This window comes from Bowmanella pacifica (genome assembly GCF_014645355.1).
Taxonomy (GTDB): Bacteria; Pseudomonadota; Gammaproteobacteria; order Enterobacterales; family Alteromonadaceae; genus Bowmanella; species Bowmanella pacifica.
This window is the reverse complement of the sequence record NZ_BMLS01000003.1, coordinates 401095-458518: the sequence shown is the minus strand read 5'-3', so window position 1 is coordinate 458518 and position 57424 is coordinate 401095. Positions and strand designations below refer to the sequence as shown.

53 protein-coding genes and 1 tRNA gene (2 of these 54 running past the window's edge) are annotated in these 57424 nt (G+C 49.8%); 28 read left to right on the top strand and 26 right to left on the bottom strand.

Annotated features, from left to right (window positions below; translation table 11 throughout):
* Positions 1-1815: the 5' portion of a nitric-oxide reductase large subunit gene (locus IEX02_RS12060; protein ID WP_188695243.1), read on the bottom strand. It extends 456 nt beyond the left edge of the window; 1815 of the gene's 2271 nt are visible here — the first part of the coding sequence; its start codon is at positions 1813-1815; the stop codon falls past the left edge of the window.
* A gap of 221 nt (positions 1816-2036) precedes the next feature.
* Here IEX02_RS12060 and norR point away from each other — a divergent pair, with 221 nt between their 5' ends.
* On the top strand, positions 2037-3566 hold the full coding sequence (gene norR, locus IEX02_RS12055) for a nitric oxide reductase transcriptional regulator NorR (protein WP_188695240.1): 1530 nt from the start codon (positions 2037-2039) through the stop codon (positions 3564-3566).
* Between the two features lie 566 nt (positions 3567-4132).
* On the opposite strand, the gene IEX02_RS12050 is transcribed toward norR, so the two are convergent.
* Positions 4133-4209 (bottom strand) — tRNA-Val (locus IEX02_RS12050).
* A 135-nt stretch (positions 4210-4344) separates the two neighbouring features.
* On the bottom strand, positions 4345-4563 hold the full coding sequence (locus IEX02_RS12045; RefSeq protein ID WP_188695238.1) for a PGPGW domain-containing protein: 219 nt from the start codon (positions 4561-4563) through the stop codon (positions 4345-4347).
* A gap of 138 nt (positions 4564-4701) precedes the next feature.
* Here IEX02_RS12045 and ydiJ point away from each other — a divergent pair, with 138 nt between their 5' ends.
* Entirely contained in the window at positions 4702-7728 is a 3027-nt protein-coding gene (gene ydiJ / locus IEX02_RS12040) for a D-2-hydroxyglutarate dehydrogenase YdiJ (protein ID WP_188695714.1), read from the top strand.
* 2 nt (positions 7729-7730) lie between these two features.
* On the top strand, positions 7731-8126 hold the full coding sequence (locus tag IEX02_RS12035) for a DUF4826 family protein (protein ID WP_188695236.1): 396 nt from the start codon (positions 7731-7733) through the stop codon (positions 8124-8126).
* Between the two features lie 32 nt (positions 8127-8158).
* Here IEX02_RS12035 and IEX02_RS12030 read toward each other — a convergent pair whose 3' ends face one another.
* The 7 genes from IEX02_RS12030 to IEX02_RS12000 all read right to left on the bottom strand — a co-directional run bounded on the left by IEX02_RS12030 (position 8159) and on the right by IEX02_RS12000 (position 14234).
* Positions 8159-8617: a GNAT family N-acetyltransferase gene (locus tag IEX02_RS12030; RefSeq protein WP_188695234.1), complete on the bottom strand. Its 459-nt coding sequence runs from the start codon at positions 8615-8617 to the stop codon at positions 8159-8161.
* A gap of 68 nt (positions 8618-8685) precedes the next feature.
* A complete protein-coding gene (locus IEX02_RS12025) occupies positions 8686-9930 on the bottom strand; it encodes an adenylate/guanylate cyclase domain-containing protein (RefSeq protein ID WP_188695231.1) in 1245 nt (414 codons plus the stop codon).
* A gap of 118 nt (positions 9931-10048) precedes the next feature.
* A complete protein-coding gene (gene purB / locus IEX02_RS12020; protein ID WP_188695228.1) occupies positions 10049-11422 on the bottom strand; it encodes an adenylosuccinate lyase in 1374 nt (457 codons plus the stop codon).
* Between the two features lie 13 nt (positions 11423-11435).
* Complete coding sequence (gene hflD / locus IEX02_RS12015; protein WP_188695225.1) at positions 11436-12065, bottom strand: high frequency lysogenization protein HflD; 630 nt, start codon at positions 12063-12065, stop codon at positions 11436-11438.
* A 1-nt stretch (position 12066) separates the two neighbouring features.
* Positions 12067-13167 (bottom strand): tRNA 2-thiouridine(34) synthase MnmA, encoded by a 1101-nt coding sequence (gene mnmA, locus IEX02_RS12010; protein WP_188695222.1) that lies wholly within the window; start codon positions 13165-13167, stop codon positions 12067-12069.
* An 86-nt stretch (positions 13168-13253) separates the two neighbouring features.
* Positions 13254-13697 carry an NUDIX hydrolase gene (locus IEX02_RS12005; protein ID WP_188695219.1) on the bottom strand — a complete coding sequence of 148 codons (444 nt, stop codon included), beginning with the start codon at positions 13695-13697 and terminating at the stop codon, positions 13254-13256.
* Positions 13698-14234: a pseudouridine synthase gene (locus IEX02_RS12000; protein WP_188695216.1), complete on the bottom strand. Its 537-nt coding sequence runs from the start codon at positions 14232-14234 to the stop codon at positions 13698-13700.
* A gap of 329 nt (positions 14235-14563) precedes the next feature.
* Between IEX02_RS12000 and IEX02_RS11995 the strand changes: the two genes are divergently transcribed.
* The gene (locus IEX02_RS11995; protein WP_188695213.1) at positions 14564-16789 is read left to right on the top strand and encodes an NADP-dependent isocitrate dehydrogenase; all 2226 of its coding nucleotides are present in this window, start codon (positions 14564-14566) and stop codon (positions 16787-16789) included.
* A 272-nt stretch (positions 16790-17061) separates the two neighbouring features.
* Here the strand turns inward: IEX02_RS11995 and cspD are convergent, their stop codons facing one another.
* Positions 17062-17280 carry a cold shock domain-containing protein CspD gene (gene cspD / locus IEX02_RS11990; RefSeq protein WP_188695210.1) on the bottom strand — a complete coding sequence of 73 codons (219 nt, stop codon included), beginning with the start codon at positions 17278-17280 and terminating at the stop codon, positions 17062-17064.
* 208 nt (positions 17281-17488) lie between these two features.
* On the opposite strand from cspD, the gene clpS reads away from it, so the two are divergent.
* Positions 17489-17803 carry an ATP-dependent Clp protease adapter ClpS gene (gene clpS, locus IEX02_RS11985; protein WP_188695208.1) on the top strand — a complete coding sequence of 105 codons (315 nt, stop codon included), beginning with the start codon at positions 17489-17491 and terminating at the stop codon, positions 17801-17803.
* 30 nt (positions 17804-17833) lie between these two features.
* Positions 17834-20098, top strand: coding sequence for an ATP-dependent Clp protease ATP-binding subunit ClpA (gene clpA, locus IEX02_RS11980; RefSeq protein WP_188695205.1), 2265 nt, complete (start codon positions 17834-17836; stop codon positions 20096-20098).
* A 50-nt stretch (positions 20099-20148) separates the two neighbouring features.
* On the opposite strand, the gene infA is transcribed toward clpA, so the two are convergent.
* The 5 genes from infA to IEX02_RS11955 all read right to left on the bottom strand — a co-directional run bounded on the left by infA (position 20149) and on the right by IEX02_RS11955 (position 24510).
* Complete coding sequence (gene infA, locus IEX02_RS11975; protein ID WP_008844395.1) at positions 20149-20367, bottom strand: translation initiation factor IF-1; 219 nt, start codon at positions 20365-20367, stop codon at positions 20149-20151.
* A 219-nt stretch (positions 20368-20586) separates the two neighbouring features.
* Positions 20587-21282, bottom strand: a complete 696-nt coding sequence (locus tag IEX02_RS11970; RefSeq protein ID WP_188695711.1) for an arginyltransferase — start codon at positions 21280-21282, stop codon at positions 20587-20589.
* A complete protein-coding gene (gene aat / locus IEX02_RS11965) occupies positions 21279-21995 on the bottom strand; it encodes a leucyl/phenylalanyl-tRNA--protein transferase (RefSeq protein WP_188695202.1) in 717 nt (238 codons plus the stop codon). The genes IEX02_RS11970 and aat overlap by 4 nt, the downstream gene beginning before the upstream one ends.
* 37 nt (positions 21996-22032) lie before the next feature.
* The gene (trxB, locus tag IEX02_RS11960) at positions 22033-22986 is read right to left on the bottom strand and encodes a thioredoxin-disulfide reductase (RefSeq protein WP_188695199.1); all 954 of its coding nucleotides are present in this window, start codon (positions 22984-22986) and stop codon (positions 22033-22035) included.
* Between the two features lie 57 nt (positions 22987-23043).
* Entirely contained in the window at positions 23044-24510 is a 1467-nt protein-coding gene (locus IEX02_RS11955) for a RimK family ATP-grasp domain-containing protein (protein ID WP_188695198.1), read from the bottom strand.
* Positions 24511-24714: 204 nt separating this feature from the next.
* Between IEX02_RS11955 and IEX02_RS11950 the strand changes: the two genes are divergently transcribed.
* From IEX02_RS11950 to IEX02_RS11930, 5 genes are all read left to right on the top strand, one after another.
* On the top strand, positions 24715-25818 hold the full coding sequence (locus IEX02_RS11950; RefSeq protein WP_188695195.1) for a GNAT family N-acetyltransferase/peptidase C39 family protein: 1104 nt from the start codon (positions 24715-24717) through the stop codon (positions 25816-25818).
* A 103-nt stretch (positions 25819-25921) separates the two neighbouring features.
* Entirely contained in the window at positions 25922-26368 is a 447-nt protein-coding gene (gene yfbV, locus IEX02_RS11945; protein WP_188695192.1) for a terminus macrodomain insulation protein YfbV, read from the top strand.
* Positions 26369-26637: 269 nt separating this feature from the next.
* The gene (locus IEX02_RS11940) at positions 26638-28680 is read left to right on the top strand and encodes a S9 family peptidase (RefSeq protein ID WP_188695189.1); all 2043 of its coding nucleotides are present in this window, start codon (positions 26638-26640) and stop codon (positions 28678-28680) included.
* Positions 28677-29726 (top strand): CNNM domain-containing protein, encoded by a 1050-nt coding sequence (locus tag IEX02_RS11935; protein ID WP_188695187.1) that lies wholly within the window; start codon positions 28677-28679, stop codon positions 29724-29726. Before IEX02_RS11940 ends, IEX02_RS11935 begins: the two co-directional genes overlap by 4 nt.
* 93 nt (positions 29727-29819) lie before the next feature.
* Positions 29820-31970 (top strand): patatin-like phospholipase family protein, encoded by a 2151-nt coding sequence (locus tag IEX02_RS11930; protein WP_188695184.1) that lies wholly within the window; start codon positions 29820-29822, stop codon positions 31968-31970.
* Here the strand turns inward: IEX02_RS11930 and IEX02_RS11925 are convergent.
* Positions 31967-32767, bottom strand: a complete 801-nt coding sequence (locus IEX02_RS11925; protein ID WP_188695180.1) for an acyl-CoA thioesterase — start codon at positions 32765-32767, stop codon at positions 31967-31969. The genes IEX02_RS11930 and IEX02_RS11925 overlap by 4 nt on opposite strands.
* 346 nt (positions 32768-33113) lie before the next feature.
* Between IEX02_RS11925 and IEX02_RS11920 the strand changes: the two genes are divergently transcribed.
* Positions 33114-33737 (top strand): YitT family protein, encoded by a 624-nt coding sequence (locus tag IEX02_RS11920; RefSeq protein ID WP_188695178.1) that lies wholly within the window; start codon positions 33114-33116, stop codon positions 33735-33737.
* A 216-nt stretch (positions 33738-33953) separates the two neighbouring features.
* Here IEX02_RS11920 and IEX02_RS11915 read toward each other — a convergent pair whose 3' ends face one another.
* Both IEX02_RS11915 and zigA read right to left on the bottom strand, forming a co-directional pair.
* Positions 33954-34628 (bottom strand): DUF1826 domain-containing protein, encoded by a 675-nt coding sequence (locus tag IEX02_RS11915; protein WP_188695175.1) that lies wholly within the window; start codon positions 34626-34628, stop codon positions 33954-33956.
* Complete coding sequence (gene zigA / locus IEX02_RS11910) at positions 34625-35830, bottom strand: zinc metallochaperone GTPase ZigA (protein ID WP_188695172.1); 1206 nt, start codon at positions 35828-35830, stop codon at positions 34625-34627. The genes IEX02_RS11915 and zigA overlap by 4 nt, the downstream gene beginning before the upstream one ends.
* Before the next feature lie 417 nt (positions 35831-36247).
* Between zigA and IEX02_RS11905 the strand changes: the two genes are divergently transcribed.
* The 6 genes from IEX02_RS11905 (at position 36248) to gmhB (ending at position 42478) form a co-directional block, all read left to right on the top strand.
* Positions 36248-37738 carry a CoA-acylating methylmalonate-semialdehyde dehydrogenase gene (locus IEX02_RS11905; RefSeq protein WP_188695169.1) on the top strand — a complete coding sequence of 497 codons (1491 nt, stop codon included), beginning with the start codon at positions 36248-36250 and terminating at the stop codon, positions 37736-37738.
* Positions 37739-37838: 100 nt separating this feature from the next.
* Entirely contained in the window at positions 37839-38996 is a 1158-nt protein-coding gene (locus tag IEX02_RS11900; protein WP_188695166.1) for an acyl-CoA dehydrogenase family protein, read from the top strand.
* Positions 38997-39005: 9 nt separating this feature from the next.
* Entirely contained in the window at positions 39006-40151 is a 1146-nt protein-coding gene (locus IEX02_RS11895) for an enoyl-CoA hydratase/isomerase family protein (RefSeq protein ID WP_229702203.1), read from the top strand.
* 10 nt (positions 40152-40161) lie between these two features.
* Positions 40162-41058, top strand: coding sequence for a 3-hydroxyisobutyrate dehydrogenase (gene mmsB, locus IEX02_RS11890; RefSeq protein WP_229702202.1), 897 nt, complete (start codon positions 40162-40164; stop codon positions 41056-41058).
* A gap of 8 nt (positions 41059-41066) precedes the next feature.
* Positions 41067-41828 carry an SDR family oxidoreductase gene (locus IEX02_RS11885; RefSeq protein WP_188695161.1) on the top strand — a complete coding sequence of 254 codons (762 nt, stop codon included), beginning with the start codon at positions 41067-41069 and terminating at the stop codon, positions 41826-41828.
* 119 nt (positions 41829-41947) lie between these two features.
* Positions 41948-42478: a D-glycero-beta-D-manno-heptose 1,7-bisphosphate 7-phosphatase gene (gmhB, locus tag IEX02_RS11880; RefSeq protein ID WP_188695158.1), complete on the top strand. Its 531-nt coding sequence runs from the start codon at positions 41948-41950 to the stop codon at positions 42476-42478.
* Positions 42479-42504: 26 nt separating this feature from the next.
* Here gmhB and IEX02_RS11875 read toward each other — a convergent pair whose 3' ends face one another.
* Together IEX02_RS11875 and IEX02_RS11870 are read right to left on the bottom strand one after the other, a co-directional pair.
* Positions 42505-44037, bottom strand: a complete 1533-nt coding sequence (locus tag IEX02_RS11875) for a DUF3413 domain-containing protein (RefSeq protein ID WP_188695155.1) — start codon at positions 44035-44037, stop codon at positions 42505-42507.
* Between the two features lie 11 nt (positions 44038-44048).
* Entirely contained in the window at positions 44049-44285 is a 237-nt protein-coding gene (locus IEX02_RS11870) for a YejL family protein (RefSeq protein WP_188695152.1), read from the bottom strand.
* 106 nt (positions 44286-44391) lie between these two features.
* Here IEX02_RS11870 and yejK point away from each other — a divergent pair, with 106 nt between their 5' ends.
* The 3 genes from yejK to IEX02_RS11855 all read left to right on the top strand — a co-directional run bounded on the left by yejK (position 44392) and on the right by IEX02_RS11855 (position 47172).
* Complete coding sequence (gene yejK / locus IEX02_RS11865) at positions 44392-45408, top strand: nucleoid-associated protein YejK (protein ID WP_188695146.1); 1017 nt, start codon at positions 44392-44394, stop codon at positions 45406-45408.
* Between the two features lie 92 nt (positions 45409-45500).
* Positions 45501-46382 carry a 6-carboxytetrahydropterin synthase gene (locus tag IEX02_RS11860; RefSeq protein ID WP_188695143.1) on the top strand — a complete coding sequence of 294 codons (882 nt, stop codon included), beginning with the start codon at positions 45501-45503 and terminating at the stop codon, positions 46380-46382.
* Positions 46375-47172 carry a M23 family metallopeptidase gene (locus IEX02_RS11855; protein WP_188695140.1) on the top strand — a complete coding sequence of 266 codons (798 nt, stop codon included), beginning with the start codon at positions 46375-46377 and terminating at the stop codon, positions 47170-47172. Before IEX02_RS11860 ends, IEX02_RS11855 begins: the two co-directional genes overlap by 8 nt.
* 9 nt (positions 47173-47181) lie before the next feature.
* On the opposite strand, the gene IEX02_RS11850 is transcribed toward IEX02_RS11855, so the two are convergent.
* The 3 genes from IEX02_RS11850 to IEX02_RS11840 all read right to left on the bottom strand — a co-directional run bounded on the left by IEX02_RS11850 (position 47182) and on the right by IEX02_RS11840 (position 49487).
* Complete coding sequence (locus IEX02_RS11850; protein ID WP_188695138.1) at positions 47182-47376, bottom strand: YwbE family protein; 195 nt, start codon at positions 47374-47376, stop codon at positions 47182-47184.
* Between the two features lie 24 nt (positions 47377-47400).
* Positions 47401-47619: a hypothetical protein gene (locus IEX02_RS11845; RefSeq protein ID WP_188695135.1), complete on the bottom strand. Its 219-nt coding sequence runs from the start codon at positions 47617-47619 to the stop codon at positions 47401-47403.
* 71 nt (positions 47620-47690) lie between these two features.
* Entirely contained in the window at positions 47691-49487 is a 1797-nt protein-coding gene (locus IEX02_RS11840; RefSeq protein ID WP_188695132.1) for a M61 family metallopeptidase, read from the bottom strand.
* A 182-nt stretch (positions 49488-49669) separates the two neighbouring features.
* Between IEX02_RS11840 and IEX02_RS11835 the strand changes: the two genes are divergently transcribed.
* The 4 genes from IEX02_RS11835 to IEX02_RS11820 all read left to right on the top strand — a co-directional run bounded on the left by IEX02_RS11835 (position 49670) and on the right by IEX02_RS11820 (position 52871).
* Positions 49670-50353 carry a flagellar brake domain-containing protein gene (locus tag IEX02_RS11835; protein WP_188695130.1) on the top strand — a complete coding sequence of 228 codons (684 nt, stop codon included), beginning with the start codon at positions 49670-49672 and terminating at the stop codon, positions 50351-50353.
* A gap of 38 nt (positions 50354-50391) precedes the next feature.
* Positions 50392-50853 carry an Mpo1 family 2-hydroxy fatty acid dioxygenase gene (locus tag IEX02_RS11830; RefSeq protein ID WP_188695127.1) on the top strand — a complete coding sequence of 154 codons (462 nt, stop codon included), beginning with the start codon at positions 50392-50394 and terminating at the stop codon, positions 50851-50853.
* Between the two features lie 130 nt (positions 50854-50983).
* Entirely contained in the window at positions 50984-52069 is a 1086-nt protein-coding gene (locus IEX02_RS11825) for a sensor histidine kinase (RefSeq protein ID WP_188695124.1), read from the top strand.
* Positions 52053-52871, top strand: coding sequence for a LytR/AlgR family response regulator transcription factor (locus IEX02_RS11820; RefSeq protein WP_188695121.1), 819 nt, complete (start codon positions 52053-52055; stop codon positions 52869-52871). Before IEX02_RS11825 ends, IEX02_RS11820 begins: the two co-directional genes overlap by 17 nt.
* Before the next feature lie 76 nt (positions 52872-52947).
* Here IEX02_RS11820 and IEX02_RS11815 read toward each other — a convergent pair whose 3' ends face one another.
* Positions 52948-53628 (bottom strand): TorF family putative porin, encoded by a 681-nt coding sequence (locus IEX02_RS11815; RefSeq protein WP_188695117.1) that lies wholly within the window; start codon positions 53626-53628, stop codon positions 52948-52950.
* Between the two features lie 243 nt (positions 53629-53871).
* Here IEX02_RS11815 and IEX02_RS11810 point away from each other — a divergent pair, with 243 nt between their 5' ends.
* Positions 53872-54264, top strand: coding sequence for a DUF3718 domain-containing protein (locus IEX02_RS11810; RefSeq protein WP_229702201.1), 393 nt, complete (start codon positions 53872-53874; stop codon positions 54262-54264).
* A gap of 108 nt (positions 54265-54372) precedes the next feature.
* On the opposite strand, the gene IEX02_RS11805 is transcribed toward IEX02_RS11810, so the two are convergent.
* Positions 54373-55374: an ATP-dependent 6-phosphofructokinase gene (locus tag IEX02_RS11805; RefSeq protein ID WP_188695112.1), complete on the bottom strand. Its 1002-nt coding sequence runs from the start codon at positions 55372-55374 to the stop codon at positions 54373-54375.
* Positions 55375-55520: 146 nt separating this feature from the next.
* Between IEX02_RS11805 and IEX02_RS11800 the strand changes: the two genes are divergently transcribed.
* Together IEX02_RS11800 and lhgD are read left to right on the top strand one after the other, a co-directional pair.
* A complete protein-coding gene (locus tag IEX02_RS11800; protein ID WP_188695110.1) occupies positions 55521-56360 on the top strand; it encodes a DUF6279 family lipoprotein in 840 nt (279 codons plus the stop codon).
* A protein-coding gene (lhgD, locus tag IEX02_RS11795) for an L-2-hydroxyglutarate dehydrogenase (protein WP_188695107.1) crosses the window boundary here: on the top strand, positions 56357-57424 show its 5' portion. The gene runs 135 nt beyond the window's last position; 1068 of the gene's 1203 nt are visible here — the first part of the coding sequence; it begins with the start codon at positions 56357-56359; its stop codon lies beyond the right edge, outside the window. Before IEX02_RS11800 ends, lhgD begins: the two co-directional genes overlap by 4 nt.

The following is a 57424-nucleotide window of genomic DNA, read 5'->3' as shown; positions in this document are numbered from 1 at the left end:
ACCGAATACCCCGGCCCCCAGCATGTTCCAGAATGACACGGCCACAAAACACAGTAGCGGCCATTTTATTTGTTGCATCCAGGGTGCGCGCTGTTTCAATCGCCAGTTTTCAAAGGCTTCATAACCCAACACAACCAGAGGGACCACTTCCAATGCGCTGAAGGTGGCACCGACAGCCATCACAGGGGTTGTGGTACCGGAAAAATACAGATGGTGGAAGGTGCCAGGGACACCGCCTAGCATAAACAGCGAAGCTGAAGCCAGGCTGGCCGTGGTGGCCATTTTGCGCGATACCAGCCCCAGGCTGCAGAAGATAAAGGCCAATGCGGTAGTGGCAAATACCTCAAAGAAACCTTCTACCCACAGGTGGACTATCCACCAACGCCAGTATTCCATAATGGAAAGGTGGGTGCGTTCGCCATAGAAAAAACCGGCGCCGTAGAACAGGCCGATAGCCACTACCGAGGCGGTAAGCAGGGCTAGCAAGTTGCGATCACCGGGCTGACGCAGGGCTGGCACGATACCGCGCAGCATCAGGCATAACCAGAATACAATGCCGGTGAATTTACCGATTTGCCATAGTCTGCCCAGATCAACAAATTCATAGCCCTGGTGACCGAGCCAGAAATTCCACTCAGATGGCATAATCTGCGCAATGGCCAGATAATTCCCGATAAAGGATCCTGCCACTACGACCACGAGCGCCCAAAACAGAATGTCTACCCCAAGCTTTTGATACTTAGGATCTTTGCCACCGTTGATTATCGGCGCCAGAAATAAGCCAGCGGTAAGAAAGCCTGTGGCAATCCAAAACAAAGCCGACTGAATATGCCAGGTTCTGACCAAGGAGTAGGGAAAATACTGAGACACATCCAGACCGTAAAATTGCTGGCCTTCTACTGTGTAGTGCGCGGTAAAGCCGCCCAGAAACACCTGAAAGGTAAAAAGAGCGACAACCAGAAAAACATATTTCCCCAGGGCTTTTTGCGACGGGGTGAGTGCTACCAGGCTTAGCGGATCTCGCGCCGGCGCATGAGGTTCGGCCTCCTCTCGGCGCAAAAATGCCCAGGCCCAGACCAATCCGCCGACCCCGGCGATAAGCAGTACCACAGACACTATAGACCATAAGATGTTCTCGCCTGTGGGCTGATTGCCGATTAACGGCTCATGGGGCCAGTTGTTGGTGTAAGTTGCCTCTGAGTCAGGGCGCTCGGTGGCCGCCGCCCAAGCTGTCCAGAAAAAGAAATTCGCCATGCGCTCACGCTTGCTGGCATCTGGCAGGGTGTTTTCCTTCATGGCAAAGCTTTCACGACTGCTTTGTAACTCTGGATGGTCACTAAACAGCTTGTCATAGTAGCCGGCGACCAATGCCATGGCTTGGGCGCGACGCTCGCTTACCTCAAGAATATTCCCTGCCACCGGGCCATTACTACGGTATTCCTGCTTGAGGCGGAAGGTCAGTAAAGCTTGCTGCTCTGGGTTAAGCGCGCTGTAGTCCAGGCCATAGATTGCATCGGCTGCTAACGTCAGCCAGGCCGTCAGTTCCCGGTGTAACCAGTCTGCCGTCCAGTCTGGTGCTTGATAGGCACCATGTCCCCAGATCGAACCCAGTTGCATGCCACCAATGGACTGCCAGGCGGTTTGGCCATCAAGAATATCTGAGGCACTCATAAGTACTTTACCCGATGGCGTGATCACTTGTTCCGGGATAGGCGGTGCCTGTCGATAAACTTCCCGGCCAAAATAGCCAAGCAGGGCAAAGGTAATGGCCAGAATACCAATCAGTAGAAACCACAAGCGACGATAGTTAGCCATGGTTGCCCCCCTTTGTGCAAAGCCGGGGCGCATGTTGAACGGCTAAAAGAGCACAGTGAATTTGCATGGAATACTCCTTCCTTTTATTTGATGTGCCTTCTGTCTTCGCAAACCCTATGCCACAACATAACTAGTTGAATAAATTGAGGTAATATATCGAATGGTTATTTCAACCCTATCGTGATAGGGTTGAAATAACCTTGTTGGTGGTAATTAATACCATGATGAATGAATTTCTTGTGGCCGATCTAGCCGTTGAGCTACCCGACCTACTGCGCTTTGAACGACTGGTTAAAACCCTTAAGGCCGAATTTCAGTGTGGCGCCGTAGCCCTATTGAAGCTGGAAGGGGAGGTGCTGAAACCCTTGGCAGTAACAGGCCTGGTCAAAGAAACCCTGGGACGACGTTTTTTGCCAGCACAACATCCTCGTTTGGCCGCGATTTTGACCAGCGAGCATCAGCCGGTATGTTTTGAACACAGCAGCGCCTTACCTGACCCCTACGACGGCTTATTGGATCAGATAGAAGGGCAACCTTTACCCGTGCATGACTGCATGGGAATGCGTTTGGAGCAGGACGGTAAGGTCTGGGGCGTGATCACCTTCGACAGCCTGCTTCCTGGTACCTTTTCCACGTCAGCCCAAAGTGCCCTCAAACAACAAAAACTGCTGCTGGAAGCGGCTATACGCACCACCAGACTGGAGATGGAAAACCGCAGTCTGCGTCAGTCACGGATTAATGCGGCGGTGAGACAGGAAGGTAGTGCCACGGACGATGCCGAAATTGTTGGGCGTAGCCTGGTTCTTCAGCAGTTGTTAGGGGAGTTGGATACGGTAGCGGATTCTGAATTACCTGTGTTACTGCTGGGGGAAACCGGGGTCGGCAAAGAGCTGTTTGCCCGGCGTTTGCACCAGCACTCGCGCAGGGCAAACAAACCCCTTATTCATGTTAATTGTGCAGCACTGCCAGAGTCCTTAGCGGAAAGTGAGCTGTTTGGCCATGTCAAAGGGGCGTTTTCCGGTGCGCATCAGGAGCGCGCCGGTAAATTTGAGGCGGCTAACGGCGGTACCTTGTTTTTAGATGAGGTGGGGGAGTTGCCGCTAGCGGTTCAGGCTAAATTACTGCGCGCCCTGCAAAACGGTGAAATACAACGGCTGGGGGCGGACAAACCGCGTAAGGTGGATGTGCGTATTATCGCCGCTACTAACCGCCAGCTAAAGGACAGCGTTAAGCAGGGGGATTTTCGCGCTGACTTGTATCATCGTTTGTCCGTGTACCCTGTGCCTATTCCGCCCCTGCGGGAGCGGGGCAATGATGTGTTGCTGCTGGCCGGCCATTTTCTGGAACAAAATCGCGCCCGTCTCGGGCTTCGCAGTTTACGTCTTTCCACTGAGGCAGAAGCGGCACTACTTGCCTATCAGTGGCCGGGTAATATCCGTGAACTTGAACATGTCATTAGCCGGGCCGCCATCAAATGCCTGGGACGAAATCCCGCTCGTGGTGATATCTCTACATTGGTGCCAGATCTGATGGACTTGGATATTGAACACAGCCCCCCAACAACCCATATCGGCGATACAGAGCCAAGCGTCCTGCTGATGCCCTTAAAAACACTGTTGGACCAGACACAGCGAAAGGCCATTCAGGCGGCATTGGACGCCAATGGACAAAACTGGGCGCAAACCGCCAAGTTGCTTGAAGTGGATCCCAGTAATCTGCACAAATTGGCAAAACGCCTGGGTATGAAGTAACCCAGGCGTTTTTAGCCTATTGCCGGATAGCTGATGCTGAACATCACAATGTGGATAGGAATAGGCGTTGTCAGATTCGACCCCGTTTATAAGGAGCGCTCATACCTGCACCAGCTTGCTAGAAACACTTTGGGATAAATCGGAAAAGGTGCTTTGAGTAATTCGAACTACCGACCATCGGACCGGGCCATAGAGAGCGGTGGTGCTGACACTAGCTTTTAACAATCGGGAGATTTAATAAGGAAAGTGGTGCGTCCGAGTAGACTCGAACTGTCGACCATCGGACCGGGCCATAGAGAGCGGTGGTGCTTGCACCAACTTGATAGAAAAAAGATTTGGCATAAATCAGAAAAATGGTGCTTTTGAGTCAGTTCGAACTGTCGACCATCGGGCTGGGTCATAGAGAGCGGTGGTGCTTGCACCAACTTGATAGTAAGGATATGGAATCAATCAGAAGAATGGTGCGTCCGAGTAGACTCGAACTACCGACCATCGGACCGGGTCATAGAGAGCGGTGGTGTTTGCACCAGCTTGACAGAAAAAAGATTTGGGAAAAATCAGAAGAATGGTGCGTCCGAGTAGACTCGAACTACCGACCCCCACCATGTCAAGGTGGTGCTCTAACCAACTGAGCTACGGACGCACTTTGATGATTTGTTTCAGATTTGCTACGCATCTGAGAACGGCGCGTATAATAACGACGCCGAATTCCCGGCGCAACTGCTTTTTCGGCTTTTATGTCTGATTGCTGATTTTGTATTCAGTCAGGTTGGTGGGGCTAGCGGCTTAGTTTACGATTAAGCAAAATGCTATCTAATCTGCTTGCGCCTTTATACATGCCACGCTGACAGCGTTTTAACCACTGGCGGGCAACCGGAAAGTCCACACTCAGTAATACTAAGCCGGCCAGCAGAAACAAGATGGAACCGGGCAGAATAAACAGCACAGTGCCTATCAGGGTAAAGGTCATACCCAGACCAATTCGCAGACTTTTCATATTTCAGCTCCTGTGACCCGAGTCAGCATATGGCTATCAAGTATAGAGAAAGGGAATAGATATTCAGCTGCCAAGTTGTTACAGGAGGTTGCACCCTTGTGTATACTAGCGGCACATTTTTCCAGCCAGTCTGTTCGGATGTTACCGCTAGTCGATTCCAAAGCCAGTATTGAACAGGATTACCTTGATTACCTGGACGCTTTACGCGCTTCCCAATTTAAAGGTGAAATAGAAACCAGCTATGCCAGCCGCTTGGCGGTCGCCACGGATAATTCCGTGTATCAGCGCCTGCCTCAGGCGGTGGTTTTTCCAAGGGATGTCGCGGATCTGCAGTTGATTGGGCAGTTAACGCAAAGCCACAACAAGGTGCGCTTCTCGGCCCGCGGCGGCGGTACGGGCACTAATGGTCAGTCCCTAACCGATGGTTTAGTGGTGGATTTGTCCCGGCATATGCGCGACATCCTCGAGTTTAATGCTGAGGAACGTTGGGTTCGGGTGCAGGCTGGTGTAATCAAAGATCAGCTTAACGATTTTCTGCGTCCCCATGGCTTTTTCTTTGCCCCGGACTTGTCCACCAGTAACCGGGCCACCATTGGCGGCATGATCAACACTGATGCATCCGGGCAAGGCTCCTTGGTATACGGTAAAACCAGCGACCATGTGTTGGCGCTTCGTTCGGTGCTTGCTGATGGCAGCCTGCTGGATACCGCGCCCATGGGGCTTGATGAAGCACGGGAACTAGCCGGGCAGGGCGATGTTATCGGCCAAGTGGTAGCGCAGGTGCTGCAAAGCTGTGAGCAAAAGCGTGAGCAGATCCTGGCCAAATTTCCGCGACTGAATCGCTTTTTGACCGGCTACGACCTTGAACATGTGTTCGATGCTGATATGCAGCACTTTGATCTCAGCCGTATTATTACAGGCTCAGAAGGCTCACTGGTGTTTGTGGCAGAAGCCAAGCTGAATGTCACGCCCATTGCGCGATATAAAACACTGATAAACGTCAAATACGATTCTTTTGAATCTGCCCTTCGCCATGCCCCGGCGATGGTGGCGGCCCAGGCGACCTCGGTGGAGACTGTTGATAGCAAAGTCCTGAATTTGGCCCGGGAAGATATTATCTGGCACTCGGTAAAAGCGCTGATTGAGGATGTGCCAGGTAAAGACCTGCAAGGCCTGAATATGGTGGAGTACAACGCCGAAGCCGAGCAGGATATGCAGGATAAAATCACCGGCTTAGTGGCCATGCTGGATGATTGTATTACCACCGGCAAGTCGGGGGTGATTGGTTATCAGCTTACCTCGGATAATGCAGATATCGGTAAAATTTATGCCATGCGTAAAAAAGCGGTGGGCCTGCTGGGGAAAACCAAAGGTAGTAAGAAACCCATCGCCTTTGCCGAAGACACGGCTGTGCCACCTGAGAAACTGGCCGATTTTATTATGGAGTTTCGAGCGCTGCTGGATGCCAAAGGGTTGCAATATGGCATGTTTGGTCACGTAGATGCGGGCGTGCTGCATGTGCGTCCGGCGCTGGATTTGATTGACCCATTGCAGGAACTGCTGATGGCCGAGGTGTCCGATCAAGTCGTGACCTTGGTCGCCAAGTATGGTGGCCTGATGTGGGGCGAGCATGGTAAGGGTTATCGGAGCGAATACGGCCCGGCGTTTTTCGGCGAAGAGCTCTTTACTGAACTACGTAAAATTAAAGCGGCCTTTGATCCCTTTAACCGCATGAACCCAGGCAAAATTTGCACGCCTTATGAGTCAGATGAAGCGCTGGTAAAAGTATCTGATACCAAACGCGGCACTTATGACCGTCAGATCCCGTTGAAGGTGCGCGAGGCCTTTGAGCCAGCCATGAGCTGTAATGGTAACGGCTTGTGTTTTAATTATGACAGCACCTCACCCATGTGCCCCTCCAGCAAAATTACCAAAGATAGGCGTCATAGTCCTAAGGGGCGTGCGGGTTTAATGCGTGAATGGCTGAGATTGCTAAGCAAGCAAGGGGTTGATGTTGCCAAGCTGGATAACGTGGGCACAAAGCAAAACTGGTTTAGCCGTATCTACAACACCTACAAGCAAGACAATAAACAGGATTTCTCTCATCAGGTGATGGAAGCGATGGACGGCTGTCTGGCTTGTAAAGCCTGTGCCAACCAGTGCCCGGTGAATGTGGATGTACCCAGCTTCAGAGCGCGCTTTTTGCATATGTATTACGGCCGCTATGCCAGACCGTTCAAAGATTACCTGGTGGCCAATGTTGAGAAGATGGCACCGCTATTATCCAAGGCCCCGCGTCTGGTTAACGCAGCACTGGTGTTAGGTGAGTGGCCTTTGCGTAAGTGGGTAGGCTATGTGGATGCGCCAACACTTTCTTATCCAACGCTGGCTGGCCGACTCGACAAGGAAGTGCAGGCGTTTGACTTGTCCGTGCTGAGATCCCTTAATCCCGAGCAACTGAGCAAAAGGGTGCTGATCGTACAAGATCCCTTTACCAGCTTTTATGAAGCGGAACTGATTGAGGATTTAGTCAAGCTGATACGCAAGCTTGGTTTGCACCCAGTGCTACTGCCTTTTAAACCCAATGGTAAACCTCAGCATGTGAAAGGGTTTTTAGCTGAGTTTGCCGCGACCGCACAAAACGCAGCAGCATTTTTTAATCAGCTAGCGGGGCTGAATATCCCCATGATAGGCGTCGATCCGTCTCTGGTGCTTTGTTACCGGGATGAATACAAAAAGGCGTTGGGCAGCACTCGAGGTGAGTTTAAGGTTCAATTGATCCATGAGTGGCTAGAGACGGTCACCTTGCCAGACCTTGCCGTGCAATCTACCCGCGATTTTGCCCTGTTTGCTCACTGTACAGAAAAAACCGCCTTACCTTCTGCGGAAAAGCAGTGGCAACAGATCTTTGCGCGTCTTGGGGTTAGCCTGACACCAGTATCGGTGGGATGTTGCGGGATGGCCGGAACCTATGGACATGAAACCTCACATCTGGAACACTCCAAAGGCATTTTCGAGCTCAGCTGGCAGCCCGCTTTGGCTGGCTACAAGACGGAACAGCTCCTGGCTACCGGGTATTCATGTCGAAGCCAGACTGCCAGAATGCAAGGGGATAAACCTAAGCATCCGCTGCAGGCGCTGCTTGCGTTACTAGAGGAAAAATAATAATGACAGAACAACAATCATCCACCTGGGTTAGGGATCAGTATCAAAAGGTCGCCAAATTTCTGGCTGAAAAAGGTGTGATCATTGACAGCGTCATGCTGGAACAAAGTCGCGTAATGGAGCCGGTATTAACGGTATGGAAAGTGAAAGCCATTGATGGCAAGCAGTACTGGGCCATTGGTGGAGATTTACCCTCTGATGTTGCACCGGCCAGTGTCGCGGACGATGCCAGGGCGGTATTGAAACACTTTGCATTGCACTGGCAAATGAAGGCGGAGAACCTTTTGCGGGCCGATAACCCAGATCAAACACAGCAAGATTTTGCTAATTTGTTGATAAGCCGTGCAGAAGGTTTGTATGACTTTTCTGAACGCGCGGAGCTTTGGGAGACGGCTTAAAAAAATACACCCAGGGTGCCCGTGCGGGCACCCTAGTGGGTAAACTCCACTTTGGTGAGTGAGAATTTTTTGATGCTACAGGCCATTCTCTGGCGAGGTATGCCTGCATCCATATAAACTGCACCGACAGGACGAAATCCTTGTTGTTGGTAGTAGTTGACACCTTCCAACTCGCACTGTACTGAGACTGTCTGCATGCCTTGTTGCTCGGCAATGGCCAGCAACGCAGCAAACAGCTGCTGATATACTTCTGGTTTACGGCAGTTATTAAGGACAGCGATTCGGCCTATCTCACCTTCTGCGGTGATGCGTCCGGTCGCTATCTCTAAGCCCGCGTCATCCAGCAATAATACATGACAGGCGGCACTGTCCTGGCGGTCAAACTCTACATCTTTGGGGATCCGCCATTCGTAAACGAATACCTTTTCTCTCAGCTTTGTGAGCTTGTCTTTGGCGCTCATCCAGTCGACGTTTTGTACCGTAAACGTCATCTGCGTAGCCTCCAAAATCAGCACCTCATTGTGCCGAGTCCCCAGTCTAAGATTTGACTAAAAAATAGTCAATCCCGTGATTGGTCTGATGTGTTTCGTGGGCCAATCAGCCAATAAGTCTGGCAAGTTTCCATTCCCCGAACATGGAGCTTGCCTCGAGGTTCAAATATAAAGTTGTGCTTGCTGAGGCGATAGGTGTGCTCAGAGACTTGAACCCTATGGCTTTGCCCTTGGCTTTCCATACGGGATGCCAAGTTCACGCTATCGCCCCACAAATCATAACTGAACTTGTGTTTACCTATGACCCCTGCGATTAGCTGCCCGCTGTTAAGCCCAATGCGTAACCCCTTATCTATATGATGCCGTACATTGACTCGGGCAAAGGTTAACTGCATTTGCAGCGCACAGGCGCAGGCCTGCTGGGCATGATCCGCGCGGTGTATGGGCACGCCGGATACCGCCATGTACTCATCACCATTGGTTTTTATTTTCTCCATATTGAACTGCTTCAGCAGTTGATCAAATTCGCTGTACAGATCATTCAGATAATTCACTACGGCTTCGGGGGCTCTGCTGTTAACAATGTCGCTGAATCCTTCTATGTCGGCAAACAGCACGGTGGCACTGGCAAAATGTTCTGCCACAGGCTTATTTGAGTCTTTCAGACGCTCGGCAATAGGATCGGGGAGCACGTTAAGCAACAGGTTTTCCGAGCGACGTTGTTCGTTGGCGATGTGTGTCCAGCTTTTGGCATGATCTAAGAAAACATGATAGGTACATAACATGCAGATAAGCGGAAACGTCAGGTTGGTAAGTTGCTTAACGGTTTGCTGATAGTTCAGGGTTATGTCCAGTAACGGCGCGAGCTGAAAAGATTCGAGTAAGAAAAAGCCCAGTGTGTAGCTACCCGAGGCTAGCAGCAACAAGGCGGTTTCTTCCCGGTAAAACAAGAAAGGCACGGTCAGAAAACCCAGGATCAGAAACCAGTGGCTGGCACTGAGATAGCCCAGGTGTAAACTGGTCAGGCAGATAAAGCTGGCATAGCCGCCAATAAGGATACGGCGGGCGAGCCTGGTATAACCGATACTGCTGCAAACCGGTACCAGTGGGCAGAGGATAGCGTGAAATAACAGGATAAGTGTTTGCACATCGCCCCCTTGCTGCCAGTAAAACAGATGCAAAGGAAAGTGCAGTAGCATGACACAAAAGAGTACAAGGGAAATTAGGTTGGTTAAACGCACTGGGCTGATATTCTTGCAGGCACTTCGTTGAATGCCGGCCCATATCCAGGTTTTAAACAGTGCGGTGATCATGCCAAGCTCCTTATGGCTGTTCGTTCCGTATACTGCGTGGAAAAGGATAGTCCTTGTGCTAAATAAAAACGCCCGGTTTCCCCGGGCGTTTAAGTATAGTTGCTATTAATGGCGTCTGTTAGCCAACCAGTTGCTCAACCAACTCGACGGCGCGGCCAATGTAACCTGCTGGTGTCCACTGTTTTAGCTCGGCTTTTACCTCATCAGGCAATGCCAGCCCGTCAATAAATTCGGCCATCATTTGTTGGTTAACCCGCTTGCCGCGCGTCAGCTCTTTGAGCTTTTCATAGGGCTTTTCAATCGCATAGCGACGCATAACGGTTTGGATTGGTTCCGCCAGTAGCTCCCAGTTAGCGTCCAGTTCATTGAGCAGGCTTTGCTCGTTGACTTCCAGCTTGCTGATACCTTTTAAGGTGGCTTGATAAGCAATCAGGCTGTAGCCCATGCCCACGCCTAGATTACGCAGCACGGTGGAGTCTGTCAGGTCGCGCTGCCAGCGGGAAACCGGCAGTTTGGCGGCCAGATGGTCAAAAATAGCATTGGCCAGACCCAGGTTACCCTCTGAGTTTTCAAAATCGATAGGATTAACCTTGTGCGGCATAGTGGACGAACCAATCTCGCCAGCCACGGTTTTTTGCTTGAAGTGGCCCAGCGCAATGTAGCCCCATACGTCGCGGTCAAAGTCGATCAATATGGTATTAAAGCGTGCTACCGCATCAAAAAGCTCGGCAATGTAATCATGGGGTTCTATCTGTGTAGTGTACGCGTTCCACACAATACCTAAGCTTTCTACGAACTCTTTGGAAATACCCGGCCAGTCAAGGGCTGGATAGGCAGAGAGGTGAGCGTTGTAGTTACCTACGGCACCATTTAGCTTACCCAGCAGCTCCACACTGGCGATTTGCTCACGCTGGCGCTGCAAACGAACCATAACGTTCGCCATTTCCTTACCCATAGTGGTAGGTGAGGCGGGCTGACCGTGAGTACGAGCCATCATGGGAATGGTTTTGTATTCCAATGCTAAACGACGCAATTCACTAATCAGTTTGTCACAGTAAGGCAGAATTACCTGGCTACGCGCTTCATTGAGCATCAGGGCATGGGACAGGTTATTGATGTCCTCTGAGGTACAGGCAAAGTGAATAAATTCACTGACAGCACTGAGTTCTGCGTTGTTCGCGACTTTTTCTTTAAGGAAATACTCAACCGCTTTAACGTCATGGTTGGTGGTGCGCTCGATTTCTTTGACTCTGGCCGCATCGGCTTCGCTGAAATCGGCCACGATAGCATCCAACAGGGCATTGGCTGCATCGCCGAATGCGGGGACTTCTGGCAAGGCGTCAATGCTGGCGAGTTTTTGCAACCAGCGAACTTCTACCTGAACCCGGTATTTGATCAGACCAAACTCGCTAAAAATGCCGCGAAGTTCCAGGGTTTTGCTGCCATATCGTCCGTCTACCGGGGAAATGGCTGACAATGCAGAGAGTTCCATGTGTGGCTCCTGATTAATGATTTATACGTTTGAGCGCCTTCTCGGCGTTTTCCAATACGTTGCGACGGCTGAGCAGAATATGGCGACGTTTGCCACCTAACTGACGCCAAAGCACCGCGGAACGAATACCGGCCAGCAACAAAGCTCTGACTCTGTGCTGAATGGCGGTTTGTTTTAACAGATTAGGGTCGCCGGCGACCTGAATACGTGGCCCGATGGGACTGATAACATCAGAATAAATGCGCGCCATATTGGCCAGCATAGGCTCATCGGTCAGCGCATACAGGCTTTGCTGACGCTTGATATGATCGATACGTTCACCCAGTTCGGCCAGCTTATTTGGTTGCTTGGCCAATTTACGTTCGAGCCCCAGGATGCTGGCAATATAGCGGGTGATCTCGGCGTCTTTGGCAACGGCTTTATTGGAGAGCTGCGCTTCGAGGGTGACAAAACCCAAGCGCAAATTGGCTAGGTTTCCGTAGATCTCTTCGATGCTTTGCGGGTCGGTGATCACCAAGCTTTGAATACTGGCAACAAAGGCACCGTCATCCCCATGACCCTTGCGGGCAAATTGCTGCACCAGGGCTGCTGATTGGCAAACCGCAGCCAGGGCCAGACTCTTGTCAAAATCTCTGTCGTTCATATTAACGAATGTAGCTCTCGATAATGCCGCCGCCCAGGCAGACGTCGTTCTGGTAAAATACAGCTGACTGGCCCGGTGTTACAGCTTTTTGCGGCTGGTCAAATAGCACCTGCAACTGGCCGTCAGGCAGTGGCGTGACCTCACAGGGTATATCCTGTTGGCGATAACGGGTTTTCACCACACAACGTAAAGCTGACTGTGGGCCTTGTCTGTCCACCCAATCTAATTGTTTGGCGATAAGCCCTTTGGAATATAAGCGTGGATGATCATCACCCTGGCCGACGATCAAAACATTACGGGCCACGTCTTTATCCACCACATACCAAGGTTGCTCACCGTGATCTTTCAAGCCACCAATATGCAGACCTTTGCGCTGGCCTAACGTGTGGTACATCAGACCGTCATGCTCACCGATGACATCACCTTCAGTGGTTTCAATTTTACCGGGTTGGGCGGGCAGATAACGGCCCAGAAAGTCTTTAAACTTGCGCTCACCGATAAAACAAATACCGGTACTGTCTTTCTTATCATGGGTGATCAGACCTTGTTCGGCCGCAATTTCTCGCACCCGGGGCTTTTCGATATCGCCAATAGGGAACAAAGTGTGCCCCACTTGCTGCTCGCTCAGTGTGTAGAGAAAATAGCTTTGGTCTTTGTTGTCATCCAGGCCGCGCAGTAGCTGCCAATGACCGTCTTGCTCACGGCGACGCACATAGTGGCCGGTGGCAATATAATCGGCGCCCAGATCTTCCAGGGCGAATTCCAGAAAGGCCTTAAATTTAATTTCCTTGTTGCACATAATATCCGGATTGGGTGTGCGACCGGCTTTGTATTCAGCCAGGAAATATTCAAAAACATTATCCCAGTATTCGGCGGCGAAATTGATGGTACGAAGCTTGATACCCAGCTTATCTGCCACGGCTTGGGCGTCTTTCAGGTCTTCTGCTGCTGCGCAATATTCGGCATCGTCGTCTTCTTCCCAGTTTTTCATAAACAGCCCTTCCACCTGATAGCCTTGCTGTTGAAGCAAATAGGCTGAAACGGAGGAATCTACACCACCGGACATACCGACAATGACTTTAATTTGGCTGTTCTGCTGCATGGGCTTGATTAACTTGACGCTGCGCTTAATTTAAGGAGCGCGAATTCTAGCAGACTTGTCCGGCGGACGCATCTGCTATGGATGGCTTAGGGCAGATAGTGAAAATGGCTAATAGGGACCATTGTGCCTTGCTGATAATCTTCTATACAGCGCAGTACCATGGGCGAGCGTAGTTGGCTTCGGCGTTGTTTGATGTCATCCAGGCTTAACCAATGGCAAGCCAGAATTTGTGGGTCTTGTGGGGCGGTTGTGACAGGATTTTCAAGCTTGAGGGCAAAGCAGAAGCGTAAAAAGGTCAAATTTTCTCGTTCTACCGGGTACAGATAGGTTCCCACCAGACCCGCAGGGGGGAGATCCAGACCGGTTTCCTCCCGCAGTTCGCGCCTGGCTGCATCCGGAATTGATTCTCCCGCTTCTAAATGACCAGCAGGCTGGTTGAACACTCGTCTGCCGTTAATGTTTTCTTCAACCAGCAGGTATTTGCCTTGGGCTTCTACTACACAGGCGACGGTGACATTAGGTTTAAACACTTAAATCTCCAAAAACTGACCAGGAGCAACCCCATCTAAGGTCCAACTCCCTACCCGATAACGAATCAAACGCAGGGTTGGGTAACCGACATGGGCGGTCATACGGCGCACCTGGCGGTTGCGTCCTTCGCTTATGCTGATGGACAGCCAACTGGTGGGGATAGACTGGCGAAAGCGTACCGGCGGATTGCGTGGGCATACTTCAGGTTCGGCCATCATGGCCACTTTGGCTGGCTGCGTCATACCATCTTTAAGCTGTACTCCATCCCGCAGCGCCTGCAGTGCTTTATCATCGGGTATGCCTTCCACCTGCACCCAATAGGTTTTACTGGTTTTGCTCTTTGGATGGGCCAGCTTGTGCTGAAGCTGGCCGTCATTGGTTAGTACCAGCAGGCCTTCGCTATCCATATCCAGTCTGCCGGCCGCATACACGCCGGGGATATCGATATAATCTTTCAGCGTTTGGCGACCTTCCTGATCGGTAAATTGGCAAAGCACGCCATAGGGCTTATTAAATAACAGGGTTCGAGTGTGCATAACCTATAAGGAAAGAATTCTTCAACTGGGCGAGATTGGCTTTATTATCCGGGTGCTCAGCGCCCAGTCAACCAAGCCTTTACTGAAGTAAAACAGGCGTTTGGATTATGCTGTTTGGCAGTTATATACCCAAGTAGCACTTGTACTCGGCGGTTTTGGCCATATATGATTCAGACACTTTTTTGCGGGAAGCATGCTTCCCGATGCCATGGTGGGGATGTGGCCCGGTCATGTTGGAACCGGGTTTTACAGCAGGAGATAACGAGTGGCCCCTGTCGCCCCGTAATGTTCCAACCGGCCGCATCCAGCCGTAACAACAGAGGTATCACATGACAAGCAAGTCAAAAATAATTTACACCAAGACCGATGAAGCTCCGGCTCTTGCAACGTATTCTTTGTTGCCCATTATCAAGGCATTCGCGTCAACGGCAGATATCGAGGTTGAGTTAAGCGATATTTCTTTGGCTGGCCGCATGTTGGCAGCGTTCCCCGAGTACCTGAAGGATGAGCAAAAAGTGCAAGACGCACTGGCTGAACTGGGCGAAATGACGCAGCACGCTGATGCCAATATTATCAAGCTGCCTAATATCAGTGCCTCTATTCCTCAGCTTAAAGCCGCCATTAAAGAATTGAGAAGCAAAGGCTTTATGTTGCCTGAGTATCCAGAAGAGCCAAAAAATGATGACGAGAAAAGCATCAAGGCGCGTTATGGCAAAATCCTGGGTAGTGCGGTAAACCCGGTACTGCGTGAGGGTAACTCCGACCGCCGTGCGCCTACCGCGGTTAAAAACTACGCCAAGACGCATCCACACTCCATGGGCGCCTGGAGCCAGGCTTCACGCACACACGTAGCGCACATGCGCGGTGGTGATTTTTACTCTCGTGAGAAGTCAGTGACAGTGGACAAAGCTGGCTTTGTTCGCATTGAGCACACCGACAAGCAGGGTAACAAGACCGTACTTAAGCCTCGTATTGACCTGTTGGCCGGTGAAGTCATTGATGGCATGTACATGAGCAAGAAAGCCTTGTGCAAGTTCTTCGAGGAACAAATCGAAGATGCCAAGCAAACGGGTATTTTGTTCTCACTGCACGTTAAGGCAACCATGATGAAGGTGTCACACCCCATTGTGTTCGGCCACTGTGTAAAGGTGTTCTACAAAGACTTGTTTGAAAAATACGCCGACCTGTTTGCCGAGTTAGGCGTGAACGCTAATGATGGTCTGGGCAGTGTTTATGATAAGATTGCCAGCCTGCCAGAGTCTCAACGTAGCGAGATAGAGCGTGATATCAACGCCTGTTATGCTGACCGTCCACCTATTGCCATGGTGAACTCAGACAAAGGTATTTCCAACCTGCATGTTCCCAGTGACGTGATTGTAGATGCTTCTATGCCTGCCATGATCAGAAGCTCTGGTCAGATGTGGGGACCGGATGGCAAGCCTTATGACACCAAGGCTGTGATTCCAGAGAGTACTTACGCCACTATCTATCAGGAAGTCATTAACTTCTGTAAGACTCACGGTGCGTTCGATCCTACCACTATGGGTACGGTACCTAACGTAGGTCTGATGGCGCAGAAAGCTGAAGAGTACGGTTCGCATGACAAGACCTTTGAAATCAAGTCTGACGGTACTGTGCGTATCATCGATCAAGACGAAACTGTACTGATCGAACATGAGGTGGAAGAAGGCGATATCTGGCGTATGTGTCAGACCAAAGATGCGCCAATCCGCGACTGGGTGAAACTGGCGGTAACCCGTGCACGTCAATCCGGTATGCCAACGGTGTTCTGGCTGGACGATGAACGTGCCCATGACATCCAGTTGATCAACAAAGTGAATACCTATCTGCAAGAGCACGATACCAATGGCCTGGATATTCAGATCATGTCTCCGGTTCGCGCTATTCGCTACAGCATGGAGCGTTGTATCCGTGGTCTGGATACCATTTCCGTAACAGGTAACGTTCTGCGTGACTATCTGACGGACTTGTTCCCGATTCTGGAATTGGGTACCAGTGCCAAGATGTTGTCTATCGTGCCATTGATGGCAGGCGGCGGCCTGTTTGAAACCGGTGCAGGCGGTTCTGCGCCTAAGCACGTGCAACAATTTGTTGAAGAAGGGCACTTACGTTGGGATTCCCTGGGTGAGTTCCTGGCCCTGGCGGTGTCGCTGGAAGACCTGTCTATCAAGCAAAGCAACGCCAAAGCGGAGGTGCTGGCTAAGACCCTTGATCAGGCGACTGAAAAGTTGCTTAACGAGAACAAATCACCTTTACGTCGTGCCGGTGAGCTGGATAACCGTGGCAGCCACTTCTACTTGTCCATGTACTGGGCGGAAGCCTTGGCAAATCAAAGCCAAGACGCTGAGTTGGCGGCTAAGTTCAAACCTTTGTTTGAAGCACTGCAAGCCAATGAAGGCAAAATCCTGGCTGAAATCGATGCGACCCAAGGTAATGCTTTGGATATTGGTGGTTATTACTACCCCGAAGAAGCCAAAGTTAGTAAAGCCATGTTCCCAAGTGACGTATTTAAAGACGTGTTGGCTAAACTTTAATCGGTTTTTGCTTTTTTTCAGCCCGGCCTAGTCCGGGCTTTTTTGTGCCAACATGACAACGCCTATGACTATTCAGTGATATAAGATTTAAGAGAATAATTTATTTTAATAGCCAACTGATTGAATTAAATAAAAATTAATTTTTTATGTGTGGAATATAAATATCAGATATAAATCAGACCTAATCAGTCTATATTTAAGCTGGGGAAGGAATCGAAAAAATAAAAAAAAGCAGATACTTAGCATCTGCTTTTTTATTTCGCCGAGCCGGATTATCTTTCCGGCTCGCTCGCTAACTCGATGTTCTCTGCATGCAAGCCCTTGGGGCCTTGTTGCACTTCATACTTAACATCCTGACCCGCCTTGAGAGAACGGTATCCCTCCATCTGGATCGTAGAATAGTGAGCGAAAACATCCTCACCGCCGTCTTCCGGTACGATAAAACCGAAACCTTTTGCGTTGTTAAACCACTTAACCTTGCCAACTGCCATACTTCTGCTTCCTCTAGAGCCCTTGAACTGTCCTGTGATAATCCCCACAATGAGACTTAGGGATTAAGGTTCCCTGACTACTGCAAATTAAGGGAACCTAAAAAATGTAGATTTTTTAACCTGAATATGTCAAGGGTAAATTTAACATTTCACTAAAAAGTCAAAAATTCCCATTTAGCATTTTAATTGAACGGCTATTATTTGAAGTATGAGTAAAGACAGCATCATTAGTCATGACAAGCAACTCGAGGCGGTAAAACGTAAAGTTCAACCGCCTCCCATGTATAAAGTTTTGCTAAATAACGATGACTACACGCCAATGGACTTCGTGGTTGAAGTGTTGATGCGTTTTTTTAGTATGACAGCGGAAAAAGCAAACCAATTGATGTTGACGGTGCATTACGAAGGCAAAGCAGTATGTGGTATCTACACAGCCGAAATCGCCGAAACCAAGGTAATGCAAGTCAACCAGTACTCCAGGAAGCATCAACATCCGTTAATGTGTTCCATGGAGCCAGCTTGAATCGTCGGGCGCAGTAGTAAGGGGTCGCGTATGTTGAATAAAGATTTAGAGCAAACGTTAAATCAAGCGTTTATTTTTGCTCGCGAGCATCGTCATGAATTTATGACGGTAGAGCACTTGCTGTTGGCATTGCTCGACAACAAGGCGGCCCGTGAAGCGCTTAAAGCTTGCGGTGCCAATATTGACACCATTCGGGCCGAGTTAACCGACTTTGTTAAAGACACGACGCCGCTTATCCTAGATGGACCCGAGTCTGATCGTGAAACGCAGCCAACTTTAGGTTTCCAGCGTGTGCTGCAAAGAGCGGTTTTTCATGTGCAATCCTCAGGTAAGGATGAGGTCACCGGTGCTAACGTATTGGTGGCAATTTTCAGCGAGCAGGAATCCCAGGCTGTTTACATTCTTAAAAAGTCGGACGTAACCCGTCTTGATGTGGTCAATTTTATTTCCCATGGTGTCTCTAAGTCTGAGGAAGATCGCCCGGCGCAAAGCGAACGGGAGGATGAACCGAATGAAGTGGAAGAAGGCACCTCGACCCTGGATAAGTACTCAAGCAATCTTAACCTGCTGGTAAAGGAAGGTAAGGTCGATCCGTTGATTGGACGTGATATGGAACTTGAGCGAACCATTCAGATTTTGTGTCGCAGACGCAAAAATAACCCGCTGTTGGTGGGGGAGGCTGGCGTAGGGAAGACCGCCATTGCTGAAGGGTTAGCGTATCGTATCGTGCAAAAAGAAGTGCCTGAGGTGATCGCCGATGCCACCGTTTATTCGCTGGATCTTGGTGGTTTGCTGGCAGGTACAAAATATCGCGGTGACTTTGAAAAACGCTTAAAAGCAATTCTCAAAGAGTTAGAGCGTGATGAACATGCCATTTTGTTTATCGACGAGATCCATACCATTATCGGCGCGGGTGCCGCATCGGGTGGTGTTATGGATGCGTCTAATTTGCTCAAGCCGAAGCTGTCCAGTGGCGAGCTGCGTTGTATTGGTTCTACCACGTATCAGGAATACCAGGGGATCTTTGAAAAAGACCGCGCCCTGGCCAGACGTTTCCAGAAAATTGATGTGATAGAGCCGAGCGTCGACGACACCACTAAGATTCTGATGGGCTTGAAATCACGCTACGAAGAGCATCATGGTGTGCGCTTTACCCACAAAGCGGTGCGTGCCGCTGCGGAGTTGTCGGCAAAGTACATTAATGAGCGTCATTTGCCCGATAAGGCCATTGATGTAATTGATGAGGCAGGAGCCAGCCAACGCTTGTTGCCGGTGTCCAGACGCAAGAAAACCATAGGTGTGGCCGAGATTGAGCAAATCATTGCCAAGATGGCGCGTATTCCGGAGAAATCGGTTTCTGCGTCGGATAAGGAAACCCTGAAGAACCTGGATCGTAACCTGAAGATGGTGGTGTTTGGCCAGGACAATGCTATCAGCACCTTGACCGACGCGATTCGTTTGTCACGCAGTGGTCTGGGTAATGAGACTAAGCCTATTGGTAACTTCCTGTTTGCCGGCCCGACCGGGGTGGGAAAAACCGAAGTTACGCAGCAGTTGGCTAAAATTATGGGCGTGGAGCTGGTGCGCTTTGACATGTCCGAATATATGGAGCGTCATGCGGTCAGTCGCTTGATTGGTGCACCGCCAGGCTATGTGGGGTTCGATCAGGGCGGCCTGCTTACCGATGCGGTGATCAAACACCCATACTCGGTTGTGTTGCTCGATGAGATAGAAAAAGCCCATAGCGATATTTACAACATCCTGCTGCAAGTGATGGATCACGGTACCCTGACCGACAACAATGGCCGTAAAGTGGATTTTCGCAATGTGGTGCTGGTCATGACCACCAACGCCGGTGTGCAAGAGACCGTTAGGAAGTCCATTGGCTTTAAGCAGCAAGATCACAGTCATGATGCACTGGCCGAGATTAACCGGATTTTCAGTCCGGAGTTTAGGAACCGGTTAGATGGCATTATTTGGTTTAACCACCTTGAGCCGGACATTATTCTTCAGGTGGTCGATAAGTTTATTGTTGAACTGCAGGTACAGTTGGATGCCAAAGGCGTCTCACTGGAAATTACCTCTGATGCCCGCGCTTGGCTGGCTGAAAAAGGCTATGACAAAGCAATGGGTGCCAGACCTATGGCCCGGGTACTGCAAGAGCACATCAAGAAGGAGTTGGCCAATCAACTGCTGTTTGGTGAATTGATCGAAGGTGGTAGTGTCAAAATCGATCTGAAAGACGATAAGTTGAATTTCGACTACAGCATGAGTGATTCAAAGGCGGAAGCCTGATAAATGCAAAAGGCCCGTTATACGGGCCTTTTTTATCTCTGCGCTAAGCATTAACGCGCGCGGTAGATAATACGTCCTTTAGTCAGATCGTACGGGGTCATCTCGACTGTGACTTTGTCGCCGGTGAGAATACGGATATAGTTTTTGCGCATTTTGCCAGAGATGTGCGCGGTAACCACGTGACCGTTTTCAAGCTCAACACGAAACATAGTATTTGGAAGGGTGTCCAATACCGTGCCTTCCATCTCAATACAGTCTTCTTTCGCCATCTAAAAAAATTACCTTTGTTTATCGCTATTTACTTTCCGACCTAAGAATAGACTTAAGCAGAATGTGATGAAAAATCTGAATTCCTGGGGGTAAAGTCGTTTTACCTGATGATTCCTTTTTTACCGAGGAACATGTTCTACCCGGTACCCAGAGAAACGCCGCGCAGATTTTGCCCAAATATACCGCCACTGTAAAGCGTACTCTGTGTTTTTTTATGTTTAGCGGCCAGAATCTATCCGATACCAGTTGCCTTGAATGAACTTTTCATGGGGAAAAAATTTGGCCTTGTAGTTCATTTTACTGCATGCATCGATTTGATAACCCAAATAAAGATGTTGTTTTCCCAGTGCCTGCGCTATCTCGATCTGGCGCAAAATCGCCAAGGTTCCCAAGGATAAGTGGGCCAGTTCAGGAGCAAAATAGGTGTACAGCGCTGAAAGCGCATATTGGGTTTGGTCGGTAATGGCCACGGCAACTAATTGCTGTGCCTGCCATAACTCAACAAATAGCGGTGAGCCCCAAGGGGCTTGAATAAACTGTTGGTACTGCTCCTTTGAGGGGGGATACATGCTGCCATCGGCATGACGGGCCTCGATGTAGCGCTCGTAGAGCGGATAATAGTTAGGTTGATCCTGATATGACAAACTGTGTGTGATCCCATGCGCAGTTTTGGCTATGCGTTTTTGACCTCGACTGGGCTGAAAACTTGCCACTGGAATACGCAGAGACTGGCAGGCAGAGCACTGCGGGCAATGGGGACGGTAAACATGTTCGCCGCTGCGTCGAAAGCCGGCATTCAGCAACGCATCATAATTTAGTGGATTTAGGGCATGTTGTTCGCTCAGAACAATCAGTTGTTCATCTTGTTCTGGCAGGTAGTTGCAGCTAAACGGGTGGGTAAGGGCGAACTTCATGGGCATGGCTGTTTGCTAAGACATTGCGCTTGCCAGCAATCATGCGCTGGGGGCTGAGCAACCGCTTGTTGCAAGCGTTGCAGAAAATGGGCTCTGGACACTTCTTTTACTCCCAAACTAGCCAAATGCGGATTCTGTAACTGACAGTCGATAAAATGAAACTGCTTATCCTGTAGATAGTGAACCAAATGCAAGAATGCTAATTTAGAAGTGTTGCTTTGCAAATGAAACATAGATTCACCGCAGAACACGCGCCCAATGGCGACGCCGTAAAGTCCGCCAACCAAATGCTCTTCTTCCCATACTTCCACTGAATGCGCATGTCCGCCCTGGTGCAGCTTAATGTAAGCTTGGACCATGGGTTGGGTGATCCAGGTGCCATTTATATCGCGGGGAACACTTGCGCAATGATGAATAACTGCCTCAAAGGCGGTGTTCAGGGTGATCCGGTAGCGATGCGAGCGGGCCAATTTGGCCAGGCTTTTGGAACAAATAAAATCATCGAGCTCCAAAATTCCACGCGGATCGGGCGACCACCAGAGTATTGGCTCCCCTTCACTAAACCAGGGAAATATGCCGTTAGCGTAGGCCAGTGACAGTCGCTCAGCACTGAGGTCACCACCGAAGGCTAAGAGTCCGTTAGGATCCCTTAAGGCCATACTTGGGCTTGGAAACTGCAGTGTGTTGTCGAGCCGGTAGAAATGTTTGCTCATGAGAAAGGAGGCAGGCGAAGGCCTGCCTTTATTTGACTTATTCCAGACCGTCCAGATACTTTTCAGCGTCCAGCGCAGCCATACAGCCTGTACCTGCCGAGGTGATCGCCTGACGATACACGTGATCGCACACATCACCGGCTGCAAACACGCCGGGTACACTGGTGGCTGTTGCGTTGCCGTTCAGGCCACTGTTGATCTTGATGTAGCCATCATTCATGTCCAATTGACCAACAAACATGTCGGTATTGGGTTTGTGACCGATAGCCACAAACAAGCCCATTACATCAATTTCTTCGGTACCGTCATTCTGGGTATCGCGAATACGAACTTTGGTGACGCCCATCTCATCACCCAGCACTTCGTCCAGAGTTTTGTTCAGGTGCAGTACCACATTGCCGTTTTTGGCTTTTTCCATTAAGCGGTCGGCCAGAATCTTTTCACTGCGGAAACTGTCACGTCTGTGAATAACATGCACTTCTGAGGCAATGTTGGACAAATACAGCGCTTCTTCAACTGCGGTGTTACCACCACCGATTACCGCCACTTTCTGGTTACGGTAGAAGAATCCGTCACAAGTTGCGCACGCAGATACCCCTTTGCCCATAAAGGCTTGTTCGGACGGTAAGCCCAGGTATTTGGCAGAGGCACCGGTTGCAATGATAAGGGCATCACAAGTGTAACTGCCGCTGTCACCTTTGAGGGTGTAGGGGCGTTTGGAAAAGTCCACTTCGTTGATATGGTCGAAAATAATTTCAGTATCAAATTTTTCGGCGTGCTTTTGCATGCGCACCATCAGATCCGGGCCAGTCAGACCTTCTGGATCACCAGGCCAGTTCTCCACCTCTGTGGTGGTTGTCAATTGGCCGCCTTGCTGAATACCGGTGATCAGCACGGGGTTTAGGTTAGCGCGGGCAGCGTAAACCGCCGCCGTGTAGCCTGCGGGGCCTGAACCTAAAATCATCAGGCGGCTATGTCTTGTTTCAGCCATAAATTCTCCAGCTAGCAAGTTATATTACTTATTTCATGCAGGGGACCGGTGCCCCTGTTATTGTGACTCAAGGCGACGCAGAAATTCTGCCATGACTTCGTAGTAAAGGGCCTGACCCAAAAACTTGTCTTCCACGCTTGAATCGATACTGGGGTTGTCGTTGACTTCAATAACCGCCACGCGGCCATCTTTGGTCTGTTTGACGTCTACCCCATAGAAACCGTCGCCTATCAATCGGCATGCCTTTAATGAGGCTTCCAATACGGCTTGCGGCACTTCATAGGTCGGCATGGTTTCAAAACCACCCGTAGCGGCTTTCTTACCATCATCATGGCGGTAAATTTGCCAATGACCTTTGACCATAAAGTACCGACATGCATAAAGGGGTTTATTATTCAGTACCCCAATACGCCAATCGTACTCGGTATATAGGAACTCCTGAGCCAAAACCAAGGCCGAGGTCTTGCTTAATTTTTTCATCGCGTCCACCAATTCGTCCATATTGGTGGCCTTGTACATACCGCGGGAAAAGGCCCCGTCGGGAATTTTCAGCACTATGGGCAAGCCAAGATAATCAATGGCGTGTTGCAGGCTGTCTTTATCTGTGTGGCTGAGCAACAAGGTTTTTGGCGTGGGAACCTTGTTGGTGCGTAATAAATCCGCCAGGTAGACCTTATTGGTGCATCGCAAGATCGAGGTCGGATCATCAATCACTACCATGCCTTCCGCTTCGGCCTTTTTGGCAAATCGGTAAGTGTGATGGTCGATAGAGGTGGTTTCGCGGATAAACAGCCCGTCATACTCTGCTAGTCGCACATAATCGCGTTTGCCTATGGTCTCCAGGTTAATACCCAGTTTGTCTGCCGCTTTGATAAAGTGGTTTAGCGCTTTTTTATCGCTGGGCGGCATGCTTTCCTCGGCGTTAACCAGCATCGCAACATCATAGCGATAGTGCTTTCGCGTTTTGGGCTTACGCCACAGGCGATTGCTAAATTTCTCCAGCGTATTGGCGAGAAACTCTTGTTCTGCTTCGTCGCTAATCTCTTTTAGCGATAAGGTGTGTACCTTTTCCAGGCTCCACTGGCCGTCATACTCCAACGTTACTTCCAACACGGGGGCTGCGAAGCGCTCAAAAATGCTTTTAGCCAGTTCGGCGAATTCGGCTTGCTGGCATTCGCCCAAAAAGACGCGGAAGGTGACTTGCGCGGCATTCCCCGCTGGCTTCAACTTGGCAATAGATTTCGCCACCTCTTCCAGTTTGAGGGTGTAGAGCTTTTTGCGGCGTAAATCGTTGAGTACGCTGATATTGGGGATGACCTTATGCCCACGGGCTTCTGCAAGTAACGAGCAATAGTAACCGCGTCCCAACGCGCGTTTATTTCGGCAAAAGTTGAGAATGCGAACGGTTTGATCGGCCGGAATATCGGTTTTAGCCAGGTATTGATCAAACGAAATGACTTCTCGACTGGGGAAATAGGGGGCCCAATCATCCAGTTCGTCCACGACCACAAAATATCCAGACATGCGCAAAAATGCCTTAGACGCCGACTAGCGTCAGATAAGAATATTAATCAAAAGCCTGTATTCCACTGAGGCGAAATACTTGAGGCTAAAATACACCAAAACGGTAGCTGCAATAATAGTTTTATACGATTGGCTTGTCTTGTATTTGCATATTGCAGTTTCTGCGTTTAAGCCTAAACTATCGCGACGCATTTCTGCGAGTCCATGTTGTTGAACAAACTTGTTATTCGACCAGCCCAATCGGCTGATATTTCCGATTTAGTCGCGCTGGAAAAAGCCAGCTTTACGACGGATAGAATATCCCGTCGCAGCTTTACTTATTTTATCCGCAAGGGACATTGTTCGCTGATCGTTGCCTATGATGGTGCGCAATTGGCTGGCTATGCGCTGGTGCTTTATCGTAACGGTACCCAGCTCGCCAGGCTGTATTCCATTGCGGTGTCGGATGCCAGTCGTGGTAAAGGGGTGGCGCAACAGTTACTGAGCGAGGCAGAACAGCGTGCAGCAGATGAACTTTGTTTGTTTATGCGATTGGAAGTGCGGGTTGATAACCAGGCGGCTATTCATCTTTATCAGAAACTGAAATATCGTCCCATAGGTAAGGTCGAAGGCTACTATGAAGATGGCGGGGATGCGCTGCAGATGGAGCGGGCATTACGTCCCACGTCTCTGGGTAAGTTACCTGGTATTCGTTACCAGCAGACCACAGACTTTACGTGCGGGCCCGCCAGTTTAATGATGGCCATGCATAAACTGGATCTCGGTTATCAGATGTCGATGGATGAAGAAATTCAGATTTGGCGTGAAGCGACCACCATTTTTATGACCTCAGGTCATGGTGGATGTAGCGGATTCGGTTTGGCCCTTAGCGCCTGGCGTCGCAAGTTCAAAGTGCATCTCTACGTCAATCAAACCTCAGTCCCCTTTATTAACAGTGTCCGTGACCCACAGAAAAAAGTCGTTATCGAGCAGGTACACAAACATTTTCTGTCGCAACTGGCGGACACTCAGGTGGATATTTACTATGCGCCACTGACCTTGGATAAGCTAGATGAGTATCTGCGCCAAGGTGCTGTATTGGTTAGCTTAATCAGCATGTGGCGGTTAACCCGCGATAAGGCGCCTCACTGGGTATTGGTCACTGGCGCCGACCAGAACTGTGTGTCTATTACTGATCCGGAAAGAGACTACGAAAGTTGGCAAACGGAAATGGATTTCACCAATGTGCCGGTAAGCCGGGAAGAGTTTATCAAAATGGCGTCCTTCGGGCGGGATAGACTTACCAGTACCCTGGTATTGTATCGATGAAGTGCCGGCGGCTTTGCTTCATCTCAAACGACAGAAAACTTTGCCGCGAAGTTGAACAATTGCTGGTATAGTTATCAGGTAGTGTTTATTCCAAGGGGCAGTTATGGCGCAATCCATTACCGGCATGTTTAAAGATGGCCATGCATATATGCAGTTGTGGCCCATGCAGCCCGAGTTATATGGCTTGTTCCCCGAATGTCGGGTGATCGCCGCTACCCGCTTTTCTATTCGTTATATGCCGCCGTTAGCGGTGTTGGTGGCCTTTGCTCACGTGAGTACTCTTGGTCACGACGCCTTACCGCAGGCCCTGGCTATGGCGGCGTTTTTTCTGAGTTTACCTATGCAAGGTTTGTTATGGCTTGGGTACCGGGCCAATCAGACCTTGCCGCCTGCTATTTTATCCTGGTACCAGGAAATCCATCAGAAAATGCGTCAGCAAGGCTGTCAGCTTCAGGATATTCAGCGCAGACCTAAATATCGGGAGTTGGCCGGTTTGTTGCGCAAGGCGTTTGACGAGCTTGACCGGGTGTTTACCCGCCAGTGGTTCTAAGACGGTCAGAAGACTGCCGAACACCACCTTTATATTGACTGTCTTGTTTGTATTTATCACCGTTAATGTGGTTTGACACCTAAGGTGCGCGTGTCGCTGTTATCCTGTATCCATCTCCATGTTTGCTCAGCGTTACCTGGTCGCCAGGAATTTTTGCCAGTGACAATGAGGCACTAATACGGCTTGTTTGCGGTGAATGGCAGATGACACCGCGTCAACGAGGTGCAACAATCCAGTAATAAATCAGTCTGTTAACTCAGGAAAGTGATATGAACGCCTACAAGTCTCTGGCCTTGTCTCTCTTGTTGGGGACGAGCGCTGCGCAAGCCGAGCCTCAATCGACCCTGCTTCCCAGTGATATTTTCAGTTTGGAATATGCTTCTGGCGTCACGGCCGGAGCCGAGTCTGGCAATGTGTTTTTTATCCGTAACTATATGGATATTTACCAGGACAAAAAGCTTGGCAATATCTGGCAGGTAGATAAGCAAGGGCAGATGTTGCCGGTTACCAGCGGTGCGCACCAGGATTATGGATTGGCTCTGTCGCCAGATAAAAAGCGTTTGGCTTACATCTCAACGCAATCGGGTAAACCGCAAATTCACTTGCACTGGTTGGATAAAAATATCGGTGCCCAGCAAAGCCATCTTACCTCAGCCCCTAGCGGATTGACCTGGTCACCAGATGGCAGCATGTTGGCCTTTAAGATGTTTGTGAAAGCTAAGGTCGCACCACCGGTCTCTTTAAGTGGCATGCCACAGGGCGCTAAGTGGGCTGAGCCTGCTGTATTTATTGACGATGTTATTTACCGTAATGACGGTGCTGGCTATGCAGAGCCTGGGTATGTGCAACTCTTTGTGATGGATGCCCAAGGAGGCAGCCCACGACAGCTTACCTTCGGTAATTTTAATCATAGTGGTGGATTGAGCTGGAGTAAGGATGGGAAATTCTTGTACTTTTCAGCGAATTTGCACGAAGACTTCCGCATGGCGCCGCTGAATACAGAGATTTACCAGGTGGAACTTGCTTCTACAAAGATTGACGCCATCACAGAGCGTAACGGACCAGACAATCACCCAGCGGTATCGCCAGATGGAAAGTATCTTGCTTACCTTGGCTATGATGATAAGCGCACTAACTATGAGAATAATCAGCTTTATTTACTGGAACTGAGCAGTGGTGAAAGCCGCTCAGTTAGCGCTGATTTGGATCGCAGTATCAGTGATTTTAAATGGGATGCCAAAGGGCGCGGTCTGTATATTCAATATGATGATCAGGGTAAAACGCTGCTGGCTTTTCAGGGGCTCAAAGGGAAGCGTCAGGTCCTAACCGACAGCCTGGGTGGGCAGTCTTACGGGCGGCCTTACACGGGGGCAGAGTTTGACGTGTCCGATGACGGTAGTCTGGCGTTTACTTATTCACGTAGCGACAGGCCTGCGGATATCGCCGTATTAAGAAAAGGCGAGCCTCGGGTGTTGACCCGTTTGAACGATGACGCGCTTGGTCATAAGACCTTAGGTAAGGTCGAAGAAATTTGGTACAAATCTCAGGCCGATGGTTTGGATATTCAGGGGTGGATAGTCTATCCACCTGGTTTTGATGCCAGCAAAAAGTATCCACTCTTGCTGGAGATTCACGGTGGACCTACTACGGCCTATGGCCCGCATTTCTCTGCCGAAGTGCAACTGTTTGCGGCCGCAGGCTATGTGGTGCTTTACACCAATCCCCGTGGCAGTTCCAGCTATGGTCAGGAGTTTGCTCAAACCATTCATCACAACTATCCCAGTCAGGATTACGATGATCTGATGAGTGGCGTGGATGTGCTGATAGACAAAGGCTTTATTGATGCCGAGCAAATGTTTGTGACCGGCGGCTCCGGTGGTGGGGTGCTGACTGCCTGGATTGTAGGTCATACCGATCGTTTTAAGGCGGCGGTGGTGGCTAAGCCCGTTATCAACTGGTTTAGCTTTGTACTGACTTCCGATTTTTATCCGTTTTTCAGTCAGTATTGGTTCGCCAAGAAGCCCTGGGAAGATCCCGAGCACTACCTGAAACGCTCGCCCATCAGCTATGTCGGCAATGTGACAACACCCACTATGCTGCTGACCGGGGAAGCGGATTATCGAACCCCCATGTCCGAAACTGAACAATATTATCAGGCTCTTAAGCTACAAGGTGTGGATACGGCCATGGTCCGCATTCCAGACGCTCCCCATGGTATCTACAAACGCCCCAGTAATCTGATGGCCAAAGTAGAGTATATTCTGTGGTGGTTTGAAAAGTACCGAGGTAAACAGGAGCCCTCAGCGCAATGATTCTATTGATTGTTTATGTGCTTGTGGCGCTGGGCTTTTCATTTCTATGCTCTGTCGCTGAAGCCGTAATTTTAAGTGTGTCCTCTGCCTATATCTCGGTATTAGAAGGAGAGGGGAAGTCGTCTGGCGCATTGCTGAGAAATCAAACCGATGATATCAACCGGCCCCTGTCTGCTATTTTGACCCTAAATACCTTTGCCCATACTTTCGGTGCGGCAGGGGCTGGGGCACAGGCGGCAGTGGTGTTTGGGGATGCTTATCTGGGATTAGCATCAGCGGTGCTGACCTTATTGATTCTTATTTTTTCGGAAATCATTCCCAAAACGCTGGGGGCCACTTACTGGCGCCAGTTGGCGCCGGCAACAGCGTATATGCTTAAGTACCTGATTTGGGCAATGTATCCGTTTGTGGTTATGTCTAACTGGTTAACACGCTATATCTCACCGGATAATACTCAACGTGGTTTAAATCGTGCTGAACTGTTGGCCATGGCTGAATTGTCGCGAGATGAAGGGCAGTTGGCATCGCGTGAAGCCCATATACTGCAGAATCTGCTTAACTTGCACCAGATGAAGATTAAAGAGGCGATGACGCATCGTACTGTGGTGTTTTCGTTGCCGGAAGTCATGACAGTGGAAACCTTTTTCCATAAACATGATGACGTGAGCTTCTCCCGTATCCCGGTGTATGAGAACGAACCCGAGCAAATCACGGGTTTTGTACTTAAATCCGACTTACTGCTGGCACAAGCCCGTGGGAATGGTCAACGTACCCTGGGCGAATACCGTAAAGACATGGTGACAATGCTCAGTAGCATGCCACTGGTGCAAACCTTCGATCACTTCCTGAATAACCGAGCGCATATGTTGCTGGTAGTGGATGAATATGGCGGCCTGGAAGGGATACTGACCTTGGAAGACTTATTAGAAGCCATGCTAGGTTTGGAAATTGTTGATGAAAAAGATAAAGCCGTCAGTATGAAAAAACTGGCGCAAGTGCTTAGCCGCCGTCGTATTGACGGTGTCTCGGTACGCAAGTCTGACTGAGAATGAGCCAAATCCTGTTAGCTGTCTTAAGCTGCTGAATATCTAAACTTTTATTCTATACTCTAGGTTCCTAGATATAGGCAGGATTTGGCTATGCTGTTGCAAGGGCAGGATATTGAGATACTGGAGCACGCGGCGTCCCGTAATGGGGTGATGGTTAATTGTGAGCAGGGCCATCGGCTGTTTGCTCAGGATGATCTCAATACTGCCTTGTACCGTCTGGTCAAGGGATCCGCCGTCGTACAATTGCGCCAACAGGACATCACAGTGAATGCCTTGGTTTTGCAGCCAGGGCAATGGGTTGGTCAGGCCATTCTGGCTGGTGAGGAATATCTGGGATTTGGGTTGCTGTGCACTAGTGCCTGTTTGTTCGAGGTTGTGGAATGGTCACAAATAGACAAGGCCCAGTTAGATGATGTGGCGATTCATTTTGAATCTTTACATCATCGCTTGCATACCATCAGGCTGGTTCTGCAAACCTTTCTTCGCAGTTACCCCAATGTATCTGCAGAGTTCCTCCAAGAGCTGATTCAAAGCGCTCATTTCTCCCATTTGCAAGAAAATCAAACCCTGTTTGAACCCGGTGATTCCGCCCAGGTTATGTATTTTCTGTTGAGCGGCAAAATCGATGTATACGCCGGGGAAAAGGACAACCTAAGACGGATAGGAGAGATTTTTCATGGCGAGGCCTTTGGGGAAATGTCCCTGTTTAGTAATCAGGTTCGCACCGTCAGGTTGGTAGCAACCCGGTCTTGTGCCTTAATCAGTCTGGATCGCCAGCAGTTTGACCGTCTGTCATTGGCCTTTCCCTGGCTTAGCACTTATGTTGTATCTAGCCTGATCGACAGAATAAAAAAGCAAAATGAAAAGGTTCAGCGTAAGGTACAGCCAGTAAACCGACTGGTGCTGGAGTGTGGGCGTCAAGATGCCCATGAGACCGCAAAACAACTGCGTTCTTTGTTGTGGCAGAGTAGCTTTGGGGTGTTTGCTGAAGAGGATGTTTGCCGCAAATTTGCCTACCGGCAATTGGCTGATATTAATCATTCAACCCTGATTGACTATCTGGATGCTCGGGAACAGAACAATCCAATTAATCTGTATTTCTCCAGTCTGGATGCCGACGACTGGACTAAGGTGTGTTTGGAGCGCGCCGATGAAGTATGGATATTGGCACAGGAAAGTGACGGCGTCTCGCATCTAGAGGCATGGCTGGAAAAATACAGCCAAATGTTCTCCTGGCAAAAGCAGCGCCGTTATCTGGTGTTAATTCATCCTCGTGTGGTTCATATCAGTGATACGGCAAGCTGGCTGGAGCGGCTCAATATTCGCCAGCATTTTCATATACAAGCCGACAGCCGACGAGACGTGGAGCGGCTGGGGCGTTACCTTACCGAACAGTCTTTGGGTTTGGTGTTGGGCGGGGGCGGGGCCAGAGGCTTCGCCCAGATCGGCATTTACAAGGCCATGCAGGAAGCCGGTATTAAGGTGGATTGGGTTGGCGGAACCAGTATGGGCTCCATTATGGGGGGCTGGATTGCCATGGGATGGGATGCAGAACACATTATCTCGGCGATTCGGCGCTTTTTTGTGTCGGTCAATCCGCTTGGTGATTACACCTTGCCGGTTATTTCCTTATCCAAGAGTCAGCGCCTGGACAGATTGTTGCACGAAGGCTTTGGTGATATCCGCATTGAAGCCCTGCCATTGCCGTTTTTTTGCGTATCATCAGATATGAGTACTGCCGAAGAGCGTGATCATGAGCGAGGCTTGTTATGGCGTGCCATTCGGGCCAGTGTGTCTATTCCCGGCGTGATTGCCCCGGTGATTGACGAAGGACATTATCTGGTTGATGGCGGGCTGTTTAACAACCTGCCATGTGACCTTATGCGTCAACGTAACCGAGGCCCTGTGGCAGCCATTGATGTCAGCCCCAAAGAAGATTACCTGACCGCGCTGCACGAAGTACCGTCTCCCTGGCAACTGCTGATGAATAAGCTAATGGGCAGGGAGCAACCCAAAGTGCCCTCCATTTTGCACACCTTACTACGCTCTTCCATGTTAGCCAGTGCACATCGGCAAAAGGCTAATCGGGAAATGGTGGACTACTTTATCCAGCCGCATATCGGCAATGTCGGTATGTTGGATTTTCGTCAGGCGCAGCGCATTATAGATATAGGTTATCAGGAAGGGCTGGCTTACCTGCAGCAAGGCCATATGGCCTCGCTGGTGAGTAAGCTGTCTTAATCAAATACCGCAATAATCTGGCGACTAATGGCAATCAGTTCGCCCTGCTTATCCCAAATATTCGCCTCACTATGACAATAGCCGTCGGCGGCCTGACGGGTGTCCGCCTGATAAGCAAACCAGTCATCCGCTGCCACGGGCTGATGCGGGTGAATAAACTCCAGGTTCCAGCTCATGGTGCTGGCAGGCGCTGGCCAGCGAAGCATTTGCAAAATGGTGGGAGGCCAGGCATCAATCAAGGCTATCAGGTGGGCGTCGGTAATCTGTGTCGGCGGCTGAGTAAAACGCATCCAGCCCTGCACCTTGGCATTGGTTTTGCCCGTAAATGGCAAGCCGCCTTCAACCACTGACAAATCGATATGTTTAAGAAACTTGGGCGTCACCTTAGGGATCTGGGGAATAAACTTGGCTTTAGTGGGTAAAGGCATTTGATGCTGACTTTGTGACGCTACTTTGATTTTGGATTGTCGCTCAATACCAAAGCATGCCTGGCTAAATACCGCAACCTGATCCTCTTGTACGGCGCTGGCGGTTACCTGAGTGACATTCTTGCCGCTTCGCAATACTGTAATGTCAATTCGAAAATCGGTGTCTGGCAGCAAAGGGCCAACAAAGTTGGTGGTCAGCGAACGCAGTGCCCGGTCCGCCGGAACTTGCTCTCGAATCGCGGCATACAATAAGGCCGCTGACAGTCCACCAAACACAGTGCGTCCCTGAGCCCAGTCTTTGGGAACGCTAAGGGTCGGACTGGAATTCTGACTGCAGTGGATCTGCTGCAATAACTCATCAATATGCATGGATTGCCCAAGTTGCTAAATGATGTCAGCAGCTTATCTGGTCGGATGTCTTTGGTAAAGTGTTTGATTGCGCCGCAGGCCCCGGTGTGAATATGCCTGTTAGCTGTTATGGACGATAGGGCTGACTTATTCTGGTAAAACGCGTAACAGTTTTCATCTTATCAACATACTGGTTACCAATGCTTAAAAAGTCGTAAAGCTGCCCTTACTTTTTTACACTTTTATCGCCATAAGGCTCCTGGGGGAGCCATTTATATGGGCGAGCTTGGGCAGGTAAAATAGGTGTCTGGCATAGTTCAGCAAGCGTTGCTGTTTTCACCCATTTGCTTAAAGCCAAGGACCGAGTATGCAGATCCCCGCGCATAAAATTTATGAAGACGCCATTGCCCTGTTGGTGGCCTCACTGTTTGTGGCTATAGGGGTCTTGTTTTTCAAGACCACCGGGCTGGTGACGGGCGGTACGTCTGGAATGGCCTTAATTGGCGCTTATCTTAGTCCCGCCGGCTTTGGAGTTTGGTTTTTTGTGCTGAACTTACCCTTTTATTTTCTGGCATGGCGGGAGCTAGGCCCTCGTTTTACGTTTAATACCTTCTTGGCGGTATCTTTGGTGTCGGTGTTGACCGACTATCTGCATTTGGCTCTGAGTATTGACAAAGTGCATCCGCTATTTGCCGTAATTGCCGGTGGCGGATTGATTGGTACCGGACTGCTGATTCTGTTTCGCCATCAGGCCAGTTTGGGTGGTGTTGGTATTCTTGCTTATTATTTACAGCAAAAATATAAACTGCGTGCGGGCACATTCCAACTGGTGGTGGATTGTCTGATCCTTGCTGTGGCCGCGTTTTGCTTTGATTGGACCGCGGTGATTTATTCTGTGTTAGGGGCGGTGATTATCAATATGCTGTTAACCATCAATCACAAGCCCGGCCGCTATCAAGCCTTAGTAGACATGGCGCAGCAGGCCAACTAAGCCTGCCCGAAAGACAACCGTTAGCCCTGTAGTAGGCATGAAGCCGAAGATAGCCCTAAAGGGGAGAATTTTCGCCGCTAAAGGGCAGGCAACTGGTTTCGATATTGCCGTGTGTAACACGGCTATCCACTTAGGCTGTGATGTGCTGCTAATAAAATCAATTTTGTTGGCAACAATATATAGCTTGTCTCCCCTGTATTTATAAGGCGGAACTGGTTAGCGCACAAAATCCAAGGTAAGCAAAAGCCGCTTTTCTGTGTCATTGGCCGGCGGCGAGCGGTGCACTAAACCGGCACCTTCATTACCTTGCCAAAGCTCACCTTTTAGTAAGGCAACATCACCAGGTTTAAGTGCCTGAATATCATTTTCATCTTGATACAAGCCCGACGCTTCATCTTTCAGGCCCTGATTGTTTGCGCCTAGCATAGGATAGTTGACCAACGGCTGGGGTAACCATTGGGTGCCCGCGCCACAAAAGGTGGTGACTAGCCGACAAGGCACCCTGTCCACATGAAAGCGGGGGCACATGGCGTGCTCCAGTACCTTTAAGCGCAAGCCTGCGCGCGGTAAGTCAAAAAGACAGCAAAACATATCGACAAGTTCGGCAATATTGGCGCGTAAGGCCTCATGGTCTGCAAAGTCTGTCAGGATGTCCGCCAGGTCGCGTTCGATAGCGTCGGCTTCAATGATTCGGGTCAGGTTTAAGTTGGGGCTGTTTTTCTGCAGATAGTGCGCCAGATTGCGTCGTAGCGTGGCACACAGTTCTCTTTGCCAGATAGCCATGTTAGTGCTGTCACTATAGATCTCTGTAAGCACGGTGGGAATAGGGGCTTTTGCCGCATGTCTGACTTTTTCGTCTGTGCTGTGTTGCACTAAAGATAGGTTGTTCATGCTTGGTGCTCCCAGTGAGGGAAGGGATCCGGTAGGGTTTGCCAGTAGGCTTTACCCTGTGCAAGCTCTTCATCGGATAGCAGGCAAAGGTCGAGCGCGGTCGTGATCCCCTGTTTATCCAAATTCTGCCCAATAAACACCAGCTCCTGGCGCATGTCACCAAAAGGTTCCTGCCAGAGCGTGTTTATATAGGCCAGAGACTCGGCATCTGTTGGCCACTGTGACTTAGGCACGGCTTTCCAGAACAGACCCGCAAACCCATAGCGGGCTATGCCTCCTGCCTGATTCCAATTTCCGGCAAACTGCGGGCGAGATGCCAGCCAAAAATAGCCTTTAGAACGCAGTAGCTTGCCGTGCTGCTGTGTGCCATGCAAAAACTGATAAAACTTGTGTGGATGAAAGGGGCGACGGGCTGAATAAGTAAAACTTGATATACCGTACTCTTCAGTTTCGGGTACATGCTCGCCGCGCACTTCTTTAAGCCAGCCCGGTGCCTGCTGGGCTTTATCAAAGTCAAATAGGCCCGTGCCCAGTATGTCGTTGACTGGCACCTGACCATTTTTAATTGGGATAATGCGGGCACTGGTATTAAGGGATGATAGAATTGCCATCAGTCGCTCAACCTGAACACTGTCCACCAGGTCGGTTTTACTGACTAATATCACATCGGCAAACTCTACTTGCTCGATAAGCAGGTCTGCCACGCTGCGCTCGTCCTCCTCTCCCAAATGTTCGCCGCTTTCCTGCAAATATTTTGCTTCGTCATAATCGGTTAAAAAGTTAACCGCATCGACCAGGGTGACCATGGTATCCAATGTCGCCACATCGGATAAGGACACGCCATTTTCATCGGCAAAGGTGAAAGTTTCTGCGACCGGCAAGGGCTCTGAAATACCTGTGGACTCGATGACCAGGTAGTCAAACTTTCCAGACAAAGCTAATGCGTTGACTTCTATCAATAAGTCCTCTCTGAGGGTGCAGCAGATACAACCATTGCTCATCTCTACCAGTTTCTCTTCGCTGTGACTCAGTGATACCTCGTTTTTCACCATGGCGGCGTCAATATTGATTTCACTCATATCGTTCACTATGACCGCTACCTTTTTGTCCTGACGGTTATTGAGGATGTGATTAAGCACCGTGGTTTTCCCTGCGCCGAGAAAGCCGGACAGGACAGTGACGGGGAGTTTTGCTTTGCGCATGGGAGGCACCTTGTTGTTCCATACCAGATTGGTAGCATAAGTTTTATTTTGAAATGTTATAATATAACCTCTTGGCGGTAAAGTCAGGGGATGCGTTTGACGGGCTAGATTGACAGGGCAGGTGAACTCTCCTCGTGGAAATGGCAAGTCAGACCCGCAGCTATACCAAAGTATAGTGCTTGCTATAAGGCGTAAAATCCTGCTTGTTCAGTCATCAATCATGGCTGTTCAGTGAGCTGGATGGCCAGAGTTTATCCGGTTTTGGCGTAATTTCGCTTGTACAGAGAAGTTGTCATTGGCTGGGAAAAATTTTTACAAGTTTACGTTAACGTCAAGGTAAAAACTCTGCTAAGGTAGCTCACACTATATTAACAAGCTGCTCTACCCGCTGAGCAGCCCGCAACAGATGGATGTCATATGAAACAGATCCCTTTGCTAATCAATGGTGAATTTGTTGCCTCGCAATCGTCGCAACTCATTGATGTGACTAACCCGGCGGACAATAGTGTCATCGCCCAGGTGCCTTGTGCCACAGAGCAGGAAGTGCAAGCAGCCGTTGCCTCAGCCAAAGAAGCCTTTAAAACCTGGCGTAATGTGGCAGTGCCTGAGCGTGCGCGATTGATGATGCGCTATCAGGCGTTACTGAAGGAGCACCACGACGAAATTGCCGAAATTCTCAGCCAGGAAACCGGCAAGACCTTTGATGATGCAAAAGGTGATGTATGGCGTGGTATTGAAGTGGTTGAACAGGCCATGAATATTCCGGCGCTGCTGATGGGCGAAACGGTGGAAAATGTGGCACGCGGCATTGATACCTATAGCTATATCCAGCCACTTGGTGTTTGCGTCGGTATTACGCCCTTTAATTTTCCAGCCATGATCCCGCTTTGGATGTTCCCACTGGCTATCGCCGCCGGTAATACTTTTGTGCTTAAACCCTCTGAGCAGGATCCCATGACCCCAACCCGTCTTGCCGAGCTATTTCTCGAAGCGGGTGCACCTAAAGGGGTGCTGAACATTGTCCACGGTGGGGCCAAAGAAGTGGACCAGTTGCTGACGCATGAAGATATCAAGGCGGTGTCTTTTGTCGGTTCGGTCCCTGTGGGCCAGCATATTTATAAAACGGCCACCGATAACATGAAACGTGCCCAGTGTTTTGCTGGCGCCAAAAACCACTCAGTGATTATGCCGGATGCCAATAAGGCGCAGGTGCTAAATAATCTGGTAGGTGCTTCTGTGGGTGCCGCAGGTCAGCGTTGTATGGCCATTTCCGTGGCGGTATTTGTCGGTAAGGCCAAAGAGTGGATCCCCGAGCTTGCTGACATGATTGGTCAGGTAAAGCCGGGCCTGTGGAATGATAAAGAAGCCGGATACGGCCCGCTGATAAGTCCCCGCGCCAAACAGCGCGTGCTGTCTTTGATTGAACAAGGTAAGCAGGAAGGGGCGGAGTGTCTGGTGGATGGCAGCGAGTTTAGTCTGCCGGGTTACGAAGCTGGCAACTGGGTAGGGCCGACGGTATTTACCGGGGTTGATGAGCAGATGACCATTTACAAAGAAGAGATCTTTGGCCCGGTCTTGTGCTGTATGGAAGTGGAAGGGCTTGAAGATGCCATTGCCCTGGTTAATCGCAACCCCTTTGGTAACGGCACTAGCATCTTTACCGCCTCTGGTGCGGCGGCCCGCAAGTACCAGCATGAAATTGAAGTGGGACAGGTAGGTATCAACGTGCCCATCCCGGTACCGCTGCCGTTTTTCTCCTTTACCGGCTGGAAGAATTCCTTCTACGGCGATTTGCATGCCTACGGCAAACAAGCGGTGCGTTTCTATACCGAGACCAAAACCGTCACCAGTCGTTGGTTTGAAGATGACATTCCGCACGGTCCGAATATGACCATCAGCTTACGCTGATTGCGACAGAGCTGTGGCCGGCCTGTTTGTCGACCGGCCCCTCTGAAAGTTTTTCCGCAGTCGTGCGTATCGGCTGCACAGGACATACAGGTAATCTAACGTGAATTTCAATCTTACCGATGATCAACTGGCCTTTGCAGAAACGGCCAGACAATTTGCTGAACAGGAACTGGCGCCTTATGCCGGCGAATGGGACAAGCAACACCATTTTCCCAAAGATGTGATTCAAAAGGCCGGTGAGCTGGGCTTTTGTGCCCTATACACACCGGAAGAGGCGGGCGGTTTAGGCCTGTCCAGACTGGACTCCTCGATTATTTTTGAACAACTTGCCATGGGCTGTACTGCCACCACGGCCATGATGACTATTCACAATATGGCCAGTTGGATGATTGCCAAGTGGGGCACAGAAGCTGTGAAGTCGGCTTGGTGCGAACAGCTAGTGAGCGGGCAGAAACTGGCCTCCTACTGCCTGACCGAACCGGGGTCCGGCTCTGATGCCGCCTCGCTGCGTACCAGTGCCAGAAAAGACGGTGACCATTATGTGGTTAACGGCTCTAAAATGTTTATTTCCGGGGCCGGTGAAACAGACGTACTGGTGGTAATGGTACGTACCGGTGAGGCTGGTCCTAAAGGTATTTCTGCTCTGGTTATCCCGGCAGATGCACAAGGGATAGTCTATGGTAAGGCAGAGGAGAAAATGGGTTGGAATGCTCAGCCTACCCGTTTGGTGACGTTTGAGGATGTCAAAGTACCGGTCGTGAACCTGCTGGGGCAGGAAGGCGAGGGCTTTAAATTTGCTATGCAAGGTTTGGATGGCGGACGCATCAATATTGCCACCTGTTCCATAGGTACCGCGCAGCAAGCGCTGAATACCGCGCGCAACTATATGCTGGAACGCCAGCAATTCGGGAAGCCGCTGGCGGCTTTTCAGGCGTTGCAGTTTAAGCTGGCGGATATGAATACCGAGTTGGTAGCAGCCAGACAAATGGTCAGGCTGGCCGCCTTCAAATTGGATAACAACGACCCGGAGAAAACGGCTTACTGTGCGATGGCAAAACGATTCGCCACCGATGTCGGTTTTAAGGTCTGTGATGATGCGCTGCAAATTCACGGTGGCTATGGTTACATCCGCGAATACCCGCTGGAGCGCCATGTTCGGGATGTCCGGGTACATCAGATCCTCGAAGGCACCAATGAAATTATGCGCCTGATTGTGGCCAGAAGGCTGTTGGCTGAAGATGTCGGCGACATTATCTAGGAGATAACAATGCAAGACATGGAACAGCAGGCCTTGGTGGAGTTTACAGAAAGAACTACCGCCAATGGCAAACGTATAGGCCATGCCACATTAAATAAGCCCAAGGCTCTCAATGCTCTGAACTTGTCGATGATTCGCCTGTTGATGCCGCAAATGCTGGCCTGGCAGCAGGACGAAGATATTGTCGCGGTGATTCTGGATGGCAGCGGTGATAAGGCCTTTTGTGCCGGAGGCGATGTGGTCGCCATGCATAACGCCATGCTGGAGCAGCCCGGCGAGGTACCGCGCGCGCTGGAGGTGTTCTTTACCGAGGAATATCGCCTTGATTATCTATTGCATACCTTCAACAAACCACTATTGGTATGGGGAAACGGTATTGTGATGGGGGGCGGTTTGGGGCTGATGAGCGGTGCCAGCCACCGTATCGTGACCGAAACATCTCGAATTGCTATGCCGGAAATTACCATAGGTTTGTATCCGGATGTAGGCGGCAGCTGGTTTTTAAACCGTATGCCGGCCGGGTGCGGCCTGTTCCTTGGTTTAACCGGCGCCAGCATTAATGCCACCGACGCGCTGTACGTTAAATTGGCCGATCACTTTATCAGTCATGCACTGAAAGACGATTTTATCGAGCAGATGCTGGCGATTAAATGGGGCGGCACGCAAACCCTGAACCATGAAAAACTCAGTGGCTTGTGCGCCCAGTTTCAGCGCGATAGTCAGTCACAGTTGCCCCGTTGCAATGTCAAAGAACATCATAGTCTGATTGAGCAGGTAACTCGCCATAACAGCCTTGAGGAGGTGGTATCGGCCATTCAGGCACTTGAACCTATGCAGGACAACTGGCTGGCACGGGCGGTACAAACCCTGAATGCAGGCTCTAGTGTGACTGCCCATTTAGTCTGGGAGCAACTTAAGCGTGGTCGGGCGCTGAGCCTGGAAGACTGTTTTCGTATGGAATTAAACCTCTCTTGTCGCTGCGGTGAAGCTGGTGAGTTTCAGGAAGGGGTGCGGGCCCTGTTGATTGATAAAGACAATCAGCCTAAATGGCGTTATGAGTCGGTGGCCGACGTGCCGGCTGACATTGTCGAAGGGTTCTTTAAGCCTATCTGGGATGCACAACAGCACCCGCTGGCAGCACTGGGTAAGGAATAGGAGACGCATTATGCAAATCGCATTTATTGGCTTGGGTAATATGGGCGGGCCTATGGCCGCTAACCTGGTAAAAGCCGGTTTCAATGTCCATGTATTTGATTTGGTTGAAGACAGCGTTAAAGCACTGGCCGGACTAGGGGCAACCGCTGCCAGCTCGGCCATTGACGCCGCTAAAGGCGCAGATGTGTTGGTATCTATGCTGCCTGCTGGCAAGCATGTTCGCAGCCTTTATCTTGGTGATGATGGTCTGGTGGCACATCTTAAGTTCGGTGCCCTGGTTATTGACTCATCCACTATTGATGCCGAAAGTGCACGTATTGTGGCAAAAGGGTTGGCTGATAAAGGTATTGACTTTGTTGATGCGCCGGTTTCCGGTGGCGTTGCTGGCGCGGCGGCTGGCACCCTGACTTTTATTGTCGGCGGCAGTGATGAGCAATTCAATAAGGCCAAGCCCGTATTACAAGCCATGGGGCAGAATATCTTTCATGCCGGTGGCCATGGTGCCGGGCAGGTTGCCAAGATCTGCAACAATATGCTGTTGTCGGTGCTGATGGTGGGCACCAGTGAAGCGCTTAAGCTTGGACTGGACAACGGCCTGGACGCTAACGTTTTATCAGACATTATGCTGCAAAGTTCAGGCTGTAACTGGACACTGCAAAAGTACAATCCCTGTCCTGGAGTGATGGAGAATGTGCCTTCCAGTCATAGTTATCAGGGCGGCTTTATGGTGGATTTGATGCGTAAAGACCTGGGGCTTGCCATGGACACTGCCAAGCAAAGCCATTCATCCACGCCGCTTGGCGCTTTGGCGCAAAGCCTGTACGCCATGCACAGTCTGCACGGTAACGGCAATAAAGACTTTTCCAGTATTTTCACCCTGTTCGGTCAAGCCGACAGCAATAAGTGAGTAAGCCTATGCAACTACAAGATAAAGTGATTGCCATTACCGGTGCAGCCCAGGGCCTGGGTCTGGCGATGGCACAGGCGTTTGTCGCTAAGGGCGCGAAAATTGCGCTGTTGGATATGCAGGCCGATGCGGTAGAGCAGGCTGTCAGCCAACTCAATGCCAAGGGGGATTGCGCTAAAGGCTTTGTGGTCAATGTCACCGACGAGCAGCAAGTAGAGCAAACCTTTGCCGATATCGCGGCACACTTTGGTGCCTTAAACGGTTTAATCAACAGTGCCGGTATTATGCGCGACGGTATGTTGCTTAAGGTAAAAGACGGTGAGTTGGTGGATAAAATGTCACTCAGCCAGTTTCAGTCTGTCATTGACGTAAACCTCACCGGTACTTTTTTGTGTGGACGGGAAGCAGCGGCACAAATGGTGAAAACCAAAAGCGCCGGCGTGATCATTAATCTGGCCTCCGTTTCCAGAGCCGGTAATGCGGGACAAAGTAATTATTCTGCCTCCAAAGCGGCGGTGTCTGCGATGACAGTTACTTGGGCCAAAGAGCTGGCGCGTTTTGGTATTCGTACCGGTTGTATTGCCCCCGGTCTGGTGGAAACAGCCATGGCGGCGCAAATGCGCCCGGAAATGCGGGAACGCTTTTTAAGTACGGTTCCCCTGAGGCGTTTGGCAGAACCCGCTGAAATTGCCCATGCCGCGGCCTTTATTTTTGAAAATGACTACTTTACCGGCCGGGTAGTGGAAATCGACGGCGGTACACGTATTTAATCGACATCTGGGCCACTGGAATAAAGGCGGTGACAGCCTTGCTCACCGCCTTTATTCCCCATTATTGATAATGAATCTGTTATCCTTCCCGGCCATGGTTTTGCTTCAATTTATCCACTATGCAAAAAGCCTTATTTCTTGACCGTGACGGCGTGATTAATCTGGATCACGGCTATGTTTACCGCCCGCAGGATTTTGAGTTTGTTGAGGGCATCTTTGCCTTATGCCAACGCTTTCAGCAAGCCGGCTATTTGTTGGTGGTGGTGACCAATCAATCTGGTATTGGCCGTGGGTTATACACGGAAGAGGACTTTGCACGGCTTACCGAGTGGATGAAAGCACAGTTTGCGGCCAAGGAAATAAGGCTGGATGCGGTGTATTTTTGCCCGCATCATGCCGAAAAGGGGCAGGGGCGGTATAAACGTCAGTGCGATTGCCGTAAACCGGCTCCCGGTATGTTACTTGATGCCGCTAATGCCTTGGATATCGACTTGTCCGCGTCGGTGATGGTGGGAGATAAAGACTCGGATATGCAGGCAGCCAAACAAGCCGGGGTTGGCCAGCGCTATTTTTATGCCCATTCTGGGGCACAAGGCGATTCGCAAGATGCTATTCGTGTTACGCAACTGGATGAGGTACTGATTAAATGAAAAAGCCGGCAACTGCCGGCTTTTTACTATTTGTGCTCTGCAAAACGGCTTAAGTGCTTAATGGCCTGGCTGAGCCTGCTCATATTCAGGCCATTACTGTTTTGCTCCTCAGAACTCAGATCAAAGCTCTTGTAGTTACCTTGGGGATCAATTTCCACTCGCTGTTGGTCATCCAGCAGTACCAACTTACCGTTGTTGTTACTGATCAGCCAACTGCGTTGTGGGTCGAGCAAGGATTGCCCGGTACTGTAGTTGTTCGCGGGGGCATTACAGCCCAGTAACCCCATCAGTGTTGGCAGCAAATCTTCGTGACTGGAGACGTTATTTGCCAGTCCAATACTGCTCAGTAGTCCAACGCGCTGATTGGGGCGCATTTGGGTTACCAGGAGTTGGCTGTGCTTATGTAAATCGCCGCCCAACAACAAGTTCATTTGTTCATCGTTAACAAACGCGATGGCAAGCTTAGGGCCATCCTGACTGACGGCATTGAAGAAGCTCGGCCAGTCTTTAGTTAACCCTTGTACACCTGGCGGCAGCGACTGTGCCGAGTAAACAAAGGTTGGCAAACCAAGTTTTTGGGCCAAATCCAAAGGCACCGGGCGCTGATTCTGCAACGCGCGTTGGTATAAGGACGGTAAGCCATAAAGCACCGAAAAACGGGCGCTGGCCTGATCGGCTGCCACATCAAAGTGCAGCCCATGCTGCTTAAGCCCCAGAGCAGAACTCAGATGGCCAAGCTGCGACGGCTCGGTGCCTACCAATAGCACCAGACTGGCCTTGTCATCTATACCGCAGTAAACCGGGGCGGCAGGATAGGTAACATGATTAAACTGGCTGTCTAACTGTAATTCCTTGCGACGTTGATAGCTTTGATAATCCAGCAAACCATATTTCGACATCAGAGTTTTGGCCGTCGCCGGATAGGACAGCGGGAACATATCGTCCTGCTTGATAATTGGCTGATATAAATTGGCATCGGCCCAAATATGACCGCCATGGCTGCTGACAAAACACAGCACAAAGAAGCTGAGTATGGGCAGACCGATACGCTGCTTTTGGAAGCGTTCAATGCGCTTCCATAAGGCATTGGCCATCATCAACTGGAAAGATAACCAGACCAAAAACAATAAACCCAAAAAGCTCCACTGCTGCCAACTGAAGTTGGCCATGGCATTTTGGGTTTCACTGCGTATCACTTCCGCCGAGCCCAGGCTCAGATGCAATCCATGCTTGTTGTACAGCAGCGCATCAAAGGCTAGAAGGGCTAAGCCTACTGCGGCATACACCGAACTTAAGCCTTTAACCACTCTGACGTTGGGCACCAGATAACACAGTGGCAGTACAAACAGGATAAAACCCATAAAGGTTAAAAAGGCGATATGGCTGAACCAGTTGCTGAATAAGTACAGCAAGCCCAGTCCTGTGTCAGGAATGGGCGAGTTAAACACATAAATGGAAGCGATCACTATGGCGATCAGGATATTGCTTACGGCAAACCAATGTCCCCAACTGACCAGTTTGGTCACGCGTTGCCTTCTGGGTGTATCACCAAGTATCATAGCGCGCTGCTTTATTCCTTGTTTGTGGTTTGGGCTTTATCAACGCTTTTCAGTAAGATCTGACTGAATTGTTCGGCCATGGCCTGACGATGTTGAGGCGCCACCTGATGGTTAAAGACATTGGTAACCAGGTTGCCAAGCGCCATCAGTGTGAGATCGCGGTCGGCTTGGTGCTTTTCCAGTACGCTGATCAAATCCTGGGTAAGCAGGTCGAAACGTTCGTTAGAGTATTTTGACTTTTGAGGCATGCTGTCATTCTATGGAATTGTCTGCGGCCAAGTTTACCAATCCGTTGACCGTATCGCCACGACAACTGCTTAATTTATAACTATTTGCAAAGGGCTTTGTGCATTCATGAGTGCCGTAATTGAAGATTTTGTTGTTCATCAGCTGAGAATTAACGCTGAACAGGAACTGGTGTTGGTGCCACGCGCCAACTGTTTTGATATCAGTGCCCAAATTGAGGAGCTGGCTCAGCAACTGCACCATAGCTATAACGCCAAACCCGGCAAAGGCGTGGGTGGCCTGAATGATGAAGCGCATCCGGAGTTTGCTCAGTTGCTTGGGCAATTAACAGCGGAACAACTGGATTTTCATGGCTTTAGTATCAAGATTGCCGAACTGTTGAAAAAGACTTTAATGGATTTTGCCACCCCGGAAACCGGTTTTGTGATATTCAGCCGCTATCAATTTCTGGCGACCGATTATTTGCTGGTGGCGGTGGTCAACACCAAAGAACATATTGAGATAAACCACGACCTGGAGCTGACCTACAGCGACCATTTGGATCTTGCTCGTATGCAACTGGCGGCGCGGGTGGATTTAACCGAACTTAGGGTGAATGCCGATAACCAGCGGTATGTGAGTTTTATCAAAGGCCGCGCCGGGCGCAAGGTGTCGGACTTTTTCTTAAGTTTCCTGGGGTGTCAGGAACTGGTAGATATCAAGCAGCAGAATAAACAGCTGGTTACCACAGTGGATGAATTTTTGGCTGCTGAGCAGTTGGATCCGCAGGAAAAGCAACAAAGCCGCAAGGCCGTCGCCGAGTACTACAAAGAAAAGCTGGAGTTGGGCGAAGATATTAATATCAAAGAGCTGTCCGGCCGTTTGCCCAGTGATGAAAATCGTACCTTTTACGATTTCGTTAAAACCGACGTCAATGAAAGCCCGCTGGAGGAAGTGTTTCAGGCCGATCGCGGTGCGTTAAAAGGCTTAAGCAAGTTTACCGGGGCCGGTGGTGGCGTCAGTATCAGTTTTGACCGGGCCTTATATGGTGAACGTATTCGCTACGATATTGCTACCGACACCCTGGTGATTAAGGGTATTCCGCCCAATTTGAAAGACCAGTTGCTTAAACAGGCCAAAGATTGATGAGTCTTTGTGATATCACTTTGCCCTGTGCTTTTACAACGGCCCGCTTCGGGCCTTATAATGTCTTGTGTTTCTGTTAAGTGTCCCACCTGATGCAACTATTTGTAAATGACCTCACCGTAATAGACTTCTCGTACTTATGCCCACGTCGTGGCATGGTTGGCGAGAGTTGGATTGTGGATGTAATTCTGGACGGCGGCCTGAACGAAGAAAGTATGGTGCTGGACTTCTCCAAGGTAAAAAAACAGCTCAAACGGCTGATTGACGAACATGTTGACCATAAATTGTTGGTACCGGCAGAGCACCAGTATGCCAAGGTCAAGCACGATCCCCTTACCGATCAGGTTAATCTGGACTTTTTGCGCCCGGATGGACGCTCCATACATCTGCATTGTCCGCCGGAAGCTTACGCCTTTATTTATTCCGAAGAAGTCACGATGGACTCGGTGAGTCAGTATCTTAAAGAGATTATTGCCACCGAGCTGCCAGACAACGTGCAGGGCTTAACCCTGATGTTGCGTGAAGAACAGATTGACGAGCCTTATTATCATTACACTCATGGCCTGAAAAAACATGACGGTAATTGTCAGCGCATTGCCCATGGTCATCGCTCGCGGGTTAAAGTGGCTAAAGACGGTAAGCTCTGCAAACAAAGCGCTGCCTATTGGGCCTCTCGTTGGCAGGATATCTACATCGGCACCCGTGAAGATATAGTCGAGCGCACGGCGCTGCATTTATCTGAGCATGCTGAGGGTTTGGATTTTTCCGAGCATTATCTGTTTGCCTATGAATCCTCTCAGGGCTTGTTTGAACTAGTGATCCCTAAAGCTGAGTCAGATTTGGTTGACACTGACTCAACGGTGGAATGCCTGGCCCAGTTTATGGCCGATGAGCACAAACGTTTGGCACCAGCACATCAGTATCAGGTTTTTGCCTTTGAAGGGGTAGGTAAGGGAGCCATTGCTTATGCCTAAGAGGTGGCTGTTATGTGTACTGCTGGGGGGCTTTAGTGCCCAGGCGCTGGAACTCAGCGGCCCTAAAGTACAAGGAACCTTGCTACGCGGCGAAGTCGCACCTGGCACTCAGGTTGCGCTAAATGGCGAAGCGGTCAAAGTCTCGGCCGAGGGGAAGTTTGTTATTGGCTTTGGTCGTGATGCGGCACTGGAAAATACCCTCACCCTCACGGATGAAAAGGGCAAACAGCAATGGCCTGTGATGCTGAGTGCCAGAGAATATAATGTGCAGCGGATTGAAGGGGTGGCGCAAAAATATGTTTCTCCGCCTGCTTCTGTGACTGAGCGCATAGCTAAAGATAACCGGCAGATAGCCAAAGCGCGGGCGGTTAACAGTGACAGACTGGATTTCTGGCAGAGTTTTATCTGGCCGGCGCAAGGGCGCGTATCCGGTGTGTATGGCAGCCAGCGGGTGTTTAATGGGGTACCTAAACGTCCACATTTTGGGTTGGATGTGGCAGGTCCCGTTGGCACAGACGTGGTGGCGCCTGCGGATGGCGTGGTGACTTTGTTCGTGCCAGATATGTACTACTCAGGGGGGACCTTGATTGTTGATCATGGCTATGGTGTGTCTTCCACCTTTATCCATTTATCCAAAAGTTTGGTCAACGCCGGCGATGAGGTTAAACAAGGGCAGAAGATAGCCGAGATAGGTAAAACCGGCCGGGCCACCGGCCCCCATCTGGACTGGCGTATCAATTGGTTTGGTGAACGAATCGATCCTGGTTTGCTGGTACCACCTCGTCAGTAAGGGCGGGTGTCAGGCTAAGATCTGTTTTACCCGGCCTACTTCACCCGACTCCAGGCGTACCTTGATACCATGGGGATGATTAGGGGAGTTGGTCAGAATATCCTTCACCACGCCTTCGGTTAACTGACCGCTGCGCTGATGTTGTTTTTGCACTATGGCTACATCTAGACCTTTTCGAACATTAGCGCGTAAATTACCGCTCATGTTATTTCTCCTCGCTTAACATACTTAACTGATTTCCCGGCCATTATGGCTGGCAGCCAGATCGTCCAGTTCGCTGCTGGTGGCGTCAAAGCCACTGGATGCATATTCATAACTGACTTTTACGCTGTCTGTGCCGCGATGAAAGCGCGCGTCTACCTCTGCCACCGGCCAGTGCCTGAGGGCATTTAAGAAACGATAGGCGTCTTGCTCTGTGTCAAACTGATAAGCGATCTGTACGTGCATACTCTTTTGTATTCTTGACTGCTCTATCCCGCCTCGGAATGAGGCGGGAGGGCATCATACTTGGTTATGCCTTACTGTCCGATCACTTTTTGCCATTTTCCACAGAGCTCGCTGTTCTGTTCGCTCAGTTCCACTACATATTCAGGAGCATGGGATGGGGTAAGTTTAAGCGCGTGCAACTGTTGATTGCGAAACAGATGCACAGAGAAAGGCTGCCCAATGGCCTGATTTTGCAACAAACAAAGCAGGTTGGCCCCATCCAGTTTCACACCATCCAAGGCGATCAGAATATCTTTGGCACAAACACCTGCCTGTTCGGCGGGGGAGTCTTCCAGCACCATTTGCACTTCCAGGCCCAGGGTGTGGGCCCGGTATTGAATACCCAGATAAGGGGAGGAGTCTTTGGTTTCTGCGGCCAATAAATCATTGGCTCGCGGCGCGTGGCGACGCACGTCAACGCCCACTTGAGCCAGCAGCTCGTCCAGACTCAGCCGCTCGCTACTGTGCAGAATCTTGGTAAACGCCGTACTTTGATCATGGCCACAAAAGGTGTTGAGCAAGGTAATAAAGTCTTGCTCGGTGGTACCTTGGCCGGTTTGGCCAAATTGGCTCCAGAGTGCTCGCATTAAATCGTCAAGACTGTGTTTACCCTGACTCTGCAGGCGAATGGTCAAGTCCATCCACAGCGCCACCATCGCGCCTTTGGTGTAGTAGCTGACGATATTATTAACCGCATCTTCGCCTTGCTGATAAAAACGTGTCCAGCTATCAAAGCTCGAGTCTGCCACAGATTGTTTAAGCTCGCCTTTACCGCGCTGTACCCGGGTCAGAGTCTTACTCAATAGCGTCAGATAGTCACTGAAACTGATAAGACCGCTGCGGTATAAGCTCAGGTCATCATAGTAGGAGGTGATGCCCTCAAACGCCCAGAGCTGGCTGGTATGATTTTCCTGGCCTAGTGTGGGCGCGATTAATTCCTGGGGTTTAATACGACAGACATTCCAAGCGTGGAAGTATTCGTGAGAGGCCAGTGAAAGGAAGGTTTTGTAGCCGTCTGTCATCTCATTAGGGCGTTGCTGATTGGGGAAATCGAAGTTGGAACACAGCAGTGCCGTGGAATTGCGATGTTCCAGGCCACCAAAGCCATCTGGCAAAATATTGGTTAAAAACCAGTATTCGCTGAATGGCGCTTTTACGTTATTAGGGTCAAACATGCGGATATGCAGTTCGCACAGCTTAGTCAGGTCGCGCATCAGCCGGGCGCTGTCTGCATAATGTTTGCCGGTTAATATAAGGTGATGAGGTATACCCAATACCTCAAATTCCAGGGCATCAAACTGGCCTATTTCCACCGGACAATCAATTAACTCTGCATAGTTAGTGGCAAGGTATAAGCCAAATGCATATTTACTTGTACCGTCGGCGCGGCAAAGGCCAGTCGCTACCCGCCAATGAGATTGTTCATCGGGACAGCGTAAGTCGAGTTGATGTGGACAGTGGGCCAATTCTTCTATCTGTAAGAACAGGCTGGTGCCATTAAAAAATGCCCGGTTGTCATCCAAATAGGCTGTGCGTACCGAGCTGTCAAAGGCATATACCTGATAAATCAGGGTACAGGCCTGGCCTTTACTTTCTAGTATCCAGTGCTGTTTATCTTGTTTTCGCAGGGGCAAAGACGCCCCGTTTTGGGCAGACCGCGCCTTAATGCTGATGATGTGTTTAGCAAAGTCCCGAATCATATAAGAACCCGGGATCCAGGCTGGCAGGCTGATATTCAGCGCCTGCTGTGCATGGGCGGGGATCTGTAGGGTGACGTGAAATAAGTGGCGCTTGCGTAGGCTGAGATCAACCTGATAATTAAGATACATAGCGGCTAAACCTTATACTGCCGGGCTTATGGCAGGTAATTCGTTATTGAATGAGCGTTGTGTTTGTCTCGACATAGGGCTACATTGGTGAGTAAGCCAGCGTGACGTCGGTGCTGACCGATATTATGCGTTTTAAATCATAAAGATAAAATCTCATCTGGTAGGCCCCAACGGTTGAATACATGGCAATTTTAAATGAAAAAGTAGGGCTATCGAATTCCGATTTACGCAAGCTGCGTTCTATGCGACCTGGGATGGTCCTCGATGTTCAGGTTAAGTCACCCAATGCGGCTAAACGCGTTCGCACTGAATTTGTGGGTATGGACGGCACGCGCTGTATTATTTTGCGTTATCCAGATGAAGCCAAGTGGGGTAATCTGAAAGATGCGATTTACACCGACAACAGTATTATCGTGCGTTTTATCCTGGAAGATGAAACCGGTGAGGTGATCGCCTTTAAAAGCCGTATCCTGTTGGTGGCAACGAAGCCAACGCCATTAGTTTTCATTAGTTTTCCTATGGCCATTCAGAACCAAGGATTGCGTTCAGATAAACGAACCAGTACCCGGACCCCGGTGGAGCTGGCGACAGCAGAAACGGGGGCGCCCTTATTTGATGGTGTGGTATTGGATATTTCCGCCAGTGGTTGTCGAATCGGCATAAAACGAGCAGTACAGGGTGACAATAAGCTAACCGGCAAAAACTTGCTGTTATCGATTCGCCCGCAAAAGGACAGTGTTTATCGTCTTAAGGGACAGGTAATGAACCATAAAGCCGATGAGTTATATAGCTATTATGGGGTAAAGTTTGAGTCGGGTGAGGAACAAATCAACCCACTGTTATCAGAAATACTTATAGACTTCTAGGCGAGGGGAGCCTTGCCAGCGACAAAGGAGCGAGACTGATGCGACAGATCGATGTATTATTGCGGGAATATGGTGAGAGCCATACCAATAAAACCAATATCCTGATCCACGCCATTGCGGTGCCGACAATCTATTTTGTCACTATCGGTCTGCTTTGGTCGATACCTGTGCCGGACTTTATCGATTATTTTGGTGCCACCTGGGCCCATGTTCTGATCATCCCCACGCTTTACTATTATTTCAAGTTGTCCGGGCCTATTGGCGCCGCGATGACCCTGTTATCCATAGTGGTGTTTTTGGGAATTAAAGTGCTGGTTGTACTGAATATCTCGGTATGGCAGTTTTGTTTGGCGTTATTTGTCGTTATGTGGATCCTGCAATTTATCGGTCACCATATTGAAGGCAAGAAACCCTCATTTTTCAAAGATCTGCAATTTTTGCTGGTAGGGCCTGCCTGGTGGTGGGTGCATTGGCTCAAACGCATGAACATCAGCTATTAAAATACGTCTGAGGCCTGAGGGTACGCTTTTGCAACATGCGGCAGATGACGTCAGGCTCACGACCAGCGGCCTCTGGTCTGCTGAGTAAAGCCGTATAATTCAAGTGGTTGTTTTTTCCTGAGAGTTGGGTTTGATTCACGGGCTGAAATTGTTTGACGACAGAGAGCGTCAATTCTGGGTACTGCATACCGGGGGCTGGGTTGGCTTTGCGCTGATCTATTACCTTGGTTCCTTCTTGCATGATATGCGCAGTATCTGGTTGTTTGTGATATTGCTTAATGCCTATGCTGGTTGGTTGATTACCATCCCACTGCGCTATGTTTTCCGTCGACTGTGGCGCCTGCAGACCTGGCAAATGGTACTAGCGGCCTTGGTCTGCTCTTACATTGTCGGGGTGATTTGGGCGGTTATTAAAAACATCAATTACTGGGAAATCTATAAGCATGGTTACCGGCCAGATGAATGGATTTTCTATTTTTCTAATAGTGTTAACTCCTTTTCTGTGATTGTCTGCTGGAGCGGCCTGTACTTTGGAATTAAGTACTATCAGTTGCTGCAGCAGGAAAAGCAGAATGCGTTGAAAGCCTCAACCATGGCGCATCAGGCGCATCTGAAAATGTTGCGTTATCAGCTTAATCCCCATTTTCTGTTCAATACCCTCAACGCCATATCGACCCTGGTGTTGATAAAGGAAAATGATACCGCTAATGCCATGGTGTCGAGGCTGAGCGATTTCTTGCGTTATTCGCTTGATAAAGATCCCATTAAGAAAGTGCCACTGGAGCAGGAAATTCAAGCTATCGAGATGTATCTTGATATAGAAAAAGTCCGTTTCGAAGACCGACTAACGGTAAGTTGGGATGTGGCAGGAGAGGCGCGAGATGCACTGGTGCCCAGTCTCATTCTTCAGCCTATTATTGAAAATGCCATTAAGTATGCCATTGCCAAAACTGAACAAGGAGGGCAAATCAGTATCAGTGCCAAGGCGTTTGGCCGGGATTTACTGATTGAAGTCACGGATAATGGCCCTGGTGCAGAGATCAGTAACGGGCAGTTGCAGCGACATGGCGGTGTCGGGCTGTCAAATATTCGCGAACGACTGCAATCTTTGTATGGTAATAATTTCTCCTTCGTTATCGCCCATAATGCACCGTCGGGCGTGAAAGTCAGTATCAGAATTCCTTATCAGGTAGGTCAGGATGCAAACCAAGATTAAAACGATTATTGTCGACGATGAACCCTTAGCACGACGTGGCCTGGCGGTTCGCTTGGCTGACTTTGCCAACATTGAATTGTTGGACGAGTGTAAAAACGGCGTGGAAGCGGTAGATAAGATCAGTAAATTGCAGCCGGATTTGGTGTTTATGGACATTCAGATGCCGGGATTAAATGGCTTTCAGGTCATTAATGAATTGCGTGAGAAGCAGCGCAGCATGCCGTTGATTGTGTTTGTTACGGCCTACGATTCATACGCCATTAAAGCCTTTGACGTACATGCATTGGATTACGTATTAAAGCCAGTGGACGAGAAGCGCCTGAAAGCCGCGGTAGATAAAGTTAGCCATGTGCTTGCCTTGCGCCAGGATGGCACACAGAAAGACAGGTTAGCACGGCTAGTGGCTGATATTACCGGCGATGACTGTGAGGAAATCCTCAGACGGCTGGCCGATGGTCAGCCTATTAGCCAGTACGCGGACATTCTGGCCATCAAAGACGGTAATGAAGTCACTCGTGTACCGGTCAACGATATTCAATGGATTGATGCAGCCGGGGATTACATGTGTGTGCATGCCGGTAATGGTACTCACATTATGCGGCGCACCATGAAAGAGCTGGAAGAGGAATTGGATCCAAGACGCTTTGTCAGGGTGCATCGCAGCGCTATTGCTAATATTCACTACGTCAGTAAGTTGGTCAGCCATGTCAGCGGCGAATACCACCTGGTATTGCAAAACGGCACTGAACTGAAAGTCAGTCGCAGTCACAGGGACAGAGTGAAATCCATGATTCATCAGTAAGCGTTTGGGGCGCTATGACCGCGCCCCGATTGTCTTATTCAGCAGCTAGTACCCCGTAGCAACTAATGCCCTGGGATTAAAAGGTAAAGGTTCGGCCCAAAGTGAACAGGACCTTGGTATCGCCGTAGGTATCCAGATCCGTGCCTTGCACGCCTAACGACATATCCAACCCCCAGCGGCTGAAATTCGCGGTGGCCTGCCAGTGAATATAATCATCATCGCCCGGCTCCCATTGCCATTTATCCTTGTCCATACTGGTGGACTTATCTATGCCCAATAGGATTGAGAACGAATCGCTGACCTGAACATTATGATTTAACATCATTATGTAATGCCCGGCACCGGTACCAAAGTAGTCCCAGGAGTACCAAAAATTCAGCGATGTGTTGCCCAAGCCCCATTTCATATAGGCTTCTGGATAATTCCCATCGCTGCTGTAACTGGCCCCATAATAAGTGTATTGGGCTACGCCGACATCAAGGTTGAGGTTGTCAGACAGGGTATAAGTGTAGCCGCCGTAGATATCGGCCTCTATTTTAGTATCATCGCCAAAATCGACATTTGACCCCCACACCCCGGCATACCAACCCTTGTTGCCAACCCAATCCAGGCTGCCTTGTAGGGCCGGATTTTCATTCGTCTGACTTACTCCATTGAACAGATAATCAGAGACAAAGCTAGTAGTAACAGACCATTGAGCCAAGGCCTGATGACTGAATAATGCGAGGGCCAGCAAAGAAATACGTGTTGGCTGCATATTGTTGTTCCTTGGTGCGTGTGCTGCGAGTGAAGGCATTTTTTCTGAGTATAGTGCATGTTCAAAGCAAGCCACTTTTTTATCAATGCTCGCATGTTGTTATTGCGGTGTATTCACTATGTTGCCGATAAAAGGTATGGAAACCTATACATAGGTGCATTTATGCACGTAGGTTGAAGGAAAATTCATCTGTATGATGCGCGCCGTCAAGAGTTGAAACCTTCAATTAAGAGGCTGTTATCCATGAAAAAATCTGCTTTAGTTCTGTTTGGTTTAGCTACCCTGGTGGTATCTCCGTTAAGCGTTGCCGATATCAATGATGATCTGCAGAATATCTGCACTATTGTTAAAAACGACGATAAAGCCGAACTGCGTAAAAAGGTAAAGCAGGTTCAGGATGACTACAATTTGCGCCTGGGTGATTACTACGATGGCATTAGCTGCGGTGGCCAAAGCCTGATCCGTTATTCCATGGAGAATAACGCTGCTGAAGTGGGTACTTTCATGATTAAGAAAATGAGCAAGAACGACCTGCAGAAAGTTGAAAAAGACGGCATGGCGTTACAGCAGTGGGCTGAAGCAAACGGCCACATCACCACGGCTATTGGTCAGGAATTGATTTCCCGTATCAGCTAACTAGCTGAAGTGGCAAAGTATTGGGCGTCATTTGTCTGTGGTCTTGACGCCTCTTATCAGATAAATGGCTTTGCCCAATTTTTTTAGCCCCGCGATAGCGGGGCTTTTTTATTGGCTGTTTTTAACCAGATCGAACATTTCCTGCTGGATATGCAACAGATAAGGATCAAGGGCCTTGGTTTTTAGCCAGGTTTGTTCAAAGGGAACTTCCACCACCTTTTGATTTCTCTCTCCGATCATAATGCCGGTTTTTCCAGCCCGGGCGGCTTCTACCGCATAGGCCCCTAGTTTTGAGGCTAGGATCCTATCCAGACTGACGGGCGAGCCGCCTCTTTGTACATGGCCGAGGATCACCGGTCGGCAGTCTATCGCGGTTTTTTCGGCTAATTGGTTGGCAAGGTCGGCCGCACCACCTGGCCAGATATTCTCTGATACCACCATGATGTAGCTGCATTTTCCGCGAATTTTTTGGGCGGTTTGAATATGCTCCACCAATGCCTGCAAGTCGGGCAGGCGATCTGTATATAGCTCGGGTAGCAACACTTGTTCGGCACCTGAGCACACCGCAGCACTCAGGCCGATAAAGCCAGCATGTCTTCCCATGACTTCTATCAGGAAAATGCGTTCAAAGGCATCGGCGGTATCGCGCACTTTGTCGATACTCTCAAGTGCGGTATCAATGGCAGTGTAATAACCAATGGTGGCATCTGTGCCGTTGATATCGTTGTCAATAGTACCGGGTAATCCAATGATAGCCCCTGACCAGAATTGGCTAAGATGTACCGCACCATGAAAAGAGCCATCTCCACCAATAATAATCAGTGCGTCAATCTCCAACGCCTGCAAGTTTGCCGCGGCTTGTTGCCCCCCTTCTTCGGTTTTAAAAGGTTTGCAGCGGGCACTTTTTAAGATAGTGCCACCACGTTGAATTATGTTGTTCACATCAGAGGTTTGCAGGACTTGGTATTCCTGCTCCAACAAGCCGTTAAATCCATGCCGATAACCAATAACATCCAAGCCGAAGTAGTGACCGGCCAGAACGATGGCACGAATGGCGGCATTCATACCTGGGGCGTCACCGCCAGAAGTTAATACTGCTATACGTTTCATTTCAGCTCCCTTGTATTGCTAGCTTCTAGCATAAACGCCAGTATAAGGCTGCCGCTAGTTGTATGGACAACTTTCTCATCTTCAGTAACAACTTACCCATTGTTTCAGGATGCTCGGTTGCTACACTCGCTAGAAAAGGAGAGGTTATGGCAAGAATTCTCGCGGCAATTTTGCTGGTACTGGGTTTGAGCGGTTGCTCAACCACTTTTGTATATAACAATCTGGATTGGTTGGTGCATTGGTACCTAGATGACTATGTTGATCTCAATCGGGCGCAAAAGAAGCAGTTCGACAGCAAAATGGCTGACTGGTTGGTATGGCACCGTAATCAGCAGTTACCGCGTTACCGGGATGACTTACAAGCCTTAAGGCAACAATTGGAAGCCGGGCAGATGAGTGAACCTCAGTGGCAGGAGGTGTTCGCCAGAGGCCGTGGACATTGGATGTCATTGTTAAATTACCTTGCTGCGGATCTGACCGACTTGGCGCTATTGTTAACGGATGAACAGATTGAGGCGTTATTTACCGAGTTGGACAAGCAGCAAGTTGACAGAGAGCAGCAGCGCAACGAATTCAGCCCTGAAGAGCGCCTGGCGCGGGATCTGGAAAACCGTGTGGAGGATTTGCAAGAATGGACCGGCAGACTGAGCTCGGCACAAAAAGCCGAGGTGGCTAAATGGAACGAGGGTTTTCAGCCAACTTTTGAGGCACGTATGCTTTATCGTCGCAGTTGGCAGGCTCAGGCCAAGCAAATGCTGCTGAGCAGGGACGACAGCCAATCTTGGCGGAAAGGGTTTATGGATTTACTGGTCAGGCCGCAACAGTTTCAATCCGCACAGTTACAGCAAGCCGATGAACATAATCGTCGCCATTATGCCCAGATGTTGGTCAGCGTGGCAGAGCAGCTAAGCGATAAACAAAAGCGCCATGTGCTGCGTGAATTGCAGGCACGCATTGACGACCTTGACGATCTGATGGCGCGATGACTAAGCCAGCCCACTTTGATCTGGTTATTGCCGGCGCCGGTATCCTTGGTGCTGCCTGTGCCTGGCAATATGTGCAGCGTTACCCGGGTAAGTCAGTATTGGTTGTTGATAAAGAAGGCCAGCCTGCCAGTCATCAAACCGGGCGCAATTCCGGGGTAGTTCATGCTGGCGTTTATTATCCTGCAGACAGTTTAAAGGCCAGGTATTGCCGTCAGGGGCTACAGGACACTTTGGCTTTCTGTCGTCAGGAAGACATAGCCTGGCTGCAATGCGGTAAGTTAATTGTGGCAACGGACGAGACGGAGCTTGCCCGGTTGCAACAACTGGCTGTCCGCAGTCAGGAAAATGGTTTATCGCCCCAGTGGCTGGAAACCGCCGAGTTAAGCCGAAGGGAACCTGCTATTCGTGGCACGGCTGCCATTTTTGTCGAACAGACCGCCATTACTGATTATCCGGCTATTACCCGCCGGATGCTGAGTAAGGCCGTCAGTGGCGGCGCTGAACTGTGGTTTAATAGTGAGCTAAAGGGGATTAGTGAACAGCCAGATCAAGTGACTTTGCGCTTGTCAGACGGGCGGCAGGTAAAAGCGCAGCAGTTTCTTAACTGCACGGGGTTGATGGCTGATCGGGTTATTAGCATGCAGGGACTGGAAAGCGATTTTCGCATTCTGCCTTTTCGTGGTGAGTATTACCAATTGCCGCCAAAGTACAACCAGCTGGTTAACCATTTAATTTATCCGGTGCCTGATCCGGCCTTGCCCTTTTTAGGTGTGCATTTAACCCGCATGATTGATGGCACTGTCACAGTGGGGCCCAATGCGGTGCTGGCATTAGCCAGAGAAGGCTATAGTTGGGCGGATATCAATTTGAAAGATTGTTGGGATAACCTGACCTATCAGGGATTCTGGCCGCTGGCAAAACGCTACTGGCGAAGTGGCCTGAATGAATTACACCAATCATTACGTCAATCCGAATATCTGAAACTCGTACAAAAGTACTGTCCACAAATCAGTGTTGAGGATTTATTACCGTACCGGCATGGGGTACGCGCTCAAGCGGTGTCC

Coding starts and splice junctions, on each gene's coding strand:
- IEX02_RS11835 (WP_188695130.1), top strand. CDS start 49,670: ATGGCAATTTTAAATGAAAAAGTAGGGCTATCGAATTCCGATTTACGC.
- norR (WP_188695240.1), top strand. CDS start 2,037: ATGATGAATGAATTTCTTGTGGCCGATCTAGCCGTTGAGCTACCCGAC.
- IEX02_RS11940 (WP_188695189.1), top strand. CDS start 26,638: ATGAACGCCTACAAGTCTCTGGCCTTGTCTCTCTTGTTGGGGACGAGC.
- yejK (WP_188695146.1), top strand. CDS start 44,392: ATGAGTGCCGTAATTGAAGATTTTGTTGTTCATCAGCTGAGAATTAAC.
- IEX02_RS11930 (WP_188695184.1), top strand. CDS start 29,820: ATGCTGTTGCAAGGGCAGGATATTGAGATACTGGAGCACGCGGCGTCC.
- IEX02_RS11925 (WP_188695180.1), bottom strand. CDS start 32,767: ATGCATATTGATGAGTTATTGCAGCAGATCCACTGCAGTCAGAATTCC.
- cspD (WP_188695210.1), bottom strand. CDS start 17,280: ATGGCAGTTGGCAAGGTTAAGTGGTTTAACAACGCAAAAGGTTTCGGT.
- IEX02_RS11805 (WP_188695112.1), bottom strand. CDS start 55,374: ATGAAACGTATAGCAGTATTAACTTCTGGCGGTGACGCCCCAGGTATG.
- IEX02_RS11860 (WP_188695143.1), top strand. CDS start 45,501: ATGCAACTATTTGTAAATGACCTCACCGTAATAGACTTCTCGTACTTA.
- purB (WP_188695228.1), bottom strand. CDS start 11,422: ATGGAACTCTCTGCATTGTCAGCCATTTCCCCGGTAGACGGACGATAT.
- IEX02_RS12045 (WP_188695238.1), bottom strand. CDS start 4,563: ATGAAAAGTCTGCGAATTGGTCTGGGTATGACCTTTACCCTGATAGGC.
- IEX02_RS11870 (WP_188695152.1), bottom strand. CDS start 44,285: ATGCCTCAAAAGTCAAAATACTCTAACGAACGTTTCGACCTGCTTACC.
- IEX02_RS11845 (WP_188695135.1), bottom strand. CDS start 47,619: ATGCACGTACAGATCGCTTATCAGTTTGACACAGAGCAAGACGCCTAT.
- IEX02_RS11885 (WP_188695161.1), top strand. CDS start 41,067: ATGCAACTACAAGATAAAGTGATTGCCATTACCGGTGCAGCCCAGGGC.
- IEX02_RS11970 (WP_188695711.1), bottom strand. CDS start 21,282: ATGAAGTTCGCCCTTACCCACCCGTTTAGCTGCAACTACCTGCCAGAA.
- mnmA (WP_188695222.1), bottom strand. CDS start 13,167: ATGCAGCAGAACAGCCAAATTAAAGTCATTGTCGGTATGTCCGGTGGT.
- IEX02_RS11920 (WP_188695178.1), top strand. CDS start 33,114: ATGCAGATCCCCGCGCATAAAATTTATGAAGACGCCATTGCCCTGTTG.
- IEX02_RS11810 (WP_229702201.1), top strand. CDS start 53,872: ATGAAAAAATCTGCTTTAGTTCTGTTTGGTTTAGCTACCCTGGTGGTA.
- clpA (WP_188695205.1), top strand. CDS start 17,834: ATGTTGAATAAAGATTTAGAGCAAACGTTAAATCAAGCGTTTATTTTT.
- IEX02_RS11895 (WP_229702203.1), top strand. CDS start 39,006: ATGCAAGACATGGAACAGCAGGCCTTGGTGGAGTTTACAGAAAGAACT.
- clpS (WP_188695208.1), top strand. CDS start 17,489: ATGAGTAAAGACAGCATCATTAGTCATGACAAGCAACTCGAGGCGGTA.
- IEX02_RS11915 (WP_188695175.1), bottom strand. CDS start 34,628: ATGAACAACCTATCTTTAGTGCAACACAGCACAGACGAAAAAGTCAGA.
- IEX02_RS11905 (WP_188695169.1), top strand. CDS start 36,248: ATGAAACAGATCCCTTTGCTAATCAATGGTGAATTTGTTGCCTCGCAA.
- gmhB (WP_188695158.1), top strand. CDS start 41,948: ATGCAAAAAGCCTTATTTCTTGACCGTGACGGCGTGATTAATCTGGAT.
- IEX02_RS11800 (WP_188695110.1), top strand. CDS start 55,521: ATGGCAAGAATTCTCGCGGCAATTTTGCTGGTACTGGGTTTGAGCGGT.
- IEX02_RS11950 (WP_188695195.1), top strand. CDS start 24,715: ATGTTGTTGAACAAACTTGTTATTCGACCAGCCCAATCGGCTGATATT.
- IEX02_RS11935 (WP_188695187.1), top strand. CDS start 28,677: ATGATTCTATTGATTGTTTATGTGCTTGTGGCGCTGGGCTTTTCATTT.
- IEX02_RS12030 (WP_188695234.1), bottom strand. CDS start 8,617: ATGACGTTTACGGTACAAAACGTCGACTGGATGAGCGCCAAAGACAAG.
- IEX02_RS11820 (WP_188695121.1), top strand. CDS start 52,053: ATGCAAACCAAGATTAAAACGATTATTGTCGACGATGAACCCTTAGCA.
- mmsB (WP_229702202.1), top strand. CDS start 40,162: ATGCAAATCGCATTTATTGGCTTGGGTAATATGGGCGGGCCTATGGCC.
- IEX02_RS11840 (WP_188695132.1), bottom strand. CDS start 49,487: ATGTATCTTAATTATCAGGTTGATCTCAGCCTACGCAAGCGCCACTTA.
- IEX02_RS12035 (WP_188695236.1), top strand. CDS start 7,731: ATGACAGAACAACAATCATCCACCTGGGTTAGGGATCAGTATCAAAAG.
- ydiJ (WP_188695714.1), top strand. CDS start 4,702: ATGTTACCGCTAGTCGATTCCAAAGCCAGTATTGAACAGGATTACCTT.
- IEX02_RS11875 (WP_188695155.1), bottom strand. CDS start 44,037: ATGATACTTGGTGATACACCCAGAAGGCAACGCGTGACCAAACTGGTC.
- yfbV (WP_188695192.1), top strand. CDS start 25,922: ATGGCGCAATCCATTACCGGCATGTTTAAAGATGGCCATGCATATATG.
- IEX02_RS11850 (WP_188695138.1), bottom strand. CDS start 47,376: ATGAGCGGTAATTTACGCGCTAATGTTCGAAAAGGTCTAGATGTAGCC.
- IEX02_RS12000 (WP_188695216.1), bottom strand. CDS start 14,234: ATGCACACTCGAACCCTGTTATTTAATAAGCCCTATGGCGTGCTTTGC.
- IEX02_RS11830 (WP_188695127.1), top strand. CDS start 50,392: ATGCGACAGATCGATGTATTATTGCGGGAATATGGTGAGAGCCATACC.
- aat (WP_188695202.1), bottom strand. CDS start 21,995: ATGAGCAAACATTTCTACCGGCTCGACAACACACTGCAGTTTCCAAGC.
- IEX02_RS11955 (WP_188695198.1), bottom strand. CDS start 24,510: ATGTCTGGATATTTTGTGGTCGTGGACGAACTGGATGATTGGGCCCCC.
- infA (WP_008844395.1), bottom strand. CDS start 20,367: ATGGCGAAAGAAGACTGTATTGAGATGGAAGGCACGGTATTGGACACC.
- trxB (WP_188695199.1), bottom strand. CDS start 22,986: ATGGCTGAAACAAGACATAGCCGCCTGATGATTTTAGGTTCAGGCCCC.
- hflD (WP_188695225.1), bottom strand. CDS start 12,065: ATGAACGACAGAGATTTTGACAAGAGTCTGGCCCTGGCTGCGGTTTGC.
- IEX02_RS12025 (WP_188695231.1), bottom strand. CDS start 9,930: ATGATCACCGCACTGTTTAAAACCTGGATATGGGCCGGCATTCAACGA.
- IEX02_RS11815 (WP_188695117.1), bottom strand. CDS start 53,628: ATGCAGCCAACACGTATTTCTTTGCTGGCCCTCGCATTATTCAGTCAT.
- zigA (WP_188695172.1), bottom strand. CDS start 35,830: ATGCGCAAAGCAAAACTCCCCGTCACTGTCCTGTCCGGCTTTCTCGGC.
- IEX02_RS11995 (WP_188695213.1), top strand. CDS start 14,564: ATGACAAGCAAGTCAAAAATAATTTACACCAAGACCGATGAAGCTCCG.
- IEX02_RS11855 (WP_188695140.1), top strand. CDS start 46,375: ATGCCTAAGAGGTGGCTGTTATGTGTACTGCTGGGGGGCTTTAGTGCC.